The 54223-nt window shown below is 63.6% G+C and carries 62 protein-coding genes, 1 tRNA gene, 1 other RNA gene and 1 pseudogene (1 of these 65 cut by a window edge); 29 read left to right on the forward strand and 36 right to left on the reverse strand.

Annotated features, from left to right (window positions below):
* The 9 genes from THIMADRAFT_RS25180 to gltX form a co-directional block, all read right to left on the reverse strand.
* The coding region (locus THIMADRAFT_RS25180) for a 7-cyano-7-deazaguanine synthase (RefSeq protein ID WP_199484189.1) at nucleotides 1-141 on the reverse strand (141 nt) is incomplete at its 3' end.
* Nucleotides 142-205: 64 nt separating this feature from the next.
* Nucleotides 206-580 carry a PilZ domain-containing protein gene (locus THIMADRAFT_RS00005; protein WP_007190879.1) on the reverse strand — a complete coding sequence of 125 codons (375 nt, stop codon included), beginning with the start codon at nucleotides 578-580 and terminating at the stop codon, nucleotides 206-208.
* Between the two features lie 488 nt (nucleotides 581-1068).
* Nucleotides 1069-1233, reverse strand: a complete 165-nt coding sequence (pufA, locus tag THIMADRAFT_RS25185; protein ID WP_007190880.1) for a light-harvesting antenna LH1, alpha subunit — start codon at nucleotides 1231-1233, stop codon at nucleotides 1069-1071.
* 25 nt (nucleotides 1234-1258) lie between these two features.
* Complete coding sequence (pufB, locus tag THIMADRAFT_RS00010) at nucleotides 1259-1396, reverse strand: light-harvesting antenna LH1, beta subunit (RefSeq protein WP_007190881.1); 138 nt, start codon at nucleotides 1394-1396, stop codon at nucleotides 1259-1261.
* Between the two features lie 70 nt (nucleotides 1397-1466).
* Nucleotides 1467-1985: a light-harvesting antenna LH1, alpha subunit gene (gene pufA, locus THIMADRAFT_RS27305; RefSeq protein WP_007190882.1), complete on the reverse strand. Its 519-nt coding sequence runs from the start codon at nucleotides 1983-1985 to the stop codon at nucleotides 1467-1469.
* A gap of 18 nt (nucleotides 1986-2003) precedes the next feature.
* A complete protein-coding gene (locus THIMADRAFT_RS27620) occupies nucleotides 2004-2129 on the reverse strand; it encodes a light-harvesting protein (RefSeq protein WP_040729252.1) in 126 nt (41 codons plus the stop codon).
* Between the two features lie 663 nt (nucleotides 2130-2792).
* The gene (locus tag THIMADRAFT_RS00025) at nucleotides 2793-4547 is read right to left on the reverse strand and encodes a SufS family cysteine desulfurase (RefSeq protein ID WP_007190884.1); all 1755 of its coding nucleotides are present in this window, start codon (nucleotides 4545-4547) and stop codon (nucleotides 2793-2795) included.
* Nucleotides 4548-4554: 7 nt separating this feature from the next.
* Entirely contained in the window at nucleotides 4555-6024 is a 1470-nt protein-coding gene (locus THIMADRAFT_RS00030) for a glycogen synthase (RefSeq protein WP_007190885.1), read from the reverse strand.
* Nucleotides 6025-6139: 115 nt separating this feature from the next.
* A complete protein-coding gene (gene gltX / locus THIMADRAFT_RS00035) occupies nucleotides 6140-7555 on the reverse strand; it encodes a glutamate--tRNA ligase (RefSeq protein WP_007190886.1) in 1416 nt (471 codons plus the stop codon).
* A 209-nt stretch (nucleotides 7556-7764) separates the two neighbouring features.
* On the opposite strand from gltX, the gene THIMADRAFT_RS00040 reads away from it, so the two are divergent.
* The 5 genes from THIMADRAFT_RS00040 (at nucleotide 7765) to THIMADRAFT_RS00060 (ending at nucleotide 11564) form a co-directional block, all read left to right on the forward strand.
* Nucleotides 7765-8157 (forward strand): Mth938-like domain-containing protein, encoded by a 393-nt coding sequence (locus THIMADRAFT_RS00040; RefSeq protein WP_040729254.1) that lies wholly within the window; start codon nucleotides 7765-7767, stop codon nucleotides 8155-8157.
* A gap of 191 nt (nucleotides 8158-8348) precedes the next feature.
* Nucleotides 8349-9047: a hypothetical protein gene (locus THIMADRAFT_RS00045; protein ID WP_007190888.1), complete on the forward strand. Its 699-nt coding sequence runs from the start codon at nucleotides 8349-8351 to the stop codon at nucleotides 9045-9047.
* 2 nt (nucleotides 9048-9049) lie between these two features.
* Nucleotides 9050-10048, forward strand: a complete 999-nt coding sequence (locus THIMADRAFT_RS00050; protein WP_007190889.1) for an ABC transporter substrate-binding protein — start codon at nucleotides 9050-9052, stop codon at nucleotides 10046-10048.
* Nucleotides 10045-10788 (forward strand): ABC transporter ATP-binding protein, encoded by a 744-nt coding sequence (locus tag THIMADRAFT_RS00055; RefSeq protein ID WP_007190890.1) that lies wholly within the window; start codon nucleotides 10045-10047, stop codon nucleotides 10786-10788. Before THIMADRAFT_RS00050 ends, THIMADRAFT_RS00055 begins: the two co-directional genes overlap by 4 nt.
* On the forward strand, nucleotides 10782-11564 hold the full coding sequence (locus THIMADRAFT_RS00060; protein ID WP_007190891.1) for an ABC transporter permease: 783 nt from the start codon (nucleotides 10782-10784) through the stop codon (nucleotides 11562-11564). The genes THIMADRAFT_RS00055 and THIMADRAFT_RS00060 overlap by 7 nt, the downstream gene beginning before the upstream one ends.
* A 117-nt stretch (nucleotides 11565-11681) precedes the next feature.
* Here the strand turns inward: THIMADRAFT_RS00060 and THIMADRAFT_RS00065 are convergent, their stop codons facing one another.
* The 4 genes from THIMADRAFT_RS00065 to THIMADRAFT_RS00080 all read right to left on the reverse strand — a co-directional run bounded on the left by THIMADRAFT_RS00065 (nucleotide 11682) and on the right by THIMADRAFT_RS00080 (nucleotide 15688).
* A complete protein-coding gene (locus THIMADRAFT_RS00065; protein ID WP_040729180.1) occupies nucleotides 11682-12800 on the reverse strand; it encodes an FIST signal transduction protein in 1119 nt (372 codons plus the stop codon).
* Between the two features lie 132 nt (nucleotides 12801-12932).
* Complete coding sequence (gene parE, locus THIMADRAFT_RS00070; protein ID WP_007190893.1) at nucleotides 12933-14819, reverse strand: DNA topoisomerase IV subunit B; 1887 nt, start codon at nucleotides 14817-14819, stop codon at nucleotides 12933-12935.
* Nucleotides 14820-14900: 81 nt separating this feature from the next.
* A complete protein-coding gene (locus tag THIMADRAFT_RS00075) occupies nucleotides 14901-15404 on the reverse strand; it encodes a GNAT family N-acetyltransferase (RefSeq protein ID WP_007190894.1) in 504 nt (167 codons plus the stop codon).
* Nucleotides 15401-15688 (reverse strand): type II toxin-antitoxin system TacA family antitoxin, encoded by a 288-nt coding sequence (locus tag THIMADRAFT_RS00080; RefSeq protein ID WP_007190895.1) that lies wholly within the window; start codon nucleotides 15686-15688, stop codon nucleotides 15401-15403. Before THIMADRAFT_RS00080 ends, THIMADRAFT_RS00075 begins: the two co-directional genes overlap by 4 nt.
* A gap of 257 nt (nucleotides 15689-15945) precedes the next feature.
* Between THIMADRAFT_RS00080 and THIMADRAFT_RS00085 the strand changes: the two genes are divergently transcribed.
* From THIMADRAFT_RS00085 to THIMADRAFT_RS00130, 10 genes are all read left to right on the forward strand, one after another.
* Entirely contained in the window at nucleotides 15946-16212 is a 267-nt protein-coding gene (locus THIMADRAFT_RS00085) for an exodeoxyribonuclease VII small subunit (RefSeq protein WP_007190896.1), read from the forward strand.
* Nucleotides 16205-17098 (forward strand): (2E,6E)-farnesyl diphosphate synthase, encoded by an 894-nt coding sequence (ispA, locus tag THIMADRAFT_RS00090; protein WP_007190897.1) that lies wholly within the window; start codon nucleotides 16205-16207, stop codon nucleotides 17096-17098. The genes THIMADRAFT_RS00085 and ispA overlap by 8 nt, the downstream gene beginning before the upstream one ends.
* A 162-nt stretch (nucleotides 17099-17260) precedes the next feature.
* Nucleotides 17261-18115, forward strand: a complete 855-nt coding sequence (gene folE2, locus THIMADRAFT_RS00095) for a GTP cyclohydrolase FolE2 (RefSeq protein ID WP_007190898.1) — start codon at nucleotides 17261-17263, stop codon at nucleotides 18113-18115.
* A gap of 8 nt (nucleotides 18116-18123) precedes the next feature.
* The gene (locus tag THIMADRAFT_RS00100) at nucleotides 18124-18819 is read left to right on the forward strand and encodes an alpha/beta fold hydrolase (RefSeq protein WP_083829154.1); all 696 of its coding nucleotides are present in this window, start codon (nucleotides 18124-18126) and stop codon (nucleotides 18817-18819) included.
* A gap of 129 nt (nucleotides 18820-18948) precedes the next feature.
* The gene (locus THIMADRAFT_RS00105; protein WP_007190900.1) at nucleotides 18949-19146 is read left to right on the forward strand and encodes a hypothetical protein; all 198 of its coding nucleotides are present in this window, start codon (nucleotides 18949-18951) and stop codon (nucleotides 19144-19146) included.
* Between the two features lie 801 nt (nucleotides 19147-19947).
* Nucleotides 19948-20295 (forward strand): hypothetical protein, encoded by a 348-nt coding sequence (locus THIMADRAFT_RS00115; RefSeq protein WP_139052640.1) that lies wholly within the window; start codon nucleotides 19948-19950, stop codon nucleotides 20293-20295.
* Nucleotides 20296-20488: 193 nt separating this feature from the next.
* On the forward strand, nucleotides 20489-20845 hold the full coding sequence (locus tag THIMADRAFT_RS00120) for a YkgJ family cysteine cluster protein (protein ID WP_233490098.1): 357 nt from the start codon (nucleotides 20489-20491) through the stop codon (nucleotides 20843-20845).
* 161 nt (nucleotides 20846-21006) lie between these two features.
* Complete coding sequence (locus tag THIMADRAFT_RS00125) at nucleotides 21007-21630, forward strand: V-type ATP synthase subunit D (protein WP_007190903.1); 624 nt, start codon at nucleotides 21007-21009, stop codon at nucleotides 21628-21630.
* Between the two features lie 16 nt (nucleotides 21631-21646).
* A complete protein-coding gene (locus THIMADRAFT_RS27310) occupies nucleotides 21647-21790 on the forward strand; it encodes a hypothetical protein (RefSeq protein WP_007190904.1) in 144 nt (47 codons plus the stop codon).
* A gap of 19 nt (nucleotides 21791-21809) precedes the next feature.
* Entirely contained in the window at nucleotides 21810-22724 is a 915-nt protein-coding gene (locus THIMADRAFT_RS00130; protein ID WP_007190905.1) for a 5-bromo-4-chloroindolyl phosphate hydrolysis family protein, read from the forward strand.
* Between the two features lie 239 nt (nucleotides 22725-22963).
* On the opposite strand, the gene tcdA is transcribed toward THIMADRAFT_RS00130, so the two are convergent.
* Nucleotides 22964-23788, reverse strand: coding sequence for a tRNA cyclic N6-threonylcarbamoyladenosine(37) synthase TcdA (gene tcdA / locus THIMADRAFT_RS00135; RefSeq protein ID WP_007190906.1), 825 nt, complete (start codon nucleotides 23786-23788; stop codon nucleotides 22964-22966).
* A 302-nt stretch (nucleotides 23789-24090) separates the two neighbouring features.
* Here tcdA and THIMADRAFT_RS00140 point away from each other — a divergent pair, with 302 nt between their 5' ends.
* The 4 genes from THIMADRAFT_RS00140 to THIMADRAFT_RS00155 all read left to right on the forward strand — a co-directional run bounded on the left by THIMADRAFT_RS00140 (nucleotide 24091) and on the right by THIMADRAFT_RS00155 (nucleotide 27159).
* A complete protein-coding gene (locus THIMADRAFT_RS00140) occupies nucleotides 24091-24378 on the forward strand; it encodes a co-chaperone GroES (protein WP_007190907.1) in 288 nt (95 codons plus the stop codon).
* Nucleotides 24379-24436: 58 nt separating this feature from the next.
* Nucleotides 24437-26068 carry a chaperonin GroEL gene (gene groL / locus THIMADRAFT_RS00145; RefSeq protein WP_007190908.1) on the forward strand — a complete coding sequence of 544 codons (1632 nt, stop codon included), beginning with the start codon at nucleotides 24437-24439 and terminating at the stop codon, nucleotides 26066-26068.
* Between the two features lie 176 nt (nucleotides 26069-26244).
* Nucleotides 26245-26550, forward strand: coding sequence for an ion channel (locus THIMADRAFT_RS00150; RefSeq protein WP_007190909.1), 306 nt, complete (start codon nucleotides 26245-26247; stop codon nucleotides 26548-26550).
* 162 nt (nucleotides 26551-26712) lie between these two features.
* Nucleotides 26713-27159, forward strand: coding sequence for a DUF4399 domain-containing protein (locus THIMADRAFT_RS00155; RefSeq protein ID WP_007190910.1), 447 nt, complete (start codon nucleotides 26713-26715; stop codon nucleotides 27157-27159).
* A 117-nt stretch (nucleotides 27160-27276) separates the two neighbouring features.
* Here the strand turns inward: THIMADRAFT_RS00155 and THIMADRAFT_RS00160 are convergent, their stop codons facing one another.
* Nucleotides 27277-27651 carry a hypothetical protein gene (locus THIMADRAFT_RS00160; protein WP_007190911.1) on the reverse strand — a complete coding sequence of 125 codons (375 nt, stop codon included), beginning with the start codon at nucleotides 27649-27651 and terminating at the stop codon, nucleotides 27277-27279.
* Nucleotides 27652-27787: 136 nt separating this feature from the next.
* On the opposite strand from THIMADRAFT_RS00160, the gene THIMADRAFT_RS00165 reads away from it, so the two are divergent.
* From THIMADRAFT_RS00165 to THIMADRAFT_RS00175, 4 genes are all read left to right on the forward strand, one after another.
* On the forward strand, nucleotides 27788-28429 hold the full coding sequence (locus tag THIMADRAFT_RS00165; RefSeq protein WP_007190912.1) for an ankyrin repeat domain-containing protein: 642 nt from the start codon (nucleotides 27788-27790) through the stop codon (nucleotides 28427-28429).
* Between the two features lie 17 nt (nucleotides 28430-28446).
* Nucleotides 28447-28734: a hypothetical protein gene (locus tag THIMADRAFT_RS00170; RefSeq protein WP_007190913.1), complete on the forward strand. Its 288-nt coding sequence runs from the start codon at nucleotides 28447-28449 to the stop codon at nucleotides 28732-28734.
* 61 nt (nucleotides 28735-28795) lie between these two features.
* Nucleotides 28796-28993: a cation-transporting P-type ATPase gene (locus tag THIMADRAFT_RS28465; protein ID WP_083829155.1), complete on the forward strand. Its 198-nt coding sequence runs from the start codon at nucleotides 28796-28798 to the stop codon at nucleotides 28991-28993.
* Nucleotides 28990-29316: a cation transporting ATPase C-terminal domain-containing protein gene (locus tag THIMADRAFT_RS00175; RefSeq protein WP_007190914.1), complete on the forward strand. Its 327-nt coding sequence runs from the start codon at nucleotides 28990-28992 to the stop codon at nucleotides 29314-29316. Before THIMADRAFT_RS28465 ends, THIMADRAFT_RS00175 begins: the two co-directional genes overlap by 4 nt.
* A 530-nt stretch (nucleotides 29317-29846) precedes the next feature.
* On the opposite strand, the gene THIMADRAFT_RS00180 is transcribed toward THIMADRAFT_RS00175, so the two are convergent.
* The 20 genes and pseudogenes from THIMADRAFT_RS00180 to tpiA all read right to left on the reverse strand — a co-directional run bounded on the left by THIMADRAFT_RS00180 (nucleotide 29847) and on the right by tpiA (nucleotide 49838).
* Nucleotides 29847-30608, reverse strand: coding sequence for an MBL fold metallo-hydrolase (locus THIMADRAFT_RS00180; protein ID WP_007190915.1), 762 nt, complete (start codon nucleotides 30606-30608; stop codon nucleotides 29847-29849).
* Between the two features lie 12 nt (nucleotides 30609-30620).
* Nucleotides 30621-31808 (reverse strand): outer membrane protein assembly factor BamC, encoded by a 1188-nt coding sequence (bamC, locus tag THIMADRAFT_RS00185; protein WP_007190916.1) that lies wholly within the window; start codon nucleotides 31806-31808, stop codon nucleotides 30621-30623.
* Nucleotides 31809-31875: 67 nt separating this feature from the next.
* Complete coding sequence (gene dapA / locus THIMADRAFT_RS00190; protein WP_007190917.1) at nucleotides 31876-32751, reverse strand: 4-hydroxy-tetrahydrodipicolinate synthase; 876 nt, start codon at nucleotides 32749-32751, stop codon at nucleotides 31876-31878.
* Between the two features lie 316 nt (nucleotides 32752-33067).
* On the reverse strand, nucleotides 33068-34507 hold the full coding sequence (gene nuoN / locus THIMADRAFT_RS00195; RefSeq protein ID WP_007190918.1) for an NADH-quinone oxidoreductase subunit NuoN: 1440 nt from the start codon (nucleotides 34505-34507) through the stop codon (nucleotides 33068-33070).
* Nucleotides 34508-34610: 103 nt separating this feature from the next.
* Nucleotides 34611-36191 (reverse strand): NADH-quinone oxidoreductase subunit M, encoded by a 1581-nt coding sequence (locus THIMADRAFT_RS00200; RefSeq protein WP_007190919.1) that lies wholly within the window; start codon nucleotides 36189-36191, stop codon nucleotides 34611-34613.
* A gap of 21 nt (nucleotides 36192-36212) precedes the next feature.
* Nucleotides 36213-38219 carry an NADH-quinone oxidoreductase subunit L gene (gene nuoL, locus THIMADRAFT_RS00205; RefSeq protein WP_007190920.1) on the reverse strand — a complete coding sequence of 669 codons (2007 nt, stop codon included), beginning with the start codon at nucleotides 38217-38219 and terminating at the stop codon, nucleotides 36213-36215.
* Nucleotides 38220-38286: 67 nt separating this feature from the next.
* Nucleotides 38287-38592 (reverse strand): NADH-quinone oxidoreductase subunit NuoK, encoded by a 306-nt coding sequence (nuoK, locus tag THIMADRAFT_RS00210; protein ID WP_007190921.1) that lies wholly within the window; start codon nucleotides 38590-38592, stop codon nucleotides 38287-38289.
* On the reverse strand, nucleotides 38589-39242 hold the full coding sequence (locus tag THIMADRAFT_RS00215; RefSeq protein WP_007190922.1) for an NADH-quinone oxidoreductase subunit J: 654 nt from the start codon (nucleotides 39240-39242) through the stop codon (nucleotides 38589-38591). The genes nuoK and THIMADRAFT_RS00215 overlap by 4 nt, the downstream gene beginning before the upstream one ends.
* Nucleotides 39243-39450: 208 nt before the next feature.
* Complete coding sequence (nuoI, locus tag THIMADRAFT_RS00220) at nucleotides 39451-39942, reverse strand: NADH-quinone oxidoreductase subunit NuoI (RefSeq protein ID WP_007190923.1); 492 nt, start codon at nucleotides 39940-39942, stop codon at nucleotides 39451-39453.
* A gap of 14 nt (nucleotides 39943-39956) precedes the next feature.
* Nucleotides 39957-40991 (reverse strand): NADH-quinone oxidoreductase subunit NuoH, encoded by a 1035-nt coding sequence (gene nuoH / locus THIMADRAFT_RS00225; RefSeq protein ID WP_007190924.1) that lies wholly within the window; start codon nucleotides 40989-40991, stop codon nucleotides 39957-39959.
* Between the two features lie 7 nt (nucleotides 40992-40998).
* Nucleotides 40999-43401 carry an NADH-quinone oxidoreductase subunit NuoG gene (gene nuoG / locus THIMADRAFT_RS00230; RefSeq protein WP_007190925.1) on the reverse strand — a complete coding sequence of 801 codons (2403 nt, stop codon included), beginning with the start codon at nucleotides 43399-43401 and terminating at the stop codon, nucleotides 40999-41001.
* Nucleotides 43402-43562: 161 nt separating this feature from the next.
* The gene (nuoF, locus tag THIMADRAFT_RS00235; RefSeq protein WP_007190926.1) at nucleotides 43563-44846 is read right to left on the reverse strand and encodes an NADH-quinone oxidoreductase subunit NuoF; all 1284 of its coding nucleotides are present in this window, start codon (nucleotides 44844-44846) and stop codon (nucleotides 43563-43565) included.
* Between the two features lie 4 nt (nucleotides 44847-44850).
* Entirely contained in the window at nucleotides 44851-45378 is a 528-nt protein-coding gene (nuoE, locus tag THIMADRAFT_RS00240) for an NADH-quinone oxidoreductase subunit NuoE (protein ID WP_007190927.1), read from the reverse strand.
* Nucleotides 45378-46634: an NADH-quinone oxidoreductase subunit D gene (locus THIMADRAFT_RS00245; RefSeq protein ID WP_007190928.1), complete on the reverse strand. Its 1257-nt coding sequence runs from the start codon at nucleotides 46632-46634 to the stop codon at nucleotides 45378-45380. Before THIMADRAFT_RS00245 ends, nuoE begins: the two co-directional genes overlap by 1 nt.
* On the reverse strand, nucleotides 46627-47340 hold the full coding sequence (locus tag THIMADRAFT_RS00250; protein WP_007190929.1) for an NADH-quinone oxidoreductase subunit C: 714 nt from the start codon (nucleotides 47338-47340) through the stop codon (nucleotides 46627-46629). The genes THIMADRAFT_RS00245 and THIMADRAFT_RS00250 overlap by 8 nt, the downstream gene beginning before the upstream one ends.
* Before the next feature lie 16 nt (nucleotides 47341-47356).
* On the reverse strand, nucleotides 47357-47833 hold the full coding sequence (locus tag THIMADRAFT_RS00255) for a NuoB/complex I 20 kDa subunit family protein (RefSeq protein WP_007190930.1): 477 nt from the start codon (nucleotides 47831-47833) through the stop codon (nucleotides 47357-47359).
* Nucleotides 47824-48180: an NADH-quinone oxidoreductase subunit A gene (locus THIMADRAFT_RS00260; protein ID WP_007190931.1), complete on the reverse strand. Its 357-nt coding sequence runs from the start codon at nucleotides 48178-48180 to the stop codon at nucleotides 47824-47826. The genes THIMADRAFT_RS00255 and THIMADRAFT_RS00260 overlap by 10 nt, the downstream gene beginning before the upstream one ends.
* A 188-nt stretch (nucleotides 48181-48368) precedes the next feature.
* Nucleotides 48369-48453 (reverse strand) — tRNA-Leu (locus THIMADRAFT_RS00265).
* Nucleotides 48454-48659: 206 nt separating this feature from the next.
* Nucleotides 48660-49052 (reverse strand): annotated as a pseudogene (gene secG / locus THIMADRAFT_RS27625) (preprotein translocase subunit SecG); the annotation flags it as partial.
* Nucleotides 49053-49073: 21 nt separating this feature from the next.
* Nucleotides 49074-49838 (reverse strand): triose-phosphate isomerase, encoded by a 765-nt coding sequence (tpiA, locus tag THIMADRAFT_RS00275; protein WP_007190933.1) that lies wholly within the window; start codon nucleotides 49836-49838, stop codon nucleotides 49074-49076.
* 273 nt (nucleotides 49839-50111) lie between these two features.
* On the opposite strand from tpiA, the gene smpB reads away from it, so the two are divergent.
* The 6 genes from smpB to THIMADRAFT_RS00300 all read left to right on the forward strand — a co-directional run bounded on the left by smpB (nucleotide 50112) and on the right by THIMADRAFT_RS00300 (nucleotide 53968).
* On the forward strand, nucleotides 50112-50591 hold the full coding sequence (smpB, locus tag THIMADRAFT_RS00280) for an SsrA-binding protein SmpB (RefSeq protein WP_007190934.1): 480 nt from the start codon (nucleotides 50112-50114) through the stop codon (nucleotides 50589-50591).
* A gap of 55 nt (nucleotides 50592-50646) precedes the next feature.
* Nucleotides 50647-50982: a transfer-messenger RNA gene (gene ssrA, locus THIMADRAFT_RS25210) on the forward strand.
* A 343-nt stretch (nucleotides 50983-51325) separates the two neighbouring features.
* Nucleotides 51326-51775: an LAGLIDADG family homing endonuclease gene (locus THIMADRAFT_RS00285; protein ID WP_007190935.1), complete on the forward strand. Its 450-nt coding sequence runs from the start codon at nucleotides 51326-51328 to the stop codon at nucleotides 51773-51775.
* A gap of 252 nt (nucleotides 51776-52027) precedes the next feature.
* Complete coding sequence (locus tag THIMADRAFT_RS00290) at nucleotides 52028-52279, forward strand: type II toxin-antitoxin system ParD family antitoxin (RefSeq protein ID WP_007190936.1); 252 nt, start codon at nucleotides 52028-52030, stop codon at nucleotides 52277-52279.
* 8 nt (nucleotides 52280-52287) lie between these two features.
* On the forward strand, nucleotides 52288-52617 hold the full coding sequence (locus THIMADRAFT_RS00295; protein ID WP_007190937.1) for a type II toxin-antitoxin system RelE/ParE family toxin: 330 nt from the start codon (nucleotides 52288-52290) through the stop codon (nucleotides 52615-52617).
* Between the two features lie 31 nt (nucleotides 52618-52648).
* Nucleotides 52649-53968: a hypothetical protein gene (locus tag THIMADRAFT_RS00300; RefSeq protein ID WP_040729183.1), complete on the forward strand. Its 1320-nt coding sequence runs from the start codon at nucleotides 52649-52651 to the stop codon at nucleotides 53966-53968.
* 27 nt (nucleotides 53969-53995) lie between these two features.
* Here the strand turns inward: THIMADRAFT_RS00300 and THIMADRAFT_RS00305 are convergent, their stop codons facing one another.
* Nucleotides 53996-54223, reverse strand: the 3' end of a protein-coding gene (locus tag THIMADRAFT_RS00305) for a Fic family protein (protein WP_040729267.1). 897 nt of this gene lie beyond the right edge of the window; 228 of the gene's 1125 nt are visible here — the last part of the coding sequence; its start codon lies beyond the right edge, outside the window; the stop codon is at nucleotides 53996-53998.

Consider the following 54223-nt stretch of genomic DNA (forward strand, 5'->3'; position numbering starts at 1 on the left):
GGCGGCGGATTCGAGCTCGATACCGTGGCGTTGGCCGTACCGAAACGACAATGCATGGACCGCGAATCCTTCGGATGTCGCAATGGCCGCTGCGGTTGCGGAGTCCAACCCTCCACTCAAAAGAACGACTGCCGGTTTCATGGTCTCGGAAGATAAAGCATAGCGACAGGGCGTATCGAGCCGGATCTAAGCCGGCGCTCGACGCTCAGTTGCGTTCGTCCGCCGGTCGGAGGAGCGAGCGGATTCGCGCCAGTGCCGTTTCGCCGACATCGGAGAACTCGATCCCGAGTAACCAGCGTTCCTCGGACGTACTCGGAGAGACCCACGCCACGGAGCCCACGGCTTGAATACCTTCCGGGATCTCCGGCGCCTCCATCTCGACCAACAGTCGCGAACGTACCGCAAACATGCGATCGGCCCACACTTGCAGACCGCCCTCGCTGATGTTGCGCCCGAGCACCGGGTGCATGCCCGCAGCACCGCCGAGCGCATCCGAGCCGAGTTGCATGAGGCGAGCGTGGCAGTCCCAGGACACCCGCTCGTAGCTCCGTCGATCCGCTTCCGCTTCGCTGGCCGCCATAAACACCTCATACCGTCTGATTGATTGAACCCAGAGCCGTCGGTCGACCGCTTCGCGTCGTATGCAAGCCTTTGACGCGGCGAACGATCTTCGATATCCGACGCCCCGCGAGGTGATGGCCGCTACGGCCCCTGGCCCACGCCCCGCGCTGCGCCCTGCCGAGTGGCACGAATCGCTTAAACACAGCGCCGCGCTAAGGATAGCGCTCGTTCGAGAGGCTGTCGACCGACCTTTCGGAGGATCGCGAGGCGCAGCGATGGGATCGGCGATCCCGCTGGCGGACGGATCAGATCGGAACGGGGAAGGTTCGTCGAAACGGCAAGACGGATGACGGAGATGCCGTGAAACTGCGGTGTCGGTCGGTACCGGCGGTACGGCCATGCTCGACGGCGTGGGACCGTCGAGCATGGCGCGATTGGCGAACGCGATGGTCTGATTACCCGCGAATTCGATCCACGCGTGGAAGAATCCGCATCAGCCCGGTCCGATCAGGCCCAACCGAAGCCCATCTGGAACACGACGGCATGGAGCACCAAAGCAATGATCAACAGAAGAAAGAAGATCGGCATCAGCCATGTCGCGGGATTGAGGACCAGCCACACCTTCCAATCGTCTTCCGGGTTCTTCGGCTTTGCAATCTGGACGTCACTCATAATCTTGATCTCGTCGAAGTCGGATTTAGAACCAGGGATTGGCAGCGATCACGAAGAGGTGAACCAATGCAGCGATCCCGACGTATGCGGTGTAGGTCACCTTGAACTGCTCATGAAGTTCTTTTGCTTGTTGGTCGGTGAGACCGGACAGAGACTGCGCCATGATTGAGCTCCTTTGCTGGATTTTTCATCGAGCAACGTAGGCCAAGCCGAGGCCGGACAGGCGTCGAGGCTTAGGCCGCCTCGGGCACCACGATCACTTCGACCGGCACCGGCACGACCGCGGGTGCAGCTTCTTCGGCCGGAGCTTCTTCCGCAGCAGGCGCAGCTTCGACGGGAGCGGCCTCGGCGGCCGGCGCGGCTTCGACCGGAGCGGCCTCGGCAGCAGGCGCGGCTTCGACCGGAGCGGCCTCGGCAGCAGGCGCGGCTTCGACCGGAGCGGCCTCGGCGGCGGGCGCGGCTTCGGCAGGCGCTTCCTCGGCGACCGGCACGACTTCCTCGACGATCACGATGACTTCTTCGACGACGGGCGCATCTGCAACCGGCGCGACCGCAGCAGGCTCGACGGCCTTGCTGGATTCCCATGCGTTACCCGGGAGGGAGAAGGCATACAGGTGCACGCCCAACGCGATGACGAGAAGGGCAGCCAACATCGGCACCAACCAAACGGCCGGGTTGATCACCAGCCAAATTCGGTAGTCGCGCTGACTCGGGCTGTAATTGAGAACGTTGCGGAAAGCGTCTTGAAGCATGGGTGTGGCCTCCTTGATTTAGAACCAGGGGTTGCTCGCAATAATGAACAGATGCACGAGTGCTGCGATCCCGACGTACGCCGTGTAGGTGACCTTGAATTGCTTGTGAAATTCTTTTGCTTGCTCCGAGGTAAGCCCGGACAGGCTCTTTTCTTGCTGCTGCTGCGCGACGACGGGCTTCGCCTGTCCGCGCGCTTTGCTGCCGGTTGATGGTGTGGCGGGAGATCGCTGCCCAGCCATTGGATTGGCCTCCTTACGGGTTGTGCCGAGGTCGCCGCCCAGAATCTGTGCGACGGGGGATCCGGCATTTAGAACCGCAAAGGCGCAAAGGACGCAAAGGAAAACAACAATCTGCAATGCGGACGACGTTCACCCTTCGAGTCAATAGCGTCTTTGAAGCAAGGCTTTGAACGCCTTTCCGTCCTTTGCGGTTCAACTGATCTTTGTAGGATCAGCTATCGGCTTTGTGTGGCGGATTTCGCGGAATTCGGCTGAGGGAAGGTGCCGCGAGGTTTGGACGAGCTTGTGGTTTGTTATCACCGGCAAACATCTAATCGGCGATAATGCACTGCTTATCTTCGTTTTTTCATCAAGATGGCAAGCCGCCGAATTCCGGTGCAGAGCTCGCCCTGGCGCACGGTGCGCGTCTCGCCGAAAACTGAAACATGCCTGGAGACTCGATCCCCCGACCCTGGTCGGAGGCCCCGATCTGACGACTCATAGCCGCTAGCTGAAGGCTGGCGGCTGGCGGCTGGTGGCTGGTGGCTGGTGGCTGGTGGCTGGCGGCTGGCGGCTGGCGGCTGAAACCTACCGCCCCAACCCCGCCGCGATCTGCCGAATCCGCTCGACCATTGCGACCAGACCATTGCGGCGGGTCATACTGAGATGATCGTCGAGACCGAGACGGCTGAAGAAGGCTTGCGCATCGAAGGCGAGGATGGCTCCGGCCTTTTGGCCGGAGTAGAGCTGCTGCAGCAGGGCGATGAGGCCCCGGACGATGTTGGCGTCGCTGTCGGCAAGGAACTCGATGACGTCGGTCGAGCCCGGACGCACGCGGGCCGAGAGGTGAACGCGACTCTGGCAACCGGGGACGAAGGTCTCCGGGGTCTTCAAGGCATCCGGCATCGGCGTCAAACGCTCGCCGAGATCCATGATCTGTTGATGGCGCATCGGCCAATCGGGGAGAAGATCGAAGATTTCCGCGATCTCTTCGGCGGCCGACGCGGGTGAGTCGGCGACCGCGACCGGATAGAGGATCTCCGCGGGAGGCGTTTCGGTCCGCCCCTTCCGGGCGGACGCGTCGCGAGCGACGGAGACGATCTCGGCGAGCGCATCGGCGAGCCGCTCGACCTCCGCTTCGGTGTTGTAGGCACCGAAGGAGGCACGTGCGGTCGAGGCGATGCCGAGGCGGTCCATCAGCGGCTGGCAGCAATGGTGACCGGTACGGATGCAGATGCCGCGTAGATCGAGCTGCATGCCGATATCCAGCGTGCCGATCGGCGGATCGACCATGACCCAGGAGACGACGGCGGCCTTCTGCGGTGCGGTACCCTTGATCTCGAGACCGGGGATGGCGGACAGCCGCTCGGTGACCTGCCGCAGGAGACGCTGCTCGTGCGCGTGGATCCGTTCGAATCCGACCCCTTCGAGCCACTCGATGGCCGCGGCAAGACCGACCGCGCCGGCGATATGGGGCGTGCCGGCCTCGAACTTGTTCGGGATCTGGGCATAGGTGGTCTTCTCGAAGGTGACCTGCTCGATCATGTCGCCGCCGCCCTGGTACGGCGGCATCGCCTCGAGCAGAGCGCGCTTCCCGTAGAGCACGCCCATGCCGGTCGGTCCGTAGAGCTTGTGTCCGGAGAAGGCGTAGAAGTCGGCGTCGAGGGCTTGAACATCGGTCGCACCGTGAGAGACCCACTGGGCGCCGTCGATCAGCGCGAGCGCCCCCGCGGCATGGGCCTCCTCGATGATCGCCTTGACCGGGTTGATGGTTCCGAGCGCGTTGGAGACGTGGTTGACTGCGACCAGCCGGGTACGCGAGGAGAGCAGGCGACGGTAGGCGTCCATGTCGAGCTCGCCGGAATCGTCGATCGGGATGACCCGGATGCGCGCACCCGTGGCCTCGCAGACCATCTGCCAAGGTACGATGTTGGAGTGATGCTCGAGGTTGGAGAGGATGATCTCGTCGCCGCACGTCAGCTTGGCCCGACCCCAGGAGGAGGCGACCAGGTTGATGGACTCGGTCGTCCCGCGCGTGAAGAGACACTCGACCGGCTCGGCGGCGTGCAGGAAATGCGCGACCATCTCGCGCGCGTAGTCGTGCATCCGGGTGGCGTTGCGCGAGAGCTGGTAGACGCCGCGATGGATGTTGGCGTGGTATTGCTGGTGATAGTCGCTCACCGCCTGGATGACCTGGAGCGGTTGCTGGGTGCTCGCGGCATTGTCCAGGTAGGCCAACGGCTGATCGTGCACCCGGGTTGCGAGGATCGGAAACTGGGCGCGCAGGGCCGTCAGGTCCAAGGGCACGGAGGGTGCGGGGGTCGGTGAGAGTCGAGGAGTCATCTTCGGTTCAGTGCACTCGGATGTGGCTGTAGATGTCCAGGTATTGGCGTGCCGGTCGGCCCCATGAGCGGTCGACACGCATCCCGTTGATCTGCAGCTGGCGGAAATACTCGGGGTGATTCCGCCACAGATCGATCGCGCGCTCCATGGCGGATGCCAGGGCGGACTCGGTCAGGTCGTCGAAGAGATAGCCGTTGCGCTCCTCGAAGGGACGATCCGAGTAATTGGCGTCGAAGACCGTATCGGCGAGTCCGCCGACACGCCGCGCGATCGGGACCACGCCGTATTTCATCGCGATCATCTGGGTTAACCCGCAGGGCTCGTAGATGCTCGGGATGAGGATCATGTCCGCGCCTGCATAGATGAGATGGGACAACTCCTCGTCGTACGCAAGGACCAGACGGCAATCCGGGTGCCCCTCGGTGTCCTCTTGGAGGCGCCGAAACTGCTCGGCCACGACCGGATCGAGCGCAGCGCCGAGGAGCGCGAGCTGGCAGTCGAGCGCGCACGCATGGGCGATGCCGAAACGCAGGAGATACACGCCTTTCTGATAATCCAGCCGGCTGACCACGGCCACGATGGGCTTCTCGGCTTGAACGAGGCCCAGATACGCGCGCAAGGCCCGGCGATTGGCCTCCTTGCCTTCGAGTCGATCGGCATCGAAGGGCTCCGGGATGTGGCGATCGGTCGCGGGGTTCCAGACCGCATCGTCGATGCCGTTCAGCACGCCGCCGAACTTTCCGTCATGGGTCTTCAGCACGTCCTGGAGCCCCATGCCCTGCTCGGTGTTCTGAATCTCCCAGGCATAGCGGGGCGAGACGGTGTTGACGAAATTGGAGAACACGATCCCGCCCTTCATCAGATTCACGGCGCGCGGATCGGCGGGATCCTGGAGACGGTCCGCCGTCATGAGCCGAGCCGGGTCCAGACCGACCTGACGTAGGATGGATTCGCCCACGACACCCTGATAGCCGACGTTGTGCAGGCTGTAGCAGACACGCACGTCGGTCAGTCCGAGCCGCTGGTACAGCTCGAACAAGAGCACCGGCACGAGCGCGGTCTGCCAGTCGTGACAATGGATGACGTCCGGGCGCCTGCCCGAGATCAGCATGAACTCGAGCACGGCCCGACAGAAGAAGGCAAAACGATCCGCGTCGTCGGACTCGCCGTAGATGCGCCCGCGCTTGAAGAACCGATGGGGCGAGTCGGGCTCGATGAAGAAGCAGGTCACCCCGTCGACCTCACCCGAGTCGACACGACAGTCGATCCACTGATCGAAGTAAGGGACGCGCAGGTTGCGGTAGACCTCGCGGCGTCCCTCGATCAGATCGTGACGCAATGAATCGTACCCCGGCAAAAAGACCTCGACCTCTTGCCCGAGCGCGAGCAGCTCGCGCGAGAGCCCGTGCACAACATCCCCGAGCCCGCCTGCCTTCGCGATCGGCGCACATTCCGCGCTGACCATGGCGATGTACATATACCTTTCCCCTATCGGTCTTTTTGGTTCCGGGGGACGCCGATACCGTCGTTTCCCCTCTCGCGACGTCGCCCCGGCATACCGCCGGGACCCGATTGAACCCTCCGGAAGAGGCTCAGTCGTTCCCGCCGCGCGCCGCGATGTAGGCCAACGCCTTGTCGATGCGACGCAGCGTTGCGTCCTTGCCGACCAACCGCAGGGTCTCGTCGATGCCGGGCGAGGCGGCGCGACCGACGATCGCCACGCGCAAGGGCTGAGCGACCTTGCCCATATTGGTCCCGAGCTCCTCGGCGACGCCTTCCACCACGTGCTTGAGCCCCTCGAGCGTCCAATCCTCGTAGGCCATCAGCTCGAAGGCCGCACGCAGGCGCTCGAGCCCCTCGCGGGCCACCAGACGCAGATGCTTCTTGGCGGAGGCCTCGTCGAAGGTCTCGAAGTCGCGATAAAAGAAGGCGCTGATCTCGGCCAGCTCGGTCAGGGTTTTGGCGCGCGCGGCTTGGGCCTTGACCACCTCGACCAGATCCGGGCCGGACGCGGGGTCGATATCGAGCCGACCCATGTGCGGACTAAGCAGGCGGGCGATCCGCGCCGGATCGGCGTGGTGCAGGTACTGCTGGTTGAGCCAATCGAGCTTGTCGGTGTTGAACGCCGAGGCCGCCTTGTTGACGTCCCCGATCTCGAAGAGGTTGATCATCTCCTCGACGGAGAAGAGCTCCTGATCGCCGTGCGACCACCCGAGACGGACCAGATAATTGAGCAGTGCCTCGGGCAGATAACCCTGATCGCGATAGGCGATGACGCTCACCGCACCGTGGCGCTTGGACAGACGCGCCCCGTCGTCGCCGAGGATCATCGGCACGTGGGCGTAGCGCGGCGGCTCGTGGCCGAGCGCGCGCAGGATATTGATCTGACGCGGCGTGTTGTTGATATGGTCGTCGCCGCGGATGACATGGGTGATGCCCATATCCGAGTCGTCCACCACCACGCTCAGGTTGTAGGTCGGCGCACCGTCGCTGCGCCGGATGACCAGGTCGTCCAGCTCGGCGTTGGCGAAGACGATCCGCCCGCGGATCATGTCGTCGACAACCACGACGCCGTCGGCGGGGTTCTTGAAGCGGATGACATGCGGCTCGTTCGGGTCGACCTCATGGCCGCGACAATGGCCGTCATAGCGCGGTTTGAGCCGCTGCGCCATCTGATCCTCGCGCAGTTTTTCCAGGCGATCCTTCGAGCAGACGCACCGATAGGCCAGCCCCTTGGCGAGCAGCTCGTCGATGACGGCGTTGTAGCGCTCGAAGCGCTGGGTCTGATAGAAGGGCCCCTCGTCGTAGTCCAAGCCGAGCCAGGTCATGCCCTCGAGAATGGCGTTCACGGACTCGGCGGTCGAGCGTTCCAGGTCCGTATCCTCGATCCTCAGCACGAACTGCCCGCCGTGCTTGCGCGCGAAGAGATAGCTGAAGAGCGCCGTGCGGGCGCCTCCGACGTGCAGATAACCGGTAGGGGACGGGGCGAATCGGGTACGGACGGTCATGGGCTTCCGGATCGGTTGAGTGGGACGCGTGGCGGCGATTCTAACAGAGCCCCTTCGACCTGCCCGCTTGTTCGCGCGCCTTCGTCCCTCACCTTGATATTGCCTCGGCGTGTTCGAGCCTCGCCTTGGCCGAGCCTCGCCTTGTCCGAGCCTCGCCTTGTCCGAGCCTCGCCTTGTCCGAGCAAGCGCCCTTCGGTTATGTTCGCGCCATGAGATTCTCAGAAGCAGACGGCAGCAGCGGTCAACTGATCGACGCCTACGGGAGCGAGGGCATCCTGATCGGGGGGCGACGCTTTACCCGCGGGTTGATCGTGACGCCGAACCGGATCGAAGATGGCTGGGGTCCGGCGCACCCGGTCGATTTGACGGTCGAGCACCTGGATGCTCTGCTCGCGATCGAGCCGGAAACCCAGGTCATCGTGCTGGGGACCGGCGAGACTCAGGTCTTTCCCGATCCGGCGCTCTACTTCGCCGTGATCGGGCACGGCGTCGGATTCGAGGTCATGGACACGGGTGCCGCCTGTCGGACCTACAATATCTTGATGTCGGAAGGGCGGCGCGTCGTCGCCGGGCTGCTGCCCCTGGCGCTTGAACCACGCTGAACCGCGCTGAACCGCATCCGGCGTGATCAATGCTGTTTCAGCGACGCGTCGCGTTCAGCTTGGCCCTCCCGACTTGGAGTCGACGCGGTTCAGGTGATTTATTCGGTCTTTTCGGGTCCGAACCTTTACGCCGCGCGTGTCGGCTTACAGCTCGCTCGATCGTCATCGCATCTCTCGGAGCGCTTCATTCCATGGATCGACAGATCATTCTCTCCGTCCTCGGCGTCGCCGTCTTGGGCTTCTTGGGCGTTCTTCTCCTGATGCCTGCGTCGATCGAGGATGGCCCGGATCGCTTGCCTTGGCGCGTCTCGCAGGACGTCGCCGGGCGCACACAGGTCTTTGGTTTCACCCTCGGGGAGACCACGTTGGCGCAGGTACGCGCGCTCTTCGGAGAGGACGGCAAGGTCAACCTCTTCCAGGACCCGACGCAGACCGAGCCCTACGGCGTGGAAGCCTTCTTCGACCAGATCCATCTGCAGCGTCTGCGTGCGGACTTCGTGATCACGCTCGATGTCGATCAGAACACCCTAGCCGCCATGTACGAGCGCGGCTTGCGGATCAGCCAGGTCGGCAGCGGCAGCCGCAAGGTCAAGCTCGACCCGAACGATGTCGAGACCCTGGCCTCCCGCCCGATCCGGTCCATCAGCTACCTTCCGAAGGCCAGGCTGGACAACGAGCTGATCGAGCAACGTTTCGGAACACCCGATCTGCGCCTGACCGAGCCCGAGACCGAGATCGTCCATTGGCTCTACCCCGAACGCGGAATGGACATCGGCCGCAGCCCCAACGGAAACGTGATCATCCAATACGTGAACCCGGTCGACTTCGACCGGCTCCTGAGACCTCTGCAGGATGCCGTCCCCGTGGAGGAGACGCAGCCGGAGACCTGAGCATGTCGAAGCACGCGCTGATCCTCGTCTGGGCCCTGGCGGGCTTCGTGCTCGCAGGGTGGACGGCGGCCGCCGACCCGACCAAGATCCGTTTCGTCACCGACTGGAAGGCACAGGCGCCGCTGGGCGGCTTCTATCAAGCCAAGGCGCTCGGGCTTTATGCCGAGCAAGGGCTCGATGTCGAGATCATTCAGGGCGGCCCCTCCGTGAACGTCCCGCTCTTGCTGGGCTCCAACCAGGTCGATTTCGGGATCGGCTCCAACAGCTTCATCCCGCTCAATATCGTCGAGTCCGGGATCCCGGCCACCGCCGTCGCGGCCATCTTCCAGAAAGACCCGCAGGTCCTGATCACGCACCCGCGCGAGGACGTCCGATCCATCGCCGACATGCAGGGCAAGCCGATCATGATCTCGGACGCCGGCGTCGGTAGCCATTGGATCTGGCTGAAAGCCAAATTCGGATTCACGGATCGGCAGATCCGCAAGTACACCTACAACCTCGCCCCCTTCCTCGTCGACCCGAGCGCGATCCAACAAGGCTATGTCACCAGCGAGCCTTACGAGATCGCGAAGGCAAGCGGCGTCGAGCCGCAGGTCTTTCTGCTCGCCGACGAGGATTACCCCTCCTACGGGACCCTGATCCTGGCCTCCGACGCGCGCATCCGAAGCGACCCGCAGCAGGTTCGGGCCTTCGTCGCGGCCTCCATCGCCGGGTGGAAGGACTATCTCACAGGCGACCCGACACCGGGCAACACCCTGATCAAGGCCGACAACCCGGAGATGACCGACGCTGTGCTCCGACACGCTATCGCCGAGATGAACCGCCACCGGCTCGCCACCGCGGGCGATGCCGAGACCGCCGGGATCGGCGTCATGACCAAGGTGCGCTGGCAGGCCTTCTTCGAGACCATGTCCTCCGATGGGTTGTACCCGGCGAGCCTGGATTGGCGACGCGCCTACTCGCTCGACTTCCTCCCCCCTGCCCCCGCGCCGACACCGTGAGCCGCGACCTCCGGCTGGATCGGCTGGCCAAGACCTTCCCCAACGGCACTGCAGCACTGGGGGATCTGAGCGCCGACATCGCGGCCGGTGCCTTTGTCTCCCTGCTTGGCCCTTCCGGATGCGGAAAGAGTACGGTGCTGAGACTGATCGCCGGCCTGGAGGAGCCCACACGGGGTCGGGTCGAATGGCCGCAGACCCGCGGCTCGCTCGGCGTCATCTTCCAGGAACCGACGCTGATGGCCTGGGCCAGTGCGGCCAAGAACGTTGCCCTGCCGCTTGAGCTCGCCGGCATGGCCAAGACCCAAGCGCGCGAGCGGGCCTGCGGCGCGCTGGAGAAGGTGGACCTCGCAGGCTTTGCCGACGCCCTGCCCCGCGAGCTCTCGGGCGGGATGCGCATGCGGGTCTCCATCGCACGCGCGCTGGTCGCCGACCCCGATGTTCTGTTGATGGACGAGCCGTTCGCGGCGCTCGACGAATTCACCCGCGGCAAGCTCAACGACGACCTGCTGCGCCTCTGGGCCGAGCGCGGATTCACGGGGGTCTTCGTCACGCACTCGGTCTTCGAGGCCGTGTATCTGTCGCAACGTATCCTGATCCTCAGCGGACGCCCGGGACGTCTGGTCGCCGACATCCAGAATCCCGCGCCTTACCCGCGCGAGCCCGGCTATCGAACCTCCGCCGCATTCAACGCGACCGCGCGCGACATCCTCGATGTCCTGGAGGAGGTCTCGACATGCTGATGCAGGTCCTGCGGATCATCCTGCCGATCGCGCTCTTCGCGGGATTGATCCAATTCTGGGAGTGGTCCGTCGTCTATTGGGAGATCCAGCCCTTCATCCTGCCGCCGCCGAGCGCTATCCTGGCGGTCTTCGAAACCGACGGGGCCTCTTTGCTCGGCTCGGCCTGGACGACCTTGGGCACGACATTGGCCGCTTTCGCCCTGGCAGTGTTCTCGGGCACGGCGCTCGCGGCGCTCTTCGCCTCCAGCCGGATCGCGGAGGCAGCGCTCTCGCCCTACGCCGTGATCCTGCAGGTCACGCCGATCATCGCCATCGCCCCCTTGATCATCGTCTGGGTCGGCCTCGACAATGCCTGGCTCGCCGTGCTGATACTTGCCTGGATCGCCGCCTTTTTCCCGGTCCTGGCAAGCGCCACCGCCGGGCTGAAGGCAGTCGACCCCAATCTACGCGACCTCTTCAGGCTGTATCGCGCGGACTTTCGCCAGACCTTTATCCGGCTGATGGTCCCCTCCTCCTTGCCCTATCTCCTCGCCGGCATCAAGACCGCCGGTGGACTCGCACTGGTCGGTGCGGTCGTCGCCGAGTTCGCTGCGGCCTCCGGAAACACCAACGGGCTGGCCTGGCGCATCCTCGAGGCCGGCAATCGGCTGCAGATCGCCAAGATGTTCGCCGCCCTCCTGCTGCTCGCGCTGATGGGCGTCGCCCTTTATGCGATCCTGAGCTTCGTTGAATGGCTGCTGCTGCATCGGTGGCACGGGGATCGGCGGCGCGCCTGAATCCGACCGGGACGCGGCGCGTGAGGCCGCAAATCAGGCGAGTGCAAAAGCCCCCGGGATAGACGACTTGCCGTCGTCCTCTTCAGCCGACCCGGGTGATCGAGCTCTGGACGCGGTTTAGGTGAAGAGGGTCAAGACGCCCGTGTAGCCGTAGAGACGATCCTGCGAGATCTCGCCGTTGGCGTAGAAACCGACAATGGGCACATCGCCGAGCGCGGCGTGGATCTGCTTGAGCTCGGCCGAATCGGGACCGAAGAGGTTGACTCCGCGCCCCAAACAGGAGACGTAGATGCCGCCTCGCGGGGGCGCAGGAAGGCGGCCCTTGATACCCTTGAGCATCCGATCGAGATCCTCGCGGGCCGTGTCGGCATCGCGCCTGCAGAACATCAGCTCGCGCCCCGGCTCCACCAGATCGCCGATCGCGACCAGGCCGTGATTGGGATCGATGCCGACCAGATTGCGCACCAGATAATCGCCGGTATCCGAGCCCTGGATCGGCAACCCGGCGAAGATGTAGCCGCCGAGGCGCGACAGATCACGGGCGAGGATCTCGCCGATATCCCGCTTGAGTACATCCAGGGCGGGCTCGCCGTCGAGCCGCATCAGGATGTTGCGCTGGCCTTCGGAGATCACGTGGTGCGGTCCGATCGGCGAGCAGCCTTGGCTGAGCCGGGTCAGGATCCCGACCCGTTCGGAGAAGAGGACGCCGGACAGCCCGCCGCGCGTCACGCCGTCGGCGATGGTGAGGGCGTCCGCTCGCGCGCTGGCGAGACCGCCGACGAGGAAACCCGCGGTGGTCCGCTGTGCGAGCTGTTGGATCAGGGCTTCGGTCAGAGCGTTTGACGGGTCGCCGTGGACGAGGCCCAGATAGGGCGGGTTGGCGCCCATCCACTCGCCGTTTCGCAGATCGAAGTCATCGAGATCCTCGACCAGACTCGGGAAGACGCGGAAATCCTCGGTCGGAAACTCTCCGAGCATGACCGCGATTGCGGGCTCCTCGTAATACTCGGCACCGGTCGCACAGATTCCCAGACCGATACTGCCGACCCATTGATCGACGCCGGTCGCCCCGCGGAAGGTTCGAATGATCTCGTCGAGCTCGTCGGCAAGGGCGTCCGTGACATACAGAAACCCGAGCGTCGCCTCCTGCGGGACGCTCCCGATCTGCGTCAGACACCGATCGACTGCCTGACGCCAATCGGGATCCGCGGCATGTCCGAAGCGAAATGAAGTCATCGTGTTTGAGCCGTCCAGGGTGGAATGTCGAGTCGCACCGGCACGACGCCGAGTCGCGCCCGGTGCGGTATGCGAAATGTGTTGGAGTGGCTTGGCCACGTCGGCTCCTACGACGGTCGGAGCGGGCGCGGTTTAGACCTCGGCGAGGTCGCCCTTCTCCTGCAACCAGGCCCGTCGGTCGGATGCGCGTTTCTTGGCGAGTAGCATATCGAGGAGGTTGTTGCTGTCGTCTTCGGCTTCAACCGTGAGCTGAACCAAGCGACGGGTATCCGGATGGATGGTCGTCTCGCGCAGTTGGCCCGGATTCATCTCGCCGAGGCCTTTGAAGCGCTGAACATTGACCTTGCCCTTGATCTTCTCGGCCTCGATGCGGTCGAGGATGCCGCGCTTCTCGCTGTCGTCCAGCGCATAGAAGACCTGCTTGCCGACGTCGATGCGGTAGAGCGGCGGCATGGCGACGAAGACATGCCCCTCGGCGACCAAACGCCGAAAATGCTTCAGAAAGAGCGCACACAACAAGGTCGCGATGTGCGCACCGTCGGAGTCCGCATCGGCGAGGATGCAGATCTTGCCGAAGCGCAGCCGCGCGAGATCGTCGCTGCCCGGATCTACGCCGATGGCGACCGCGATGTCGTGCACCTCCTGCGAGCCGAGGACCTCGGCCGGATCGACCTCCCAGGTATTTAAGATCTTGCCACGCAACGGGAGGATGGCCTGGAACTCGCGATCGCGCGCCTGCTTGGCCGAGCCGCCGGCCGAGTCGCCCTCCACCAGAAAGAGCTCGCCGCGCTCCGGGTCGGTCGTGGTGCAGTCGGCGAGCTTGCCCGGCAAGGCCGGCCCCTGCGTGATCTTCTTGCGGGTGACGGTACGGCCGGCGCGCAGTCGCGCCTGCGCCGCACCGATGACCAGCTCGGCGATCCGCTCGCCCTCGGCCACATGCTGATTCAGCCAGAGGCTGAAGGCGTCTTTGACCACACCGGAGACAAAGGCGGCGCACTCGCGCGAGGACAGCCGCTCCTTGGTCTGACCGGAGAACTGCGGCTCGATCAGCTTGACCGAGAGGATATAGCTGACCCGGCCCCAGACATCCTCCGGGGCCACCTTCACACCGCGCGGCAGCAGGTTGCGGAACTCGCAGAACTCGCGCACCGCCTCGGTGAGCCCGGTGCGCAGACCGTTGACGTGGGTGCCGCCCTGCACGGTCGGGATGAGATTCACGTAGCTCTCGGCGACCGCCTCTCCACCCTCGGGCAACCAGCCCAGCGCCCAGCTCGCCGCCTCGTTGGCCCCTTCCAGGTCGCCGACGAAGAGCTGCGACGGCAGGGTCTCGGCACCGTTCAGCGCCTGGAGCAGATAGTCCTTGAGACCGTCCTGATAGCACCAGACCTGCTCCTCGCCGCTCGCCTCGTCGCGAAAGCGGACCTCGAGTCCGGGGCAAAGAACAGCTTTCGCCTGTAGCAGGTGCGTCAGCGGTCGGATGGCGATTTTCGGGGTGTCGAAATATTTCGGATCCGGCCGGAAGCGCAGTCGGGTGCCCGTGTTGCCGCGCCCGACGCTTCCAAGCTGAACAAGATCGCTCGCCTTCTCGCCGCCGGCAAAGGCCATGTGGTGCTCGTGACCGCCGCGCTTGACCCAGACATCCAGGCGGTGCGACAGGGCATTCACGACCGAGACGCCGACCCCGTGCAGCCCGCCCGAGAAACGATAGTTGTCGCCGTTGAACTTGCCGCCCGCGTGCAGCTTGGTGAGGATGACCTCGACGCCGGGCAGACCCTGCTCGGGATGGATATCCACCGGCATGCCGCGCCCGTCGTCGCTCACCTCGAGCGAGCCGTCGGCGAAGAGCACCACATCGATGCGGCGGGCATGTCCTGCAAGCGCCTCGTCGACGCTGTTGTCGATCACCTCTTGGGCGAGGTGGTTGGGGCGGGTGGTGTCGGTGTACATCCCGGGGCGTTTGCGCACCGGGTCGAGGCCGCTGAGGACCTCGATGGCTGAGGCATCGTAGTGGCCGGTCATGAGGGTGTGGGTCGATCCTGTCGGAGAAACGCGGATGGTAGGCTCGAAACGAGCAGATGAAGTGGCTGTCGATCGCGGAGTCTATTGCGCCGGCAGACCCAGCGGCAAGAACAGACGCTCGGGCCTGTCCGGCAGCGCGTGAAATCCGAAGCGCTCGTAGAACCGCTTTGCCCGATCGGTCTTCGCATCGACAACAAGGGCATGAATACCGATCGTCGCGCCGGCGCTCATTGCACGCTTGACCGCGTCGGCCAAGAGCAAGCGACCGATTCCCTGACCTTGGGCGTCGCGCGAGACCGCCAACCGCCCGAGGAGTGCAGCCGGCACCGGTTGTTTGGGCAGGCGACGGGCCAGTGTGCGCGGAAGCAGACCGATGTCGACGGACAAGGCGCTCAGGGTGTAGAAGCCGAGGATCGTCCGAGGATCCGATCCGGTGCAGACGAAGACGCGGGCGATGCGTCTGCGGATATCCTGACCCGCGCGCTGCTTGAGGTACTGATCGAGAATCGCCTCGCCGCACGAAAAAACCGCTCGTTCATGCTCCGGGCCCAGCGGCTCGACGACGAGGGATTTCGGGGTCGTCATCGCGAGTCGACGCGTCGACCGTGCTCCTCCAGTGCTGCCGTAAGCTCGGGGCTCATCACGGGCGGATTCGCGAGTCGATCGAAGAAGACCTCCGCATCGCGGCCGCTCAGGACCATGGTCTCATGCTCCGAGATGACTTGCTCCGCGCGCATGAGCGCCGTCACGAGCACGTAGCGACTGAGGGTCTGCCCTTCGAGCAGGGCCGCCCGTTCGAGTCGTTGTTTCGACGCGGCATCGAGCCGAAGGTTGATCCGCTCGGTTTTGGAGACGCTGGCTGTCGGCATGCCCGGACCTCGGTGTGTATTGGTGATTTTGTACGTCATTATGGTGCCGTTTTCGCCTTCTGTCGAGGCGCGCCCAGGCGGCGCCATCAGATCCGTGGCGAACGTGCACGCCTGCGGTTTGACCCATCCGAAGAGCTGGGGTAACTTAGTTCGACCCCCGAAAGTCCTCAAACCGCGTCCGGCCAGAACCCCTTGGATTCAACCGAGCGGCGTGACCAACGAAGCATCGGTATCCGTTCAGGACGCGGTTCAAGCGCATGAAAAAGCCAGTCGCTCCCCCCCCGCCTTCCTTCGAGCAGTCGCTCGCCGAGCTGGAAACCATCGTCGATGCCCTCGAAAAGGGCGAGATGAGCCTCGAGGAGTCACTGAGTTCCTTCGAGCGCGGGATCGGCCTGACCCGTGCCTGCCAGCACGCGCTGGATGCGGCCGAGCAACGCGTGCGTATCCTCACCGATACTCGGCCCGATGCCGGACCCCGTTCCGAATCCGGTGCCGAACTAGAGCCCTTCGAATCCAATGACTGACGCCACTCTGGACGACTTTCGCGCGCGCTGCCGTGCCCGCGTCGAAGCCACGCTCGACGCACTTCTGCCACCGGCCAGCGTCCAGCCGGTGCGACTGCACGAGGCTATGCGCTACACCGTCCTGGGCGGCGGCAAGCGCATCCGTCCGCTCTTGGCCTATGCTGCCGGCGAAGCACTCGGTGTCGATCCTGTCCTGCTCGACCGCCCCGCCTGTGCCGTCGAGCTGATCCATGCCTACTCCTTGATTCACGACGACCTCCCGGCGATGGACGACGACGATCTGCGACGCGGGCGCCCGACCTGCCATCGCGCCTTCGACGAGGCGACCGCGATCCTGGCCGGCGATGCGCTCCAGACCCTCGCCTTCCAGGCATTGGCCGAGTCGCCCGGGCTGGATGCCGAGAAGCGCATCGCCATGGTCGCAAGCCTCGCCCGTGCGAGCGGAGCACGCGGCATGGTCGGTGGTCAGGCACTCGACCTGGCCGCCGAGGGCAGTGTCCTCGACGTCGCTATGCTCGAGCACATCCACATCCACAAAACCGGCGCACTCATCAGGGCAGCCGTGCAGATGGGTATCCTTGCCCACGATGCCCCGGACCCGGATCACGCCGAACGCCTGGATCGCTATGCAAAATGTATCGGTCTCGCCTTTCAGATTCAGGACGATGTGCTCGACGTCGAGGGCGACACCGATCTGATCGGCAAGACGGCCGGCCGCGATCAGGTCCTTGAGAAGGCGACCTACCCGGCCCTCGTCGGGTTGCCCGAAGCCAAGGAGATGGCCGCCGCCCTGATCGGCGATGCGCTCGAGAGCATCGGGGTTTTTTCGTCCGGGGCCGACCCTCTGCGCTGGATCGCGGGCGCACTGATCGGTCGCAAGCACTGAGACGTGCCTCGTCTCGACAGAGGCGACCTCACCGAACGGTCGGCACCTCGAATCGACACATCGGATCGGCGCGGACAGACCCAGCCGGTTTGTCTTGTCGGCCTCTGCCCCCAAATTCCGGGTTTGACACCACTAAGACGATCCATCGAGAGAAGTCACATCATGGAGCAAGTGCTCGAGCCCAACTGCTGCGCCGCGCCCGACAACGCCGAGATCGCCGACGTCCAGGCGAGCGCCGACTCTCGCCGGATCGCCATCGACAAGGTGGGGATCAAGGACATCCGCCATCCCGTGCGGGTCAGCGATCGCAACGGCACCGAGCAGCACACGGTCGCCAACTTCAACATGTATGTCTACCTGCCGCACGACTTCAAAGGGACCCATATGTCCCGTTTCGTGCAGATCCTGAACAATCACGAGCGCGAGATCGGCGTGGCATCGTTCAAAGAGATGCTGGCGGAGATGTCGCAGCTCCTGGAGTCCGAAGCGGGTCACATCGAGATGCGCTTCCCCTTCTTCGTGAACAAGAAGGCCCCCGTCACCGGCGTGGAAAGCCTGCTCGACTACGAGGTCACCTTCATCGGGGAGATCCGCCGAGGCGTGCCGACGCTGGAGATCAAGGTCGTCGTGCCCGTCACCAGCCTGTGTCCGTGCTCGAAGAAGATCTCGGCCTACGGCGCGCACAATCAGCGCTCCCACGTGACGGTGCAGGTCCGCTCGCACGGCCACATCTGGATCGAGGAGCTCATCGAGATGGTCGAGGCGGAGGCATCCTCCGAGCTCTTCGGATTGCTGAAGCGGCCGGACGAGAAGTACGTGACCGAGCATGCCTACGATAATCCCAAGTTCGTCGAAGACCTAGTGAGGGACGTCGCCACGCGCCTGAACGAGGATGACCGGGTCGCGGCGTACGTGGTCGAGGCGGAGAATTTCGAGTCCATCCACAACCATTCGGCCTACGCCCTGATCGAGCGCGACAAGGACCGCGAGGCCCGCATCGCCGAGGCGACGCTCTGATCCTGCTGCTGCACGGGTTTACGGGCAGCAGCGAAGATTGGCGGGCCTGTTGTCGGCGTCTCGGTGATCGCGGGATCGCCATCGACCTGCCCGGACATGGCGCCGACTCGACAGACGTTCGGCCCTTCCAAGACACCGTCGAAGACATCCTAAGCACCCTGCCCGCGGGCGTCGAAGAGGTGGTCGGCTACTCCTTGGGCGGACGCTTCGCTCTCGGCTTGATGGCGCTCGACCCGAATCGCTTTCGGCGTGCAACCGTCATCTCCGCCCATCCGGGTCTCGAAGACGCCTCGCAGAGGGCCGATCGGCTCGCCGGTGACCGGGCGTGGGTGCGACTGCTCCTCGACGGCGGCATCGACGCGTTCGTCGACGCCTGGGAGTCACAACCCTTGTTCGCGACCCAGGCCGGCTTGCCGATCGCGGTGCTCGAGCGACAACGTCGGCGGCGCTTAGATCAACGCCCGGCGGGGCTCGCGGCCTCCCTCCTGCAGCACGGACTCGGGCGCATGCCGAGCCTTTGGGAGCCGCTGAGGGCCTTCCCGGGTGAGCTGACCTGGATCGCCGGGGCTGCCGATGCGCGCTTTCTCGGAATCGCACGAGAGGTCGTACGCCGACGTCCCGCCACCCGACTGCACGTCCTGCCCGGCGTCGGCCATAATCCCCTGCTCGAATGCCCCGAGATCTTGGGTGATCTTTTGATCTAGAATCGCGTCTCCGAAGTCGTCCTACGGATGCGCCCGGGTAAGCCGATCACCCGAGGAGCGCTTCCGGCGAGGCGACATCCCGAAGAACCCAACGAACCTACACCTCGACCTGAGCCGGAGGAGGCACACATGCAACACACACCGTCCGAGCCGCAACCGGCAACACCGATGTCCGCGCAAACGCCGGGGACCGATCACGTCCGATCCGAGGACAACAACCTGACCGTGATCCTCGGAGAGTGGGGCTTCAAGGTCCTGTTCGCTTTCCTGGGTGCCGCGGCAACGCTGCTCAGCCTGCTCGCACCGCGTCGGCGAGAGCGTTCCTGAGCAACTTCGTCGAGCAAGGATTCGGTATCGGTCCGAGCGACCGCGACAGCGTGTCCGACCTGCTCTCGATCTCCCCGCCCGAGGCACCGCCGCGATTCGAAGGCTTTCGGCGCAGGCGTTATCCTCGCGCCATGGAGATCGACCCGATGCCCACGCTCGGCGGCGGTAAGGCCGGCCGGGGCTTCGCTCGCCTTCGCCGGCAGCGGCATGGTCACGTTGTCGCAACCTTGACGTACTAGGATGCCGCGGTCACCGCGGCTCATCACCCAGACCGGGCAGATGGCTGGCGTAGGTCTCGGTCCCGCGCTCGCGCGTTGCCGGGCCAGGTCGCAATCTTTACCGATCGCGCGTCAATCTGCCGCGTTATTCGACGATCGGGGGATGAGACCCATCGTGAACCGCGACGATCACCGCCGGTGGCCCCGCTTCGGCCGAGACTCGCGATGAGACCTGGATTCCAAAACCCTTGACCGAATCGGTTTTTTCGCTCGACAAATGCACTTTGATTCCGGCACCCTTTGATCATCGCCAACACCTGCTATGATTCAGCGGCGACGTCTTGCCGAAGGCCACGGATTCGGGGTGGCGAGATGCCGGATACGGTAGGACCGGATCGATGGAGCACTCGGTGCTTTACCGAGCGCGCCCGAGGAAACGCTGTAATCGACCGCGACCCACAATGCGAGGCAAGACGAGTCACTTCTGTCCGGAGAGTCCAGGATCTAGACGCGGCAGTCGATCGACGCCGAGGAAAGAGGTTTGGATGATCCGATTCGTGCGACCAGCAAGGAGAAGAAGCAAGTGAAAACCAAGCAAATCCTGTTCAGTTCCGCTGCGGCACTCGCCATCATGCTCGCCGGTACCGCTGCTGCCGAGCAGCCTGCAACGCCGTTCGTCTCGGGCGACGAGCCGATGAACGTCGGACAAGAGGCTCAAATCAAGGCTCCGACACCGGATGCCATGGCGCAGGAAAAAACGAGCGAGATGCTCAAGAAGGAGAGCGAGGAGCTGACCGGCGAGTACCCGACCGATCAAGGCGCCGAAGGGCAGGTCAAGGATCCGACCCCGAATGCGGCAGAGCAGGCAGTCACGGCCGAGGATCTCAAGAAGGAAGACGCCTCGGGGGCCATCAGCGGCAAGTACGAATAAGTCGCCGTTCGATCCCGGTGGAGACCGCTCGCGCGATCCGATCCGCCGGGATCACCGGGCAATCTCGATCAACCCGAGCATTGCCCCTCCTGCCCTGCTCCCCTCGATCGATCGGCGCGCCATCGCATCCCGACGAAGGACTCAGGGTTGCGCACCGCAGCAGGACCGACGCGTTTTTGAAGAAACCTGCCCCATGACGACAATGATCGCTGATGCCCGAAGGAGCTGCGGTCATGTCGCCTCCGGTGCGGACGCCGACCCGGCCTGCTCGGAGGACGACGTCGACCCGATTCCCGCCGCTCCGGTCACCTGCGAGACCTGCGCCGCCTGTTGCTGTCGATTGGAGGTCTGGTGCCTCACCGACACCGGCGTCCCCGGCCATCTTACCGTGATGGACAACTTCGGCCGCACCCTCATGGACCGACTCGACGACGGCTGGTGTGCGGCATTGGACCGCGACACCCTGCTGTGCCGAATCTACGCGCAGCGGCCCTTGGTCTGCCGGGAGCTGGCGGTCGGCAGCCCCGAATGCCTCGCCGAGCGCAGTTAAACCCCGCCGGGTGCGGTATGCGTCATTCGCGGGATTGGATTGGCCGCGCCAGCTCCGACGACTGCCGAAGCCGGCGCGGTTTAGTATCATGAAAGTTTGCGACCCGATGAGCGTCGCCACGTCGATGACGGCTAAGGTTCGCGCGGGTTGAGAGGGTCCAGATGGCACAACAACTGATCAAGGTTCCGCCGACCAAGAACACCTTACTCCGACTGAAGAAGCAGGAGAAATTTCTCGAAGAAGGCCACGACCTGCTCGAACGCAAGCGCGAGCTTCTGACCCGTCTGGTCTACGAGCGCATCGGCGAATACCGTCGGCTTCGGGACGCGTCGGAAAAGGCGCTCGCCGAGGCCTATCGCTGTCTCAGCATCACGCACCTGCGCATGGGCAGCCGCGGGATCCATCAGGCCGCCCTCGGCTCGGAGCTGGCCCTGACGGTCGACATCCTGCCGCGCCGCGCGCTCGGCGTGGAGTATCCCGCCGTCACCAGCGAGCGGATCCCGCTCAAGCCGGTCGGCCTTTTGGGGACGGACGCGAGCTTCGACACCACCCGCGAGAACCTCGCCAACGCCTGCGTGCTGCTCGCCCGCCTCGCCGAGGTCGAGACCGCGCTGCACCGCCTGATGGAGGAGCAGCGCAAGGCCCAGAAGCGGGTCAACGCGCTTAAGTACAACATCATTCCGCTCTATCGGCGGACCATCCACTTCATTCAGTCCTCGCTCGAAGAAGAGGAGCGCAACACGCTCTTCCAGGTCAAGTTGCTGCGGCAACGGGCCGAGGCTTGAGGAGCCGCCCACCGCCATGCCCGAATTCCCGCGCAAGGTCCTCGGCCTGCTCCTGATCCTGGCCGCCGTCGGCGTCGCCTCTTGGCAGGCGCTTGCGGTTTCCTGCTCGTCTCCTGCCGCTGCCGCCGAGACGACCCGGCACGCCGTCCCGCCACGCTGAGCACCCGGGAGACACGTCCATGATCCGCGTGTTTGCGCTTGTCGTGATCCTCGCCACGATCGCCGTCCTGATCCTGGTCGTCCGCTCGAAACTCGTCGGCACCGCTGAAGATGAGCCCGCGGTTCCGAATCAGCCGAGCCCAGCCAAGGGGCTCTTGATGTTCCTCCTGACGCTGCCGGTCTTGATCGCCGCGGTTGTCGCCATGGCGCGCGGGCTCTTGATGCCGATGATCGGCAACGCCGTCGGTTACGGGCTGCTGCTGGGCGGGGCCTGGTTGCTGTGGCGCGGGCTGGTCTCTGAAGCCGTCTACGCGCGTCGGCTCGTCGCCAAGACGCCTTGGCCGCTCAAGACCTCGGGCGGCGTCCTGATCGGCTTGGGCACCGGTCTGACCGCCTGGCTGGGCGTCGGACACCATCCAGGTATCGCATTCGCCTTCGGTGTCGTGGCGCTGCTCGGGTGCCGACTCTTTTACGGGGGCGATCCGGTTGCTCCCAAGCGGGTGACGGCAGCCTCCGGGCTGGACACCACGGATCAGGTGCTTGCCGCCTTGGCGCAAGCCGAGCACTCGATCGCCGCCGTCGAGCAGTCGAGCCGCGACATCCGACAACCCGAGCTCAATCAGCGCCTGCGGCGCGTCGCCGCGCTCGCACGCGAGATTCTGACCTTGCTTGAAGAAGACCCACGCGACCTGCGACGCGCCCGCAAGTTTTTGAACGTCTATCTGGATGGTGTGCAGCGCGTCGTCGAGGGCTACGCGAGGACGCACGCACGCGCCGCCTCGCCCGATCTCGACGCCAACTTCCGTCGGGTCCTGACGAGCATCGAGGAGGTGTTCAATGAGCAACGTCGGAAGCTCTTGGAGTCCGACATCATGGACCTGGACGTGCAGATCGAGGTGCTGACGAGCCAATTGAAGCGCGAGGGGCTCTTATGAACCGCGTCGAATGAACTGCGTCGAGGAGCGATATGCGATCGTCGATGCGCTTCGCAACCTTGCGCCTGTCAAAGAGGCCGAAGCGACGCGGTTCAGAGGGTAAGAGTAAAGACGACGGCTGAAAAAGGCATCGCCTTCGCGGGCATATCTCCCGCCTGCCTTTCTTTTATGATCGAAACTGCGTCAACCGAGCCCTCTTTGGCTCGTTCTGGGCTCGCCGGGAACTGGAACCTTGCACGTCACTCCGGACTCGGTTTAATCGCCATCTCGATCACCCTCGCCACGGCGGCAAACCCGAACGTCGCTGTCACGAAGCTGGCCGACCCGTAGCCCAGTCGGCAGTCGAGCGAGACACCGCTGGTTCCGGGCTTTTGATGGCTGACACAGCCATCCGCCTGCGGATAGACCGGCTGCTCCAGCGAGTAGACGCAGTCGACCTTGAAACGCCGTTTCGGGTCTCTGGGAAACCCATACGCCTCGCGCAACCGACGTCGCACCTTCGATGCCAAGGGGTCGTGCTCCGTGCGGGTCAGATCGGCCACCCTGACCGCGGTCGGATCGCGCCGTCCGCCCGCACCCCCGGTCGTAACGATGCGGATCTCGTGCGCCTTGCAGTAGGCAATCATCGCCGCCTTGAAACGGATGCTGTCGATCGCGTCGATGACCCCGTCATAGCCGCGGCTTAGATACACCTCCAGGGTCCGGTCGGTGATGAAATCGCGGATCGGCTCGCATCGGCAGAGCGGATGGATGTCACGGATGCGCTCGGCCATCACCTCGACCTTCGCCCGCTCGAGCTGGCTGGTCATGGCATGACTCTGCCGATTCACGTTGCCCGGCTCGATGGTGTCGTCGTCGATCAAGGTGATCGCGCCCACCCCGGTGCGCGCGAGTGCCTCCGCGGCCCAGGAGCCCACACCGCCGACGCCGACGACGCAGACATGCAGCTCCGCGATCCGCGCGCTCTGCGCCGCACCGTAGAGCCGGGCGATCCCGCCGAAGCGCGCCTCGCGCCCGACCGAGGCCTCTGGATCAAGCTGCGCATGGGTGTCCGATATCTCCATCTCGGCATCATCCTCGATCCACGCCCGGACTGAAAGCGTCCGCCCGACACGACCCCGAACCCTCGAACCACACCCTACTCTCCGAAACCGCCAATCTCCTGAACCGCGCCCCCCCCCGACAGCCATTGATAAGCACGAGGTCGAAATCACCGACGCCGGATCGGATGCCTCCGCACGCGGTTCAGCAGCGCTTGACATCCGCGGATTTTTCTCTAGATTGTTAGCACTCGATCCGACCGAGTGCTAACAGCCCGTCGAGATCGCGAACTCTCGCTTTCTTCGCTCAAGGAGTCACGCCGTTTATGAACCTACGTCCTTTGCATGACCGTGTCGTCGTTCGCCGCAAGGAGGAGGAGCGCACCTCCGCCGGTGGAATCCTGATCCCGGACTCGGCGGCCGAAAAGCCGATCGAAGGCGAGGTCATCGCCGTCGGCAACGGCAAGCTGCTGGACAACGGCGACATCCGTCGCCTGGATGTGAAGTGCGGCGACCGCGTGTTGTTCGGAAAATATTCCGGCACAGAGGTCAAGCTCTCCGAGGAGAAGCTGCTGGTGATGCGCGAAGACGACATCATGGGCGTCATCGAATAGCCGTCAAGCATCCGCTTCCGCCACATCCCCCATTTCGCTCTACCGAGGCAAGCCATCCATGAGTGCAAAACAGATTTCCTTCAGCGAGCAAGCCCGTGCCCGGATGCTCCACGGCGTGGACATCCTCGCCAACGCGGTCAAGGTTACCTTAGGTCCGAAGGGCCGCAACGTCGTGATCGAGAAGTCCTGGGGCGCCCCGACCGTCACCAAGGACGGGGTCTCGGTGGCCAAGGCGATCGAGCTCAAAGACAAGCTCGAAAACATGGGTGCTCAGATGGTCAAGGAGGTCGCTTCCAAGACCTCCGACATCGCCGGCGACGGCACCACCACCGCCACCGTGCTGGCGCAGGCGATGGTCCGCGAGGGTCTCAAGGCGGTGGCCGCCGGCATGAACCCGATGGACATCAAGCGCGGCATCGACAAGGCGGTCGAGGCATCGGTCGCCGAGCTGAAGACGCTCTCCCGGCCCTGCTCGACCAACAAAGCGATCGCGCAGGTCGGCACCATCTCGGCCAACTCGGACGAGTCGATCGGCCAGATCATCGCCGAGGCGATGGAGAAGGTCGGCAAGGAAGGCGTCATCACGGTGGAGGAAGGCAAGTCGCTGCAAAACGAGCTCGACCTGGTCGAAGGCATGCAGTTCGACCGTGGCTATCTCTCGCCCTACTTCATCAACAACCAGACGAGCCAGAAGGCCGAGCTGGACGCGCCCTACATCCTGCTCTACGACAAGAAGATCTCCAACATCCGTGATCTGCTCCCCGTGCTCGAGGCTGTCGCCAAGGCCGGCAAGCCGTTGCTGATCGTCGCCGAGGACATCGAGGGCGAGGCACTGGCGACCCTGGTCGTGAACAACCTGCGCGGCATCCTCAAGGTCTGCGCGGTCAAGGCACCGGGCTTCGGCGATCGCCGCAAGGCCATGCTGCAGGATCTCGCCATCCTCACCGGCGGCACCGTGATCTCCGAAGAGGTCGGTCTGTCGCTCGAGAAGGCGACCCTGAATGATCTCGGATCGGCCAAGACCGTCCAGATCGGAAAGGAAGACACCACCGTGATCGACGGCGCAGGCTCGCATGACGAGATCAAGGGCCGTTGCGATCAGATCCGCAGTCAGATCGAGGACACCACCTCGGATTACGACCGCGAGAAGCTGCAAGAGCGTCTGGCCAAGCTGGCCGGCGGTGTCGCGGTCGTGAAGGTCGGCGCGGCTACCGAGATGGAGATGAAGGAGAAGAAGGCGCGCGTTGAAGACGCACTGCACGCCACCCGCGCGGCTGTCGAGGAAGGTATCGTTCCCGGCGGCGGTGTGGCCTTGATCCGCGCCATCGGTGCGGTCGTTGGGCTGAAGGGCGCCAACACCGATCAGGATCTCGGCATCGCCATCGCGCGCCGCGCCTTGGAAGAGCCGCTGCGTCAGATCGTGACCAATGCCGGCGAAGAGGCATCCGTGGTCATGAGCAAGGTCGCCGAGGGCACCGCAAGCTTCGGCTACAACGCAGCCACCGGCGAATACGGCGACATGATGGAGATGGGTATTATCGACCCCACCAAGGTGACGCGCACCGCTCTGCAAAACGCAGCCTCCATCGCCGGGCTGATGATCACCACCGAAGCGATGGTGGCCGACGAGCCCAAGAAGGACAAAGGCGCCGCCGCACCGGCCGGCGGCATGGACGACATGGACTACTGAAGCCGGCGCCGAGCCGATGCACGGCTCGAGGCGATCACTGTTTCGCCTCGGGCCTTGCTTCGGCGTAGCGGGAAAGGTGTGAACTCAAAGGAGCCGCAAGGCTCCTTTGACATTCCGGTTCCACGAAACCGCCAAACTCCCAGCGAGCCGATACACGTCGCCGCAGCCAAGCAGCCGTGTGGCAAGGCTCTCGCCACACCCCGTTCGCGAACCAGACGGTTGGCCCCCGACCATCCATCCGTGCGTCGGAGCACGCCTCGTACAGGGTCCGCTTCGTCATCGGCGCGACGACCATTCACTCGGTCGATACCGTCGTAGCGTCCCTTTTCAGCTTCGCAACGCCGACGACGGTCAGCTACGGCGATATCACCCTGCTGCATCCGTTGGCACGATCGGTTGTCGCGATGACGGGCCTGATCGGACAGCTCGACCCGGCGATTCTAGTCGCGCGACCGGTGACCCTTTACCGTCGCGCCCCGTGAGGCGCGCTCGGAGGCGCCGCACCTTCATCCTCCCATGCACTCACCGCGAAGAAGTCGGCAAAACTGCCGCACTCAGGTTGAAATCACCGCCCAAGCTCCTGACTTTTTTCCATGGCACGGTAACCCTAAACCTGTCCGGAACCACAAGAGAGGAGTCGACCGATGAAGATGAAGAGGATTTCTAAACCGTCATCCCTGGCGCTGTTGATCGCCTTGGGGCTTACCCTTGGAACGTCAAGCGTTTTCGGCGCTTTCGAACGCACGCCGGCACCCGAGGACGCCCGTGCCTACATCATTACTCCGGAGAACGGCGCAACGGTGCCGCAGACCTTCGTCGTACGGTTTGGGCTCGCGGGGATGGGGGTCGCGCCTGCGGGCGCCGATCTCCCCAAGACGGGACACCATCATCTCCTCGTCGACATGGACGGCCTTCCGCCGCTCGATCAGCCGATCGGCGCCGACATCCTGCATTTCGGAGGCGGTCAGACAGAGACCCAGCTCACGCTGCCGCCGGGCGAGCACACTCTGCAGATCATCTTGGGCGACAAGAATCATATCCCGCATGATCCGCCGATCGTCTCGGAGCGCATCACGGTCACGGTCGAGTAAGCGGCCCACGGGTCCTGCGTGCGCCCTGTTGCGGCGCATGGCGGGTCTCCTGCTCCCGGCGGACGGCGCACGCCGACAGGTTGTGGTTGCGGCTCGAGAGAGCCCCGAGAGGCTTGCTTAGCGATCGCTTTCCATGATCAAGCGTTCGATGTCCGCGATGCGAATCTCTCGTCCGTCGGAGGTCAAGAATCGCCGGCCGTCGACACTGCCGCGTAGGACCTCGTACCGGGTCACCTCGCCCGTATTGGCATTGACGACCTGAACAGGGATGATCTCCCGATCGCGATCCCAATCCCGCACGAGATACGTCAGACTGCCGATCAACATGACGGCCAGCAGCCCGTAGGCGAGCGGGCGGATCAGTGCCGGAGGGATGAGAGGCGAGCGCGGCGCGACCAGTCCGGCGGCTTCCCGAGAGCGCCGGATGCGTGCCCGGATCACCAAGTAGGCCCCCAAAATGACGGCTGCGGTGAGGAGGAATTTTAGGATCATGGTGGTTACGTTAGCACGACCGGCCCACTCAGGCAGCCCGCACGCTCTGCACGGATATGTTTGGCGGGGTCGGCTCGAAGGTTGTCCGCAGCGACGCCCGGCCGGGGGCTCCAAGCCGCGCTCGGCACGGGCTTTGATGCTGATCGCAGCCATCGTGCTCACGGGGTGTACCGAGCCTTCCGAGCCGACGGTGAATCTGCACCGAGCCGTCGAGATCGGTGATATCGATCAGGTCTCGCGCCACATCTACTGGAAGAGCGACCTCGATGAACCCGATGCGGGCGGCGACCCGCCCCTCCACGTCGCCGCGCGCGCCGGGCGTGTGGCCATCACGCGGGAGCTTGCCCGCAACGGCGCGGACATCGAGGCGCCGAACGCGGCGGGAAGAGCACCGCTCGACGTTGCACTGCAAAACGGGCGCACGCAGGTCGCGGAGATGCTCATCGAGCAAGGTGCGCCGCTCGATGCGCAGGTTACGCTCTTCGAGCTGATCGAAGCGGGAGGGATCAAGCGCGAGACCTTGAATTTCCTCCTCGATGCCGGCGCACAGCTCGACAAACCGAGTTCGAGCGGGGAGGCGCCGCTGCACATCGCCATACGAAACGGGCACCTCGAAACGGTACGACAGCTCATCCTCGCGGGCGCCGATGTCAATCAACCCGCCGGCGACGGTCGCTTGCCGCTGCGGATTGCGCGAGAATCGGCGCCCGGGCGCGACGCCCGGTTTATCGTCTCGACCCTCGAGCGCAACGGTGCGAGGGCCGAACCACCCCCCTGACAGACAGGAGCGCCCGCATGGCCGAACGGATCGAAGATCTGACGGTGAACTACACGGAAGACGGCATCGACACGACCAAGGAGATCGACAAGGTCGTTCTCTCCAAGGGAAGTTGGACCACGATCCTCTTCCGCTATCAGGATTGGGACCGCGCGAAGGAGGCTTACGGTCCGGACAAGTACACGATTCGCCGCTATCAGAAGCGCGGCGGCGAGTACCGGCAACAGTCGAAATTCAACATCTCCAGTCGCGCACAGGCCCAGGCACTCGTCGAGGCATTACAGGGTTGGCTGACCGACGATTAATCGGGCAAGAGGGCGAAAACACCGATGACCGAGACCGGTCGCCGAAGCCGGGGACGGGACGATGACTGCAGATACCCAGACGCGCTGCTGGCACTGCTTGCGGGTCACGGAGACGACCGAGGCATTGAACGTCGATCCGGCTCGGGGCCTGTCGTCGGCAGACGCTGATCGTCGACGTCGCCGTTACGGCGACAACACCCTTGCCGAAGCCAAATCGCGCCCGCTCTGGCTTAGATTTCTGGGTTTCAGGGTGCCTTGACCACCCGGGGTGAGGCCTATGCCCTGACCCTCGCCTTCACCACGTTCGTACTCTTTCAGTTTTTCAATGTCTTCAATGCCCGCAACGAGCACGGCAGCACCTTCAACAGCCACTTTTTGGCAAACGGTAAGCTCTGGTCGGCGCTGGGCGCGGTACTGGCACTCCAGATCCTGGTCGTGCATTGGCCGGAGGCTCAGGCGGTCTTCGCGACCACTCACCTGACCGCCGAGGACTGGGTCAAGGCCGCGCTCGTCGCATCCAGCGTACTCTTGCTCGACGAAGGCAGAAAGTTGGCGCAGCGACGCTATTGGCGCCGCGCGTAAGGCGGGCTATCCAGACCGTGGGTAGCGACCGTGACATCCGCTCCGGGGTGTCAACCATGGCCGGCGGCGCTCGGCACCAAGAGCTGCGTGCGACGTGCGACGTGCGACGTGCGACGTGCCAAGATGGCCAAAATTGCGCACGAGAACACGATCCAGCCATGCGCAAGAGTGGGGTCGAAGGCAAGGGCGGTTGCGACGTCCACCGCTTCGTCCACCGACGCTGGCACGCTTCGCGGGGGCTGGTTCATAACTCCGGCTGGAGCGGCACGTGGCGCGGAGCGCCAGGAGAAGCGTGACACCGCCGGAGCGGTGTCACGAGCGGTCCAATGGGTTGGGCGGCCGGGCTCGCGAACAAGGCGCTTCGCGGTCCTGGTGCGGCACCGCGGAAGCCTCGATGCCGCTTCCCGGGCACGCCGACTTCAGTCGGCACCCGGGGAAGCGGATTTCAGTCCGCCGTGGAGCCAGGCCCGAATGGCCTCGACAATTGTGCGACGTTGCGTGAGTCCCGAGCTCGCCATGACACGAGTCGATCAACATGCACACCAAGCGCTCGCCTGATCCTGCTCCAAGATCAGTGTACGATCGGCGAGCGACTCGCAGACCCCGCGGATGCTCGCACGCACCAGCTCGGGATGGTTATTGGTCTCGCTGACGTGCGCGACGCAAAGGCGAGCAATGGCACGATGCGGCAAGGCGTCGAGCAGACGGGCGGCTTGGAGATTGCTCAGGTGACCGAAGTCACCGGCAACGCGTCGCCGCAGGCTCGGCGGATAAGGGCCGCGACGCAACAGCTCCGGATCATGGTTGAGCTCCAGGATCAGCGCATCGCAATCCTGAAGAATCTCCGTCATGTGGGGTGTCACGCAGCCGGTATCCGTCAACATCCCCAGGCGACGCCCGTCCGCTTCGAACAGGAACTGACAGGGCTCGCGGGCGTCATGCGGAACCGGGTAGGAGCGGATATGGAGTCCGTCGATCTTAACCGACTGCCCCTGACCCGAGAGCAGCCGCAACGCGGGGATCTGCGGAGCGCCCACCGCCCGCCAGGTGCCGGGCGTTGTCCAGACCTCCACGCGATGACGCCTCGCGAAGGACCAGACACCTTTCACATGATCGCCGTGCTCGTGGGTCAGGAGCAGGACATCGATGCTGTTCGGCTCAACCTCCACCGACCTCAGACGCTGATACAGCTCACGCAGACTGAAGCCGTTGTCCACCAGCACGCGGCACCCCGCGCTTTCCACCAGCGTGGCATTGCCGCGGCTGCCGCTGCCGAGAGAGCAGAAACGCACGGCGGGACGGCTCTAGCGAATCTCCGCCTTCATCAGCGTCAGGATCCGTTGGCTCGCCTCGGAGGTATCCGGTTTCCCGCTTGCATCCAGCACGGTGACACGCGATTCCGTCTCGCCGCCCTGCACACGCACCTGATACTGCTTCACCGGGTCGACCTCGTTCTTCTTCCAGAACGCCATCCGCGACAGGAATCCGGGGCTCTTCTCGGCGGACGCGCCGTCCTGCCCGGCGTACCGGACATAGTAGATGCCTCGACTCAGATCGCGATCCTCCACCGAGAATCCGGCGCGATCCAGGGCCGCTCCGGCGGTTCTCCAGGCACGGCGGAAGTCCTCCTGGATCACGAGCGCTTGAGAGCCCCCCTCGGTGACGATCCGCGCGCCGACGGGTTGCATGGCAACGCCGCCGGCGGCACGGCCGGGGCTGCCGCCGGACGCGGGACTCGCGGCCGCGGCGCGCTGCTCGGACGCACCGAGGAAGACCATCAGGCGACGCAGCATCTCCGCTTCCTTTGCCGGATCGGTCCCGCTGGGTTCCCAGATGGTCCGGCTTCCGTCACCGATCGCGTTGGTCACCAGGCGCTCCTCCATCCCGCGCTGCGTGAGATGGATATCGGTGGTTCCGGGTGCCGTTCCGGGCTCGATACGGACACTGTATTGATCGCGCGTCGAGGTCGCATAAACGCCTTCGACGACCTTGCTGATCATGCGCGTCACGAAATCGCGCCTGATCTCGGCGCGGTTGTCCAGCCAATCGGTGCGCATCACCCCGACGGCCGGATCCTGCTCGACCAAGAGAATTCCCTGCTCGCGCCAGAAGGCGACGACCTGGGGCCACACGGCCTGCGGCGATGCCTGGACCTCGAGCCAGCGCTCGGAGTCACGTCGCTTCAACTCCACATTGGGGGTCTCGGGGAGGACCTCGCCCGAGGCAGCGACCCGCTGTCGTCGCGCACGATTCCCGCTGTACTCCGAGTAAGTCGCACCGCCGGCAGGCGGAATATCCAGGGCATCATCGAAGGTTCCCGCGGTCAAGTCCGGCGGGATCTCGAGATTCTCCCCGGCCTCCTGCTGCTTCTTATAGGCAAGCCGCTGATCGGGGATGGCCTCGTTGATAACGCTCGAGCCGCAACCGGACAAAAGCAGAGTCAGCACCAGGCCGGCGCAGACGCCGCCGGTCAACAAAAAACGTGGTCTCAAGGTGAGCGACCTCTTTAGTCGGTTGAGCATATGCAGCTGCGTGGGCGCGTCTGCACGGCGAGCGGCGTCAGAGCACACTCGCCTGCTCCATCGCGGCGCGTACGCGCGCATGATGCTCTTCGGAGAGCCAGGTAAGCGGCAGCCGGATGCCTTTCGTGCAAAGCCCCATCTCGGCAACACCCCATTTTACCGGGATCGGATTGGACTGCACGAACAGGTCGCGGTGCAGTGCATCGAGCCGCCGATTGATGGCCTCGGCGTTCTCGCGATCGCCCGCGAGCGCAGCATCGCACATGTCCTGCATCAAGCGAGGGGCGAGGTTGGATGTCACCGAGATCACCCCGTCGCCGCCGCCCAACATGAACTCGCATCCAGTCGCATCATCCCCGCTGTAGAGTGCAAAGCCGTCCCCGCAGCCGGCGCGCAAGCGCTCGACACGGGTCAGGTCGCCGGTAGCGTCTTTGATGCCGACGATAGTCTCGATGGGCGCGAGCTTCGCCGCCGTCTCCGGCAGCAGGTCGCAGGCCGTGCGACCCGGCACGTTGTAGAGGATTTGCGGGATATCGACGGCCTCGGCGATCGCACGATAATGCAGATACAAGCCCTCCTGGGTGGGCTTGTTGTAATAGGGCGTCACCAAAAGGGCCGCCCGGGCGCCGGCGTCTTTGGCGCAGCGGGTCAGGTTGATCGCCTCGCGGGTCGAGTTCGCGCCGGTACCCGCGATGATGGGGATCCTACCGTCAGCCATCTCGACCGTCATTCGAATGACGGCGCAGTGCTCGTCCTCGTCGAGCGTCGCGGACTCTCCGGTGGTCCCGACGGCGACGATGGCCGTGGTCCCCGCATCGACATGGAAGTCGACGAGACGCCGGAGGCTCGCGTCGTCGATGCCCCCGTCCTCGTGCATGGGGGTGATGAGGGCAACGATGCTGCCGCGAAGCATGTCCGACTCCGTTAAACCGCGCCCGGCGCGGTATGTGATGTTTTTGGATGGGATCAGCCCCGGCAGACTCGACGATCGTTGGAGCTGGCGCGGTTTAAAGTGTTAAAAAATATTAAATTTTAAACCGCGTCACCACAAAGGTCGAAGAAATCCTTGAGTCCGACACCACGTGCAAATAACGCACGTCGCTCTGGACGCGGTTTAGGCGAAAACCCCGATGGTAGTACGCGAGACCGCGCCGACACAACCGAGATGATCCGAACCCGGATGTGCTGACCCGGGGCGTTCGGCCCCGAGGCACTCGAGCATCAGTGGTTCAAACGAAGACACCTTGGCACCAGCTCAGAAGTGCCGCCGGGAAGAGGCCGAGCACTAGAAGAGACAGACCGTTGAGACTCATCGCGAAACGCACGCCGCCGCTGGTCGTCAGGACCGGCATGTCCGGATCCGGCTTGTCGAAATAGATCAACTTGACCACGCGCAGGTAGTAGAAGGCGCCGATGATCGAAAAGGCGACGGCAACCAAGGCGAGCCAGACCAAGTCGATACGCACGACCGACTCCAGCACCAAGAGCTTCGCCATGAAGCCCACCGTCGGCGGGACACCGGCCATCGAGAACATCACCAAGGCCATCATGGCGGCGTACCAGGAATCCCGATCGTTGAGGCCTTTGAGATCGTCCAGATTCTCGGCATCGAGTCCCTTGCGGCTCAGAATCAGCAGGATTCCGAAGGCACCGGTCGACATGACGGCGTAGACGATCGCGTAGAACATCGCCGAGGCGTAGCCCTGCGCGGAACCGGCCAAGAGCCCCAGGAAGATGAACCCCACGTGCGAGATGGTCGAGTAGGCCAGCATGCGCTTGATGTTGGTCTGTGCGATCGCAACCAGGTTGCCGAGACCCATCGAGAGCACGGCAAGGATCATGAGCATCCCCTGCCAGTCCGCTTGGATCGCCTCGAGTCCGTCGACCAACATGCGAATCGCCAACGCGAAGGCGGCAATCTTCGGCGCGCTGCCGAGCAGCAGCACGGCCGGCGTCGGTGCGCCCTCGTAGATGTCCGGGACCCACATATGGAACGGCACGGCACCGAACTTGAAGCCCACGCCGATGACCAGAAAGACGACGCCGAAGACCAGGACCTTGTTGTCCATCCCCTGCTCGGCCACGGCCTGTGCGACCGGACCGAACTCGATCGATCCGGTGGCGCCGTAAATCATGGAGACGCCGTAGAGAAGCATTCCCGAGCCGAGCGCGCCCAGCACGAAATACTTCATCGCCGCTTCGGCGCCCTTCTTCGAGTCGCGCTCGAAGGCGACCAGGGCATAGAGCGAGAGTGCCTGCAGCTCGAGACCGAGATAGATGGTCAGGAAGCTGTTGGCCGAGACCATGATCAGCATCCCGAGGATCGCAAACAAACCCAAGACGTAGAATTCGCCCACGAAGAGTCCGCGATCCTTCAGCCAGGGGCGCGCGTAGACGAAGGCGAGCAGACTGACGACCAGGATCGCGCCCCTGAGCAGATCGGTCAGACCGTCGCGCACGACATTGCCGTCGAAGAGGATAAGCGCCTCGCCGCCTCCGACGGCACCCGTGAGACCGATCGCGACCAGCAGACCGATCAGGGTGAGGGTGTGATTGATGTCCTTATCCTTCTCCTCGAGATAGAGATCGAGCACCAGCACGACGCTGGCGGTCACCAGGATCGCGATCTCCGGCAGGATGGGGAACAGATTGGCGGCGTCGAATGGCATGTGAGAATTCCGATTAAACCGCGCCCTGTGCGGCATGCGTCGTTTATTGGATTGGCTCGGCCGCGCCGGCTCCGACAACCGTCGGAGCCGGCGCGGCTTATCGTCAGGGCTGTCCCGTGAGACCGGCCACGGATGCGGGCACCGCAAGGACGCAGTCCGCCGCCTCGGAGGCCGGCAGCTTGCACTCGCTGACATGAGCGACCAGATTCTCGACCGAGGCGTGCATGACCTCCATCAAGGGTGCGGGCCAGATCCCGAGGGCCAGGACCGCGGCGGCCAACACACCGAGATTCAAGGTCTCGCGGCGGTTGAGATCCTGCAGACCGGCCACCTTCTCGTTCTTGACCTCGCCGAAGATCACCCGCTTGACCATCCAGAGCGTAAAGGCCGCCGCGAGGATCAAGGTGGTCGCGGCCAGGAAGGCCCACCAGAAATCGGCCCGGAAGGTCGCGAGGATCACCATGAACTCACCGACGAAACCAGAGGTGCCGGGCAGACCGGCATTGGACATCGCGAAAAAGACGACGAAGGCGCCGAACCAGGGCATGGTGTTGATCACGCCGCCGTAATCGGCGATCTCGCGTGAGTGCACGCGGTCGTAGAGAACGCCCACGCAGAGGAAAAGCGCGCCCGAGATGAAGCCGTGCGAGATCATCTGCACCATCCCGCCCTCGATCCCCATCACCGCTCCGCCGGCGACCTCCGGACTGCGAATAATCGTGAAGACGATAAAGAAGCCGAGTGTCACGAAACCCATGTGCGCGATCGACGAATAGGCGATCAGCTTCTTCATATCCTGCTGCACCAGGGCTACGAAACCGATATAGACCACGGCGATCAAGGACAAGGCGATGATCAGCCAATCGAGCGAGGCACTCGCATCCGGGGTGATCGGCATGGAGAAGCGCAGGAACCCGTAACCGCCGATCTTCAGCATGATGGCCGCCAAGATCACCGACCCGCCGGTCGGGGCCTCGACATGCGCGTCCGGAAGCCAGGTGTGCACCGGGAACATCGGCACCTTCACGGCGAAGGCCAACAAGAAGGCCACGAAGATGAGGATCTGGGCGGTCATGCCCAACTCCAGATCGTGGAAATCCAGGATGCTGAAGCTGTCCGCCTGGAAGTACATGTAGATCAGCGCGACCAGCATGAACACCGAGCCGAAGAAGGTATAGAGGAAGAACTTGATGGTCGCATAGACCCGATTCGGTCCGCCCCAGACCCCGATGATGATGAACATCGGGATCAGCATCGCCTCCCAGAAGACATAGAAGAGGATGGCATCGAGCGCCGAGAAGACGCCGACCATCACGCCCTCCATGATCAGGAAGGCCGCCATGTATTGCGACGGCTTGTAGGTAATGACATCCCAACCGGCAATGATCACGAAGATGGTGATGAAGGTCGTCAGGATGATCAGCGGCATGGAGATGCCGTCGACGCCCAGGTAGTACTCCACATTGAAGGTCGGGATCCAGGCCGCGCGCTCCACGAACTGCATCTGGCCGCTTCCGACATCGAAACCCGTCCAGAGGCCGAGGCTGATCGCAAAGGTCAGGATCGCAAAGGCAAGCGCAATCCACTTGGAGATGTCGGAGCCTCGATCACCGCTCGCCAGCACGACGATACCGCCGATGATAGGCAACCAGATAACCAGCGTCAGGAGAGGTAACTCGTACATGCGGGGGCGTCTCCTTCCGCTTTAGAGCACGACGAAGAACGTCAAGAGCCCGACGAGCCCGACGATCATCGCAATCGCGTAGTGATAGAGGTAACCGGTCTGCAGATGCCGCGCCCGTTGCGCCAGCGCCGCAACCCGATGAGCCGAGCCGTTGACGACACCGTCGTCGATGATGGCGCGGTCGCCGCCGAGCCAAAGCACCTTCCCCAGCCAACGACCGCCGCCGGCGAAGACCTTTTGATTGAAGTCGTCGAACCCGTATTTGGCCTGCAGGACCTTGGTGACGGGACCGCCCATCGCCTGCAGTTGCTCGTCGATCTTCGGGTTCTTCGCAAAGGTGAACCACCAAACGACGGCGGCCAGGACCAGCCCCCCCATCGCCAGGAAGAAAGGCGGCATGGTCATGCCGTGAAGGACGAAGGCCCACTGGCCGTGCCAATGCTCGCGCAGGGCGTGCAGGGTGTCGTGCTCGGGCGCCACGACGATCGGGTTCCAGTCGCCGCTTGCGAACCAATTGGTCACCAACAGCGGCTCGATGACCAGCCAGCCGAGGACCACGGAGGGTATCGCCAGGAGCACCAGCGGCAAGGTGACCACCCAGGGGGTCTCGTGCAGATGGTGTCGGGTATGATCGTCCATCCGCGGCTTGCCGTGGAAGACCAGGAAATACATGCGAAAGCTATAGGCCGCGGTCACGAAGACACCGATCGTCAGCAGGAGCGAGGCATAACCGGACCCGTAGAGTGTCGAGTGTCCCACCGCCTCGATGATGGCGTCCTTCGAGAAGAAACCGGAGAAGGCCGGGAAACCGATCAATGCCAGGGAGCCGATCAACGCGGTGATCCAGGTGATCGGCATGTAACGGCGCAGTCCGCCCATCTCGCGGATGTCCTGCTTGTGATGCATGGCGATGATCACGGAGCCGGCGGCGAGGAAGAGCAGCGCCTTGAAGAAGGCATGGGTCATGAGATGGAACATCCCGGCGGCGTAGGCCGAGGCTCCGAGCGCCGTCACCATATAGCCGAGCTGCGACAGGGTCGAATAGGCGACGACCCGCTTGATGTCGTTCTGCACCAGCCCGATCAGGCCCATGAAGAGTGCCGTGGTCGCGCCGATGATGAGGATAAAGCTGAGCGCCGTCTCCGACATCTCGAACAGCGGCGACATGCGCGCGACCATGAAGACGCCGGCGGTGACCATCGTCGCGGCGTGAATCAAGGCCGAGATCGGGGTGGGACCTTCCATCGAGTCCGGCAGCCAGACATGCAGGGGAACCTGCGCCGACTTACCCATGGCTCCGATGAAGAGCAGGATGCAGATCAGCGTCATGAGCGAGACACCGCCGAACAGGGCGACCTGGGTGCCGGCGTGGTCGGGCGCGGCGGCAAAGACCTCCGCGTAATCCATGCTGTTGAAATACATTCCGATCGCGGCGATGCCCAAGATAAAACCGAAGTCACCGACGCGGTTGACCAGGAAGGCCTTCATATTGGCGAAGATCGCCGTCTCGCGGGTCGACCAGAAACCGATCAGCAGGTAGGACACCAAACCGACCGCCTCCCACCCGAAGAAGAGCTGCATGAAGTTGTTGGACATGACCAACATCAACATGGAAAAGGTGAAGAGCGAGATGTAGCTGAAGAAACGCTGATAGCTGTTCTTGCCGGTCAGCGCACCGTGCGGCCAGTTGTGCTCGTCGTCGGCCATGTAGCCGATCGTATAGATGTGGACCATCAAGGAGACGAAGGTCACGGTCGCCATCATGAGCGCCGTGAGGCGATCGACCAGGAAACCGACTTCGAAGCGGATCCCGTCCGACACCATCCAGGTGTAGACCGCCTCGTTGTAGACCGGCAGGTCACCCCAGATGAAGCGCGCGAGCACCATGAGCGAGAGCGCCGTGGAGAGCCCGACGCCGGCAATGGTCACCGCATGCGCCCCCTGTCGGCCGATTCGGCCGCCGAAAAAGCCGGCGATGATGGCACCCAGGAGCGGCGCAAGCACGATGGTCAGGTAGACGTTTTCCACTGTTTAGTTCGCTCTTTCGCTTGATGTGATCCGGATCCGCCCGTAAGCCGCGCAGACGCTGTCCGCGCTAACCCTTGAGGCTATCCAGATCCTCCACGTTGATCGTCTGCCGGTTACGGAACAGCACCACTAGGATCGCGAGCCCGATCGCAGCCTCCGCCGCCGCCACGGTCAGGATGAAGAAAACGAAGACCTGCCCCGTCATGTCCCCGAGAAAATGGGAAAAGGCGACGAAGTTCATGTTCACCGCCAAGAGCATCAGCTCGATACACATCAGCAGCAGGATGACGTTCTTGCGATTCAGAAAAATCCCGGCGACCGCCAGCATGAAGAGTCCCGCGGCCAGGATCAGATAGTCTGAGAGCGCGATCATTCGGTCGATTCCTGTGTTGCAGCCGAGGCGGCGACGGCCGGAACCGCGGCACTCTCCGAGGGCATCTTGACAATACGAATCCGGTCCGGGCCCTTCTTGACCCTGACCTGCTTCGCCGGATCCATGTACTTGGTGTCGGGCCGACGGCGCAGCGTCAAGCGAATCGCGGCGACGATCGCGACAAGGAGAATGACGGCGGCAATCTCGAACGGATAGACGTAAAGGGTATAGAGCAGCAGGCCGAGCTCTTCGGTATTGCTCACGTCCGGGCCGGCCGGTACGGGCGACGGAAACTGCTGCAATCCGAAATTCGCCGGCCCCACGATCAAGAAGATCTCGAGGGCCAGCACGACCGCAATCAGCGCACCGATCGGCAAGTAGCGAATGAAGCCGGCCCGGAGCGTCGCGATATCGACGTCGAGCATCATCACCACGAAGAGGAAGAGCACCATGACCGCGCCGACATAGACCAGGATCAGCACGATACCGAGGAACTCCGCCTCGAGGAGGATCCACAGGGCCGCGCTGCTGATGAAGGCCAGTACCAAATAGAGGACGGCGTGGACCGGATTGCGACGCGTAATCACCATCCCCGCAGCGATCAGGGTTATGGCCGCGAAGACATAGAAGAGGAATTTTTCAAAGCCCATGATTCATCCGAATGCCGTGGTTAGGCGCAATGGCCAGATAAGCGCCAACGAAGCGCCCGATCGGCGTTTGATCGCCCTTTGTTCGATCGAGCCCCGACGCGCCGCGAGCGCCCCGACAAAGGCTCCGGAACGCTTCGCGCGAAGGCCCCGATCTCTACCGCATCTTCACAGCCGGCGGCGATCCCTGCGATCCCGGAGTCCATCGCGGTCAGCGGTAGGGCGCGTCCGCGGTGCGAGCCGCGGCGATGTCCGACTCGTACTTGTCCCCGATCGCGAGGAGCTTCTCCTTGGTCATGATGTTCTCGCCGCGATTCTCGAAGTGATACTCGTAGACGCCGGTCTCGACGATCGAGTCTACCGGGCAAGACTCCTCGCAGAAGCCGCAATAGATGCACTTGAAGAGGTCGATATCGTAGCGCGTCGTCCGCCTGGATCCGTCCTCGCGCGGCTCGGCCTCGATCGTGATGGCCAGTGCCGGACAAACCGCCTCGCAGAGCTTGCAGGCGATGCAGCGCTCCTCGCCGTTGGGATAGCGCCGCAGGGCATGCAGGCCGCGAAAACGCGGCGAGATCGGCGCCTTCTCCTCCGGATACTGAACCGTGAACTTGCGCTTGAACAGATAAGCGCCGGTCAGGCTCAGGCCCTTGAAGAGCTCGACCATCAAGAGGCTTTGAAGATATTCGCGTGTGGCTTTCAGCATCGGTCGTCTCCGGGTCAGGCGGACCACCAAGGGGGCAGCTCGGCGAGCACCGCGAGCGCCACCACGAGGATCCAGACGATCGTGATCGGGATGAACACCTTCCAACCCAGACGCATGATCTGGTCGTAGCGATAGCGCGGGAAGGTCGCCCGTAACCACAAGAATACGAACATGAAGAAGAAGGTCTTGAGCAACAGCCAATGGAAACCGTCGCCCAGGATAGCGATCCCCTCGACCCACGCCTGCGGGAAGGGCGAGAGCCAGCCTCCCATGAAGAGCAGTGCCGAGAGCGCCGAGATGAGGATCATGTTCGCGTATTCGGCGAGGAAGAAGACCGCGAAGGCCATCCCGGAATACTCGACGTGGAAACCGGCGACGATCTCGGACTCGCCTTCGGCGACGTCGAAGGGCGCGCGGTTGGTCTCGGCGATACCCGAGATCAGATAAACGCCGAACAACGGCAGCAACGGCAGCCAGAACCAGGTCAGGAGGTTGCCCTCTTGCGCCGCGACGATCGCGCCCAGATTCAAACTTCCGGCGGCGACCAATACACCGACCAACGCAAAGCCCATCGCGATCTCATAGGCGACGATCTGAGCGGCCGAGCGCATGGCGCCGAGCAACGCATATTTCGAATTCGACGCCCAACCCGCGATGATGATGCCGTAGACACCGAGCGAGGTCAGCGCAAGCAGATAGAGCAAGCCGGCATTGATGTCGGCCAGCACCAGCCCTTCGTCGAAGGGGAACACCGCCCATGCAGCCAAGGCCGGCGCGATCGCGATCATGGGCGCCAACAAGAACAGGACCTTGTCGGCCTTGGTCGGGATGACGATCTCCTTCATCATCAGCTTGACCGCATCCGCAATCGGCTGCAGCGAGCCGCGCCAGCCGACCCGGTTGGGCCCGATGCGGACCTGGATATAGCCGATCACCTTGCGCTCGGCCAAGGTGTAATAGGCCACCATGCCGAGCAGCGGCAGGACGATCGCGATGATCTTGATCAGGATCTGGATCACCACGGGAAGCGCATTCCATAGTTCGATCATCGTTGATTCATCCCGCCTCGCTGCCCGTCTCGCCGAACCACGGCCTGATCTCGACCGGGCCGATCTGCGCACCCAGCCGCCCGCTTCCGGTCACCGCCGCCGGGATCCGCGCACAGCCCATCGCGATCGCGTCGTCCAGGAAGACATTGGCCTCGACCTCGTGGCCGTTCTGAAGGATCAAGACCGTCTGATCGGCAATCAATCCATCGCCACGCGCCTGCTCGGGATGCAGATAGACACCGAAAGCCGCACCCTGCACGGGTGTGCGCTGCAGGGCCGGAGCCCGTCGGACCAGCGGATCGAGGGCATAGATGGGAACGCTCCCGAGCCGCATCAGGCCGGCGGTTGTGCCGGGTGCAGCCGCCGGGTACTCCCCGCGCGGGGCGTTGTCGAGTGCGGCACCGTCGCACAGCCCGTCAAGCTCATCGCGCACCTGCGCCGCATCCCGATACTCGAAGCCCGGAAGATCCAGCAGATTGCCCAGCACGCGCAGCACCTTCCAGCCGGGGCGGGCCTCGCCGGGCGGCACGACCGCACCCTGAAACCGCTGCCGGAGACCGCCCGCGTTGACGAAGGTCCCGGAGGTCTCGGCGAAGGCCCCGATCGGAAGCAGCACGTCGGCAACGGCTTCGAGCGACGGGGAACGGAAGGCGGAGCAGGCAATCACCAGATCGGCCGCCTCGCACATGGCCATCGCCCGCGCGGGGTCGTTCAGATCCCGATCCGGCTCCAAGCCCCAGAGGACCAGCGTGCTCGGCGGTGCGCTCAGCATCTCGCCCAACCCGAGGCCCTTGGACTCCGCAGGCCGGCCGCCGGGCAGCCCCTGCGGTACGGCACCGGCCAGATACGCGCCGACGCTGTTCGCCGCTGCCGGCAGAAAACCCACGACGGCGCCGCTCAACTCACCGATCCGATAGGCGAGCGCCTTGAGCAAGGCATAGTCCGGATGTGCGGTGGCCAAGGCGCCCAGCAGAATGGTGCCGGTCGACTTCTCGCCCGCGGCACGCAACGCGTCGGCGATCGCCTGATGCGCATCGTCGGGCTTGGCCGAGCCAATGACTGTCTTGAGTGTCTTCGACGCCTTGGCACCCAGTGCTTTCGCGATCGCCGCGAGGTCCGCGCCCATCTGCGACGGCGTCCCGACCAATTGCCGAGCGGGATGGGTCAGCGCCAGGGTCAAGGGATTCACACAAGCAACGGTTGCACCCTCCAGCGCAGCCTTGCGGATGCGGTGGGCCAACAGCGGCTGCTCTTGGCGGATCTCGGTTCCGATCAGGAGGATCGCCTCGCGGGTCTCCAGGTCGGCGATCGGCAGGCCCAGCCAAGGCAGCATTGGATCGGCGTCGTCACCGCTGAAGTCCTGCTGGCGCAGACGATGATCGATATTGGCGCACCCTAGGCCACGCGCGACCCGCTGCGCCAGATACAGCTCTTCGAGCGTCGCGTTCGGGGCCATCAGCCAGCCCATGCGGCTCGCATCGGCGGCCTTCAGACGCTCGGCGACTAGGGTCAATGCCTCTTGCCACTCGACTTCGCGCCAGACCCCGTCGGTCTTGATCATGGGCGCGGTCAGGCGATCCTCGGCGTTCAGACCCGCGTAGCTGAACCGATCGCGGTCCGAGATCCAGGTCTCGTTGACCGCCTCGTTGTCGCGAGGATGCACGCGCATGACCCGACCGCCGCGAACATGCAGACGGATGTTGGAGCCGACGCCGTCGTGCGGGGCGATGCTGTCGGCGTCGGTCAGCTCCCAGGCCCGCGCCGTGAAGCGGTAAGGCTTGGATGTCAGTGCCCCGACCGGACAGAGATCGATGATGTTGCCCGAGAGCTCATGGCTCACGGTATGGGCGACGAAGGTGCCGATGCGCATGTCTTCGCCGCGACCGGTGGCGCCGAGCTCACGCACGCCGGCAATCTCGGCGCCGAAGCGCACGCAGCGGGTGCAATGGATGCAGCGGGTCATGTCGGTGGCGATGAGCGGACCGAGGTCCTCGTCCTTGACGACGCGCTTTCGCTCGGCAAAACGCGACACATCGCCGCCATAGCCCATCGCCACATCCTGCAGCTCGCATTCGCCGCCCTGATCGCAGATCGGACAGTCGAGCGGATGATTGATGAGCAGGAATTCCATCGTTCCCTGCTGGGCATCGATGGCCTTGGGCGAGCGCGTCTGGACCTTCATCCCTGCGCCGACCGGCGTGGCGCATGCGGGTACCGGCTTGGGGAAGGGGCGACCGCCCTGCTCCGCCTCGACCAGGCACATGCGGCAGTTGGCCGCGATGGACAGCTTCTTGTGATAGCAGAAACGCGGGATGGTGATCCCCTCGCGGTCCGCGACCGCGATGATCATCTCTCCCGGATCCGCCTCGCAGGTGCGGCCGTCGATCTCGATCGTGATCTTGTCCGTCATTCAGCTCTCTCGATCGGCGCCCGTGGGCCGGATGTCGCGCACCGGTGCGGCGCACGTTCTCGGACCTGCTCGCTCGCGCGAACGGGGCCATTCTACAAGTTTGCGATTCCGGGGCGACGACGGCGAGCCGCGCTCGCCCCGATTCGGATCAGGCCGCAGGTCTAGGCTGCCATGCTTTGGCCGTGCTCGATCAGGTGCTCGAATTCGTGTCGGTAATGCGTGAGAAAACTCTGCACCGGCATTGCCGCGGCATCGCCCAACGCACAAATGGTCCGCCCGCCGATCCGACCCGCGACACTGTCGAGCAGGTCGAGATCGCCTGGCCGGCCCTTGCCGTCCAGGATGCGGCGCAGCACCCGCTCCAGCCAACCGGTCCCTTCGCGACAGGGCGTACACTGACCGCAGGACTCATGCATGTAGAAGTGCGACAGGTTGTGCAGCACCCGGACCATGCAGGTCCCCTCGGCGATCACGATCACGGCACCCGAGCCCAACATGGAGCCGGCCTTCGCGATCGAATCGTAATCCATGTCGACATCCATCATGATGTCGCCGGGCACCACCGGAACGGATGACCCGCCGGGGATCACGGCCTTGAGCGCACGGCCGTCCTTCATCCCGCCGGCCAGCTCGAGAAGATCCCGGAAGGGCGTACCCAGCGGCACCTCGAAGTTGTCCGGGCGCGCGACATGACCGGTGACCGAAAAGAGCTTGGGACCGCCGTTGTTCGGGCGCCCCTGCTCGAGGAACCACTGCCCGCCCTTCTCCAGGATGACCGGGATCGACGCCAGCGACTCGGTGTTGTTGATGGTGGTCGGACGCCCGTAAAGACCGAACTGGGCCGGGAACGGCGGCTTGAAGCGCGGTTGACCCTTCTTGCCCTCGATCGACTCGAGTAGAGCCGTCTCTTCGCCGCAGATGTAGGCCCCCGCGCCGAGATGGTTGTAGAGGTCGAAATCCACACCCGAGCCCTGGATGTCCTTGCCCAACAGACCCGCCGCGTAGGCCTCGCGAATGGCCTCCTCGCACCGCTCGATCGGCTCGTAGAACTCGCCGCGGATGTAGTTGTAGCCGACCGTCGCACCGATACAGTAGCCGGCGATCGCCATGCCCTCGATCAACTGATGCGGGTTGTAGCGCAGGATATCGCGATCCTTGCAGGTTCCGGGCTCGCCCTCGTCGGAGTTGCAGACGATGTACTTTTGGCCCGGAGCGTTGCGCGGCATGAAGCTCCACTTCAGACCCGTCGGGAACCCCGCGCCGCCGCGACCACGCAGCGCCGAGAGCTTGACCTCTTCGATGACGTCGGCCGGGTCCGGGCGCTCGCGCAGGATCTTCTCCCACTGCACATAGCCTCCGAGGCTGCGATAGGCATCCAAGGTGTGCCGGGTGCTCGCATCCAGGTGCATATTGCGGAAACAGACGCTGTTCTGATTCGGGACCATCGGCCTACTCCAACTCGTCGATCAGCTTATCGAGCGCTTGGGGCGAGAGGTTCTCGTGGTAGGTCTTGTCGACCAACACCGCGGGCGCATGTCGGCACGCACCGAGACACTCCACCTCTTTGAAGGTAAAGCGACCGTCGGCCGTGGTCTCGCCGAGACGCACGTCGTACTTATGCTCGACATGCTCGATCAGCTCCTCGGAGCCCAACAGCAGGCACGACACGCTGTTGCAGACACAGACCTTGTGCCGACCCTGCGGCTCCAGATCGTACATGCCGTAGAAGGTCGCGACCTCGTAGACGGACACCTCCGGCATATCCAGGTAGGCGGCAACATCGTTCATGAGCTCGGGGGTCAGCCAGCCGCCGTTGGCATCCTGCACGATGGTCAGGGCGGGCATCACCGCGGACTGTTTCCATTCGGACGGATACTTGGCGATCCAGGTCTCGATCTGCTCGCGAATCTCCGGGGTGAAGAGGGTCGATTTATCGCGATCATGAATGACCGCAAGCGGTGCGTTGCGAAGGCTCATCAGCGATCGATCTCCCCGAAGACAACATCCAGCGTCCCGATGATCGCCACCACGTCGGCGAGCATGTGGCCTTGGGACATCTCGTCCAACGCGGCCAGATGCGGGAAGCCCGGCGCACGGACCTTTAGACGATAGGGCTTATTGGCGCCGTCCGACACGATATAACACCCGAACTCGCCCTTCGGTGCCTCGACCGCGGCGTAGACCTCGCCCGGCGGCGGACAGTAGCCCTCGGTAAAGAGTTTGAAATGATGGATCAAGGCTTCCATGTCGTCCTTCATGTCCGCCCGTGACGGCGGCATGACCTTGTGATCCTCGATCGCGACCGGACCGGGATTGTCGCGCAACCATTGCACGCACTGCTTGACGATCCGATTGGACTGGCGCATCTCCTCCATACGGACCAGATAGCGGTCATAGCAATCGCCGTTGACCCCGACCGGGATGTCGAAGTCCATTTTGTCGTAGGCGGCATACGGCTGCTTCTTGCGCAGGTCCCATTCGACGCCGGATCCACGCAGCATCGGGCCCGTGAATCCAAGCTGGAGCGCACGCTCGGGCGAGACGACACCGATCCCGACGGTGCGCTGCTTCCAGATCCGATTATCCGTGAGCAGGGTCTCGTATTCGTCGACATGCCCCGGAAAGCGATCAGCGAAATCCTCGATGAAGTCGAGCAGCGAACCCTGACGGGGACCGTTGCGTTTGGCGATGGTCTTGGCGCTGTGCCACTTGGAGCTTCCCGAATACTGCGGCATCCGATCGGGCAGATCCCGATAGACGCCACCGGGGCGGTAATAGGTCGCGTGCATCCGCGCGCCCGAGACCGCTTCGTAACAGTCGAGCAGGTCTTCGCGCTCGCGAAAGCAGTAGAGGAACACCGTCATGGCGCCGATATCCAGGCCATGCGCGGCGAGCCACATCAGGTGATTCAGGATGCGGGTGATCTCGTCGAACATGGTGCGGATGTACTGAGCGCGCTCCGGCGCTTCCACCCCGAGCAGCTTCTCGATCGCCCGGACATAGCCATGCTCGTTGCACATCATGGACACATAGTCGAGCCGGTCCATGTAACCGATGCTTTGGTTGAACGGCTTGGACTCGGCGAGCTTTTCGGTTGCACGATGCAGCAGGCCGATATGCGGATCGGCGCGCTCGATCACCTCGCCGTCCATCTCGAGCACGAGACGCAGTACGCCGTGTGCCGACGGATGCTGCGGTCCGAAGTTCAGGGTGTAGTTGCGAATCTCAGGCATCGGAGGCCTCCGTGCTCGCGCCCGTCTGGACGTATCGACTGTCGGAGCGGATCACGCGCGGCACCAGGACACGCGGCGTGATCGAAACCGGCTCGTAGATGACGCGACCCTGCTCCGGGTCGTAGCGCATTTCGACATGCCCGGACAGAGGAAAGTCCTTCCGAAAGGGATGTCCGACAAAGCCGTAGTCGGTGAGGATGCGACGCAGATCCGGATGCCCGCGAAAGAGGATACCGAAGAGATCGAATGCCTCGCGCTCGAACCAATTGGCCGCCGCCCACACCGGGACGACGGAGTCGACCATCGGCTGACGGCTTCCCGCGTAGACGCGCAGGCGAACCCGCCGATTGTGGACCAGCGACAGCAGATGATAGACGACGGCAAAGCGCTTGGGATCGTCGACGGCCAGCTCCTGGTCGCGATCCACCCCACGACCGAAGCCTGTCGTGGATGCCTCTTCGGTCGCCCACTCGGATTTGCCGTAAGCGGCATAATCGACGCCGCACAGGTCGATCAGCTGCTCGAACCGCAGTTGCGGATGATCACGAAGGATCCACGCCACGTCGGTCAAGTGCTCCGACGGCACGATCAAGGTGACCTCGCCGAGCGCCGTGACGGTCTCGCAGCCCTGGCCGGTCAGCGCCTCTGCGAGTGCATCGACGAGCGCGGTCAGCCTGACGGGGTTGGACAGGATGTCTTTTGCCATTGGAATTGCGTACGACTCAGCGAGCGATGGTATTGGTACGGCGAATCTTGTTCTGCAACTGCAGGATGCCGTAAAGCAGGGCCTCGGCAGTCGGCGGACATCCCGGCACGTAAATATCGACAGGGACGATCCGATCACAACCCCTCACCACCGCATAAGAGTAGTGGTAATAACCGCCGCCGTTCGCACAGGAGCCCATCGAGATCACCCAGCGTGGCTCGGCCATCTGGTCATAGACCTTGCGCAGTGCCGGAGCCATCTTGTTGACCAATGTGCCCGCAACGATCATGACGTCGGATTGACGAGGGCTGGGGCGAAACACGATGCCGAAACGGTCCAGGTCATAGCGCGCCGCACCTGCGTGCATCATCTCGACCGCGCAACAGGCCAGACCGAAGGTCATGGGCCACAATGATCCGGTTCGAGCCCAGTTGATGAGCTTGTCGGCCGTCGTCGTGACCACGCCTTCTTCGAGGATGCCCTCTATTCCCATTCCAGCGCCCCCTTCTTCCACTCGTAGATAAATCCGACCACCAGGATCCCGAGAAAGACGAACATGGCCCAGAAGCCGTACATGCCGAGCTCGTCGAGCACCACCGCCCACGGGAAGAGGAAGGCGATTTCCAGATCGAAGACGATGAAGAGGATCGCGACAAGGTAGTAGCGCACGTCGAACTTTAGACGCGCGCTCTCGAAGGCCGCAAACCCACATTCATAGGGGGAGTCTTTCTCCGCGTCCGGACGTCGAGGTCCTAAGAGGTAACCCAATACGAGCGGGCCGACACCGACCAGGATCCCGATAATGATGAAGATCAGGATCGGTAGATAGTTGTCGAGCATCAGTCCTCCCGAATTTACTTATTCTCTGACGTCGAGCCGGACGGAGAGTCTAGTGCAGCCATCACGGCACTGTCAACCCGCCGGTCAATTCAAATCATTAGGTTTTTCAAGCCTTTGCGCCTTATCGGACGCAAAAAAAACGGCATGTCGCTAGAGCGGCATGCCGTTTGCTTTCCTGCACTTGCAGATGGTGCCGACGGCCAGACTCGAACTGGCACGGCTTACGCCACTACCCCCTCAAGATAGCGTGTCTACCAATTTCACCACGTCGGCGATAACTCTCTCTATTCCTGTGTCGCCGTATCGGCGCCCACGCCTTCATTCTGCCCTTGGACGGCGCTCTCGTCGAGGGTCACCTCGGCATCGTCGACCACGACAGCCTTGTCGCCCGAGCCCTCGATGACAACCGTCTCAACGATCTCGCTCTGCGCGTTACCGGAGAAATCGCCGCCGATCGGATCCCCACCGGACAGATCGCCATTGGCGGGTACCGCGACGGCAGGCACATCCGTTCCCGAATCACCGCCTTGGCCACCACCGCCCCCGGGAATTGCGGGGATGTCCGAGACCGGTTCTGCCGCGGGCGGCGGAACGATAATCGTGCGCTCGTCCACACGGTCCATGATCGTCACCGGCTCTGACCCCTTCGTCGCATAATACGCCAAAGCCATGCTGGTGAGAAAGAACATTGTTGCCATGATGCCCGTGGTGCGCGTCAGGAACGAACCCGAGCCGCGCGCACCGAACACGGTCGCGGAAGCACCGCTCCCGAACGCCGCGCCCGCATCCGCACCCTTCCCGTGTTGGATCAGGATCAGCCCGATCAATCCGAGCGACAGGAAGACCTGCATGACGGTCAAAATGGTTTGCATGAATGTCTCGTTGCTGCAGCTTTAGGCCGCGAGCTGTTCTCCGGCCAAACAAATCGCTAGAAAGTCATCGGCGCTCAGTGACGCGCCGCCGATCAAACCGCCGTCGATATCCGGCTGCGCCAGCAGCTCCACGGCGTTACCGGGTTTCATGCTGCCTCCGTAGAGAATGCGCAACGTTGCGGCGATCGAGCCATTCGACGCAGCGATTCGGCCGCGGATGTAGGCATGAACGGCTTGCGCCTGCTCGGGCGTCGCCGTCTTCCCGGTGCCGATCGCCCAAACCGGCTCGTAGGCGATTTCGATTCCCGAGAAGGCATCGATACCGATCCGCTCGACGATGCCGTCGATCTGAGCGGCGATCACCGACTCCATCTCGCCGGCCTCGCGCTGCTGCAGCGTCTCGCCCACGCATAGGATCGGGATCAGCCCGCTTTCGGTTGCGCGCACCAACTTCTGCGCGATGGACGCTTCGGTCTCTCCGTAATATTCGCGACGTTCCGAATGGCCGCAAATCACATACCGGCATCCGAAATCGGCCAGCATCGAGCCCGATACCTCTCCCGTGAAGGCGCCACCACCCTCGGTACACAGATTTTGAGCACCCAGCCGTACCGCGCTACCGGCGAGCAATTGTTCGCCGAGATAGAGATACGGGAAGGGTACGCACACCGCGATCTCGGCCTTCGAGATTTCGCCGGCCCCGGCGACGACGCCGTTCAACAGTGCCTCGGCACTGGACTTGCTGCCGTTCATTTTCCAGTTTCCGGCGATCAGCGGCTGGCGCATCGGACCCCTCCAGGTAAGTCGAGCCCGCAAATTTAGCCGGCCTCGGTGCGGAAATCAAGCCTCGTTTGATTTACACTTGAAATGCGTCCGGTGCCTCCTGTCTTCTCCGAGCCCGTCGGCCATGCTCGGAGCCACCAAAGAGCACCGTCCAGACGCACTTCAAACAATCTGCTCTTAACATTATCTTGAGCCGCGTCAGGTAAGAGGCCCGCGTGGGTCTACCCAGGCCGGTTTCAGATCCAACGACGGTTTTGACTTCCGGGACGCGGTTCAATGGCGAAAGGAAAACAGAAGAAGAACGATGGCGGCTCGACCATCGCGCTCAACAAAAAGGCCGGACATGAGTACTTCATCGAGCAGCGCATCGAGGCCGGCTTGGTCCTGGAAGGCTGGGAGGTCAAGAGTCTGCGCGCCGGCCGCATCCAGCTCAAAGAGGGGTACGTCAAGATCCTGCACAGCGAGGCCTTTCTGATCGGCGCACATATCTCCGCCCTGGCCGCCGCATCCACCCACGTCAATCCGGATCCCACGCGCAGCCGCAAGCTGCTGCTCAAGCGCAGCGAGATCAACCGACTGATCGGCCAGACCGAGCGCGCCGGATACACACTCGTTCCCACGGCCATGTACTGGAAGCGCGGCAACGCCAAGCTGGAGATCGGGCTCGCCAAGGGCAAAAAGCAGCACGACAAGCGCGACACGGAGAAGGATCGCGACTGGCAACGCGACAAGGAACGCCTCTTCAAGACCGGCTGAGCTTGCCGCGGAACCCGGGTTACTCTAGAGTGTCTTACTCGTGACTTGGGGGCGACATGGTTTCGACGTGGGTCGCAAAACCTGAGGTGCATGCCGAGGTGCGGGTGACCTCGTAAATCCAACCGCAAATCTATAGTTGCCAACGACGACAACTACGCTCTCGCGGCTTAGGCCAGCGAGCCTCTGACCCTTCCCTGCCTATGGGGGGCGGATTCCAGGGGTAACATTACATGGGATCGCGGTGACGGGGGCTCGGACCTGATCCGCTAAAACCTAATTCGAGATCGCCGACTGATCGCCCTGCCCTTCGGGCGGCGGAAGGCTAAAAACAATAGAACGGGCTAAGCATGTAGGGCCAATGGCAGAGGGCTTGCGGACGCGGGTTCGATCAATGCACAGGTCGCCTTTGCTCGTAAGGGCAAAGTGAAAACGGGGCTCACATCGGCGAACCCTGCAGTCGGCTCAGACCGACACGGCAACGCCGAGGGGTAGGAAGAGGGCCAACCTCAGACCTGCCCTGTAGAGACTCATAGAGACGCTGATCCGGCAACGGTGGAGCGTCCACTAGGATCCGCGGCAACGCGGATAATACGCTCCGCATCCGGACCCATCGGGTCGTATCCGATCCGGATGAAGGCATAGTCCAGGCCTCACCGAAAGGTGGGGAATCACTGTCCCGCCGCCTCCACCAATCAGCGGGCCTTGGAGTACACTCCAAGGCCCGTTTTCTTTTTGTGTTCGGCAAGTCCGTGGCAAACTATCGTAAAGTTAACGCGCTGAGCGACATCGACGCAGCCTATATCGCCGGTTTGATCGACGGCGAGGGCACCGTTTCCCTGCTGCGGAAGCACAAACAGGACAACCGCCAGGTCGTCGTTTCCATTTCCAACACAGACCGCCCGTTGATCAACTACCTGCTCGAGGCCATCGGAGCCGGCAAGGCGACAGGCAAGCGCACCTATTCCGAACGGCATACGCCGAGTTTCACGTACGCCATCACCAACCGTCACGCACTCGATCTGCTCCGGCAGGTCGCCCCGCACCTTCGGACCTACAAAGCCCGGCGAACCGAGCTGCTCCTTGCCGACTACATTAGGCTCACCCCGCGGAATGGCCGATACTCCCTGGCCGGAGCATTGGAAAGGGCTGCCTTTATCGAAGCATTCTTCGCGATCGAGCCGTAGTTTTCAGGAGAGCGACTTAGTCCGATCCGTAACGACCCCTTCGCAGCGCGCCAGACGTGGGCACGTCATTGATGTCTCAGAGAGACGTGTCCGGCGAACATCCGACATTGATCTTAGCCGGATCTGAGTAGCCGGTGGGAAACAGCGCGGCAAGCCAGCCGAACAACCGCTCGCGCGACACCGGCGCAAGGGAGTCGATCTCGATCAGGATGATGGCTTGCCAAATTTTGCCAAGGAACCTAACCTCGCGCCATGAGCACGATGAACATCTCTTTGCCCGACAGCCTCAAGGCATTCGTCGACGAGCAGGTCAGCCAGCGTGGCTATGGCACCAGCAGCGAGTACGTGCGCGAGCTGATCCGCCGCGATCAGGATCGGCTACAACTGCGCAACCTGTTGCTCGCGGGGGCCTCGTCTGCTCCTACCGCGCCGGCGAAGGATGCCTACTTCGACAGTCTGCGCGAGCGGGTGCGCGGTGGGATCAAGATCCAACCGAAGGCCTGAACGTAGGGATGAAGGCCAAGCCCGTCGTCCCGCGCGAGCAGGCCCACCAGGACGTCGAGGACGTGGTCGCGCATTACCTAGCGGAGGGCGCCGAGGCAGCTGCTCTCGGCTTCATCAATGCCTTGGAGAAAGCGTACCGACACATCGGCCTCCATCCGGCTATCAGCTCGCCGCGTTACGCCCACGAGCTAAACTTGCCTGGCCTCCGGTCCTGGCCGCTGACCCGGTATCCATACCTTGTCTTCTATGTCGAGCGCCCCGACCGCGTCGACGTCTGGCGGGTGCTGCATGGACAGCGGGACATCCCGGTGTGGATGCAGGAGCTCGAAGGGACGTGAACATCTGCCGGAGCTACGTCGGCGTTTGGGCATGGAGGATATCGTGACAGAGGATCAGGACACTATTCCGGTACCGGCGCCGATCGCTGACCGTGGCGACGGCCCTGTCAGCCGAGAAGCGCTGTACGAGATGGTCTGGTCCGAGCCCATGCTCAAAGTCGCAGCACGGTTCAGCGTTTCCTCCAGCTACATGGCCAGGGTCTGCACGCTGCTCAACGTCCCGCGGCCGGAGCGCGGCTACTGGGCGAAGCTGGCAGTCGGCAGAGCGCCGAAGCAGCCGCCACTCCCCGAGCCGCGCCCCGGCGACCCGCTTGAGTGGACGCGCGACGGCACCCCGCCGGAACGCGCCCGTTCGCTACCGATGCCTCCAGACAGGACGTCTCGGCGAAAACGTGCAGCGCGGTCGCCGCTGCCGGATCGACATCCGCTGGTAAGCGGTGCCAAGCCGCTCTTCGAGGCGGGGCGTCTCTCTTGGACCGGTGGGTACCTCAAGCCCGTCAAGAGACTGCTCGTCGATCTTGCGGTCACCAAGACAGGGTTGGACAAGGCACTCGCCTTCGCGAACGAATTCTTCTTGGCCCTGGAAGCACGCGACCATCGTGTGGTCATCGCTCCCAACTCCGAGCCGTTTCATCGCGCAGAGGTCGACGAGCGCGAGAATCCGGCTAAGGGCCACCACCATAACAACCTGTGGTCACCGATACGCTGCACGGTTGTCTACATCGGAACCGTGGCGATTGGCCTTACGATCATCGAGATGTCCGAGGAAACGGAGGTCCGATACGTTAACGGAGAGTATATCCGGCTGACCGAAGACGCTCCCAAGCGCCGTGGCCGCTCCGCACATAATCATGGCTGGACGAGTACCCGCGATTTCCCGACCGGGCGCCTCTGCCTGCAGGTCTACTCGCCATACCCGCGAGCGGACTGGATCCAGCAGTGGCGAGAAACGCCGGCCCGAGACCTTTCTGCTCGCATCCCCAGCATCGTCCGGGAACTTGAGAAGGCCACGGTCGAGATCGCACGCCTTGTCGAGGAAGGACAGCGCCAAGCGGAGCTCGAACGCCAGCGCTGGGAGGCTCAGCGAGAGGAGTGGCGCCGCGAGGAGGAGGTGCGACGGGCCGCCAAGGCACTGAAGGACAGCAAAGAAGAACTGCTCCAGATCATCGAGGTCTGGGCGGCGGCGAAGCGACTTGAGGAGTTCTTTGCCGACGCCGAGCGTCGTGCGCAGGATTTACCGAGTGAGCAACGGGAGGGCACAACAGCAAGACTTCGACGAGCGCGCGGCCTGATCGGCAGCACCGATGCGCTGGAGCGATTCGACGCATGGCGGGCACCGGAGGAGCGATAAAATCGGTCTGCATTTCGAGAACCTTGGCTACGTCGGTATGCCGTTCAGCTCATACCCAGTGCTGCGCCCACCTGCATCCGTTTTCCGCAATACGCCCCGCGCCAGCAGGTCGTTGATATCACGCAAGGCCGTGTCCGGCGAACATTTGGCAATGGCCGCCCACTTGCTGCTGGTGAGCTTGCCTTCGAAGCCGTCGATCAGCCGGTTGAGCAGCTTCGCCTGTCGCTCGTTCAATGGCGTGGTCGCCCAGCGCTG

It is taken from the genome of Thiocapsa marina 5811 (genome assembly GCF_000223985.1).
Classification (GTDB): Bacteria; Pseudomonadota; Gammaproteobacteria; order Chromatiales; family Chromatiaceae; genus Thiocapsa; species Thiocapsa marina.

Bases quoted from the DNA above. Each gene is read 5' to 3' on its own strand.
- THIMADRAFT_RS00170 (WP_007190913.1), top strand. From the start codon at position 28,447: ATGGCCGAACGGATCGAAGATCTGACGGTGAACTACACGGAAGACGGC.
- groL (WP_007190908.1), top strand. From the start codon at position 24,437: ATGAGTGCAAAACAGATTTCCTTCAGCGAGCAAGCCCGTGCCCGGATG.
- THIMADRAFT_RS00125 (WP_007190903.1), top strand. From the start codon at position 21,007: ATGGCACAACAACTGATCAAGGTTCCGCCGACCAAGAACACCTTACTC.
- nuoI (WP_007190923.1), bottom strand. From the start codon at position 39,942: ATGCTGAAAGCCACACGCGAATATCTTCAAAGCCTCTTGATGGTCGAG.
- ispA (WP_007190897.1), top strand. From the start codon at position 16,205: ATGACTGACGCCACTCTGGACGACTTTCGCGCGCGCTGCCGTGCCCGC.
- THIMADRAFT_RS00040 (WP_040729254.1), top strand. From the start codon at position 7,765: ATGAGATTCTCAGAAGCAGACGGCAGCAGCGGTCAACTGATCGACGCC.
- THIMADRAFT_RS00065 (WP_040729180.1), bottom strand. From the start codon at position 12,800: ATGACTTCATTTCGCTTCGGACATGCCGCGGATCCCGATTGGCGTCAG.
- nuoF (WP_007190926.1), bottom strand. From the start codon at position 44,846: ATGGTCCCGAATCAGAACAGCGTCTGTTTCCGCAATATGCACCTGGAT.
- THIMADRAFT_RS00290 (WP_007190936.1), top strand. From the start codon at position 52,028: ATGAGCACGATGAACATCTCTTTGCCCGACAGCCTCAAGGCATTCGTC.
- THIMADRAFT_RS00085 (WP_007190896.1), top strand. From the start codon at position 15,946: ATGAAAAAGCCAGTCGCTCCCCCCCCGCCTTCCTTCGAGCAGTCGCTC.
- smpB (WP_007190934.1), top strand. From the start codon at position 50,112: ATGGCGAAAGGAAAACAGAAGAAGAACGATGGCGGCTCGACCATCGCG.
- THIMADRAFT_RS00050 (WP_007190889.1), top strand. From the start codon at position 9,050: ATGTCGAAGCACGCGCTGATCCTCGTCTGGGCCCTGGCGGGCTTCGTG.
- pufA (WP_007190882.1), bottom strand. From the start codon at position 1,985: ATGCTTCAAGACGCTTTCCGCAACGTTCTCAATTACAGCCCGAGTCAG.
- THIMADRAFT_RS00160 (WP_007190911.1), bottom strand. From the start codon at position 27,651: ATGATCCTAAAATTCCTCCTCACCGCAGCCGTCATTTTGGGGGCCTAC.
- pufA (WP_007190880.1), bottom strand. From the start codon at position 1,233: ATGAGTGACGTCCAGATTGCAAAGCCGAAGAACCCGGAAGACGATTGG.
- nuoK (WP_007190921.1), bottom strand. From the start codon at position 38,592: ATGATCGCGCTCTCAGACTATCTGATCCTGGCCGCGGGACTCTTCATG.
- tpiA (WP_007190933.1), bottom strand. From the start codon at position 49,838: ATGCGCCAGCCGCTGATCGCCGGAAACTGGAAAATGAACGGCAGCAAG.
- THIMADRAFT_RS28465 (WP_083829155.1), top strand. From the start codon at position 28,796: ATGACTGCAGATACCCAGACGCGCTGCTGGCACTGCTTGCGGGTCACG.
- THIMADRAFT_RS00295 (WP_007190937.1), top strand. From the start codon at position 52,288: ATGAAGGCCAAGCCCGTCGTCCCGCGCGAGCAGGCCCACCAGGACGTC.
- nuoG (WP_007190925.1), bottom strand. From the start codon at position 43,401: ATGACGGACAAGATCACGATCGAGATCGACGGCCGCACCTGCGAGGCG.
- THIMADRAFT_RS00255 (WP_007190930.1), bottom strand. From the start codon at position 47,833: ATGGGAATAGAGGGCATCCTCGAAGAAGGCGTGGTCACGACGACGGCC.
- THIMADRAFT_RS00200 (WP_007190919.1), bottom strand. From the start codon at position 36,191: ATGTACGAGTTACCTCTCCTGACGCTGGTTATCTGGTTGCCTATCATC.
- THIMADRAFT_RS00045 (WP_007190888.1), top strand. From the start codon at position 8,349: ATGGATCGACAGATCATTCTCTCCGTCCTCGGCGTCGCCGTCTTGGGC.
- THIMADRAFT_RS00140 (WP_007190907.1), top strand. From the start codon at position 24,091: ATGAACCTACGTCCTTTGCATGACCGTGTCGTCGTTCGCCGCAAGGAG.
- THIMADRAFT_RS00165 (WP_007190912.1), top strand. From the start codon at position 27,788: ATGCTGATCGCAGCCATCGTGCTCACGGGGTGTACCGAGCCTTCCGAG.
- THIMADRAFT_RS00075 (WP_007190894.1), bottom strand. From the start codon at position 15,404: ATGACGACCCCGAAATCCCTCGTCGTCGAGCCGCTGGGCCCGGAGCAT.
- gltX (WP_007190886.1), bottom strand. From the start codon at position 7,555: ATGACCGTCCGTACCCGATTCGCCCCGTCCCCTACCGGTTATCTGCAC.
- THIMADRAFT_RS00130 (WP_007190905.1), top strand. From the start codon at position 21,810: ATGATCCGCGTGTTTGCGCTTGTCGTGATCCTCGCCACGATCGCCGTC.
- THIMADRAFT_RS00120 (WP_233490098.1), top strand. From the start codon at position 20,489: ATGACGACAATGATCGCTGATGCCCGAAGGAGCTGCGGTCATGTCGCC.
- THIMADRAFT_RS00105 (WP_007190900.1), top strand. From the start codon at position 18,949: ATGCAACACACACCGTCCGAGCCGCAACCGGCAACACCGATGTCCGCG.
- dapA (WP_007190917.1), bottom strand. From the start codon at position 32,751: ATGCTTCGCGGCAGCATCGTTGCCCTCATCACCCCCATGCACGAGGAC.
- THIMADRAFT_RS00245 (WP_007190928.1), bottom strand. From the start codon at position 46,634: ATGCCTGAGATTCGCAACTACACCCTGAACTTCGGACCGCAGCATCCG.
- THIMADRAFT_RS00260 (WP_007190931.1), bottom strand. From the start codon at position 48,180: ATGCTCGACAACTATCTACCGATCCTGATCTTCATCATTATCGGGATC.
- THIMADRAFT_RS00300 (WP_040729183.1), top strand. From the start codon at position 52,649: ATGGAGGATATCGTGACAGAGGATCAGGACACTATTCCGGTACCGGCG.
- THIMADRAFT_RS00025 (WP_007190884.1), bottom strand. From the start codon at position 4,547: ATGACTCCTCGACTCTCACCGACCCCCGCACCCTCCGTGCCCTTGGAC.
- THIMADRAFT_RS00250 (WP_007190929.1), bottom strand. From the start codon at position 47,340: ATGGCAAAAGACATCCTGTCCAACCCCGTCAGGCTGACCGCGCTCGTC.
- THIMADRAFT_RS00005 (WP_007190879.1), bottom strand. From the start codon at position 580: ATGGCGGCCAGCGAAGCGGAAGCGGATCGACGGAGCTACGAGCGGGTG.
- THIMADRAFT_RS00215 (WP_007190922.1), bottom strand. From the start codon at position 39,242: ATGGGCTTTGAAAAATTCCTCTTCTATGTCTTCGCGGCCATAACCCTG.
- THIMADRAFT_RS27310 (WP_007190904.1), top strand. From the start codon at position 21,647: ATGCCCGAATTCCCGCGCAAGGTCCTCGGCCTGCTCCTGATCCTGGCC.
- THIMADRAFT_RS00030 (WP_007190885.1), bottom strand. From the start codon at position 6,024: ATGTACATCGCCATGGTCAGCGCGGAATGTGCGCCGATCGCGAAGGCA.
- THIMADRAFT_RS00155 (WP_007190910.1), top strand. From the start codon at position 26,713: ATGAAGATGAAGAGGATTTCTAAACCGTCATCCCTGGCGCTGTTGATC.
- folE2 (WP_007190898.1), top strand. From the start codon at position 17,261: ATGGAGCAAGTGCTCGAGCCCAACTGCTGCGCCGCGCCCGACAACGCC.
- THIMADRAFT_RS00060 (WP_007190891.1), top strand. From the start codon at position 10,782: ATGCTGATGCAGGTCCTGCGGATCATCCTGCCGATCGCGCTCTTCGCG.
- pufB (WP_007190881.1), bottom strand. From the start codon at position 1,396: ATGGCGCAGTCTCTGTCCGGTCTCACCGACCAACAAGCAAAAGAACTT.
- parE (WP_007190893.1), bottom strand. From the start codon at position 14,819: ATGACCGGCCACTACGATGCCTCAGCCATCGAGGTCCTCAGCGGCCTC.
- nuoN (WP_007190918.1), bottom strand. From the start codon at position 34,507: ATGCCATTCGACGCCGCCAATCTGTTCCCCATCCTGCCGGAGATCGCG.
- nuoE (WP_007190927.1), bottom strand. From the start codon at position 45,378: ATGAGCCTTCGCAACGCACCGCTTGCGGTCATTCATGATCGCGATAAA.
- THIMADRAFT_RS00080 (WP_007190895.1), bottom strand. From the start codon at position 15,688: ATGCCGACAGCCAGCGTCTCCAAAACCGAGCGGATCAACCTTCGGCTC.
- tcdA (WP_007190906.1), bottom strand. From the start codon at position 23,788: ATGGAGATATCGGACACCCATGCGCAGCTTGATCCAGAGGCCTCGGTC.
- nuoH (WP_007190924.1), bottom strand. From the start codon at position 40,991: ATGATCGAACTATGGAATGCGCTTCCCGTGGTGATCCAGATCCTGATC.